50 protein-coding genes, 6 tRNA genes and 1 other RNA gene (1 of these 57 running past the window's edge) are annotated in these 57,671 nt (G+C 56.3%); 29 read left to right on the top strand and 28 right to left on the bottom strand.

The window, feature by feature from the left end; all coding sequences use genetic code 11:
- The 5 genes from C3406_RS19550 to C3406_RS19570 form a co-directional block, all read right to left on the bottom strand.
- The coding region (locus C3406_RS19550) for a retention module-containing protein (RefSeq protein ID WP_146052665.1) at positions 1-1,729 on the bottom strand (1,729 nt) is incomplete at its 3' end.
- 275 nt (positions 1,730-2,004) lie between these two features.
- On the bottom strand, positions 2,005-2,304 hold the full coding sequence (locus C3406_RS19555; RefSeq protein ID WP_236560462.1) for a tryptophan synthase subunit beta: 300 nt from the start codon (positions 2,302-2,304) through the stop codon (positions 2,005-2,007).
- A 68-nt stretch (positions 2,305-2,372) separates the two neighbouring features.
- Complete coding sequence (gene lapD, locus C3406_RS19560) at positions 2,373-4,319, bottom strand: cyclic di-GMP receptor LapD (RefSeq protein ID WP_103824703.1); 1,947 nt, start codon at positions 4,317-4,319, stop codon at positions 2,373-2,375.
- A 9-nt stretch (positions 4,320-4,328) separates the two neighbouring features.
- Positions 4,329-5,021: a cysteine protease LapG gene (lapG, locus tag C3406_RS19565; RefSeq protein WP_103824702.1), complete on the bottom strand. Its 693-nt coding sequence runs from the start codon at positions 5,019-5,021 to the stop codon at positions 4,329-4,331.
- Between the two features lie 9 nt (positions 5,022-5,030).
- Positions 5,031-6,692 carry a Mur ligase gene (locus C3406_RS19570; RefSeq protein ID WP_103824701.1) on the bottom strand — a complete coding sequence of 554 codons (1,662 nt, stop codon included), beginning with the start codon at positions 6,690-6,692 and terminating at the stop codon, positions 5,031-5,033.
- Positions 6,693-6,808: 116 nt separating this feature from the next.
- Here C3406_RS19570 and C3406_RS19575 point away from each other — a divergent pair, with 116 nt between their 5' ends.
- From C3406_RS19575 to ypdK, 6 genes are all read left to right on the top strand, one after another.
- Positions 6,809-7,687 carry an alpha/beta hydrolase family protein gene (locus C3406_RS19575; RefSeq protein ID WP_233210578.1) on the top strand — a complete coding sequence of 293 codons (879 nt, stop codon included), beginning with the start codon at positions 6,809-6,811 and terminating at the stop codon, positions 7,685-7,687.
- A 24-nt stretch (positions 7,688-7,711) separates the two neighbouring features.
- The gene (locus C3406_RS19580; protein ID WP_103824700.1) at positions 7,712-11,044 is read left to right on the top strand and encodes a CapA family protein; all 3,333 of its coding nucleotides are present in this window, start codon (positions 7,712-7,714) and stop codon (positions 11,042-11,044) included.
- 94 nt (positions 11,045-11,138) lie between these two features.
- Positions 11,139-11,483, top strand: a complete 345-nt coding sequence (locus tag C3406_RS19585) for a hypothetical protein (RefSeq protein ID WP_103824699.1) — start codon at positions 11,139-11,141, stop codon at positions 11,481-11,483.
- Positions 11,480-12,925: a hypothetical protein gene (locus tag C3406_RS19590; RefSeq protein WP_103824698.1), complete on the top strand. Its 1,446-nt coding sequence runs from the start codon at positions 11,480-11,482 to the stop codon at positions 12,923-12,925. The genes C3406_RS19585 and C3406_RS19590 overlap by 4 nt, the downstream gene beginning before the upstream one ends.
- A gap of 248 nt (positions 12,926-13,173) precedes the next feature.
- Positions 13,174-14,094: a kdo(2)-lipid IV(A) palmitoleoyltransferase gene (gene lpxP, locus C3406_RS19595; RefSeq protein ID WP_103824697.1), complete on the top strand. Its 921-nt coding sequence runs from the start codon at positions 13,174-13,176 to the stop codon at positions 14,092-14,094.
- A gap of 350 nt (positions 14,095-14,444) precedes the next feature.
- On the top strand, positions 14,445-14,525 hold the full coding sequence (gene ypdK / locus C3406_RS26915; RefSeq protein WP_197080173.1) for a membrane protein YpdK: 81 nt from the start codon (positions 14,445-14,447) through the stop codon (positions 14,523-14,525).
- Positions 14,526-14,580: 55 nt separating this feature from the next.
- Here ypdK and alaC read toward each other — a convergent pair whose 3' ends face one another.
- Entirely contained in the window at positions 14,581-15,822 is a 1,242-nt protein-coding gene (alaC, locus tag C3406_RS19605) for an alanine transaminase (RefSeq protein WP_103824696.1), read from the bottom strand.
- Between the two features lie 386 nt (positions 15,823-16,208).
- On the opposite strand from alaC, the gene C3406_RS19610 reads away from it, so the two are divergent.
- Together C3406_RS19610 and C3406_RS19615 are read left to right on the top strand one after the other, a co-directional pair.
- On the top strand, positions 16,209-17,906 hold the full coding sequence (locus C3406_RS19610; RefSeq protein ID WP_103824695.1) for a sensor histidine kinase: 1,698 nt from the start codon (positions 16,209-16,211) through the stop codon (positions 17,904-17,906).
- 12 nt (positions 17,907-17,918) lie between these two features.
- The gene (locus C3406_RS19615; RefSeq protein ID WP_103180611.1) at positions 17,919-18,656 is read left to right on the top strand and encodes a LytR/AlgR family response regulator transcription factor; all 738 of its coding nucleotides are present in this window, start codon (positions 17,919-17,921) and stop codon (positions 18,654-18,656) included.
- A gap of 41 nt (positions 18,657-18,697) precedes the next feature.
- Here the strand turns inward: C3406_RS19615 and glk are convergent, their stop codons facing one another.
- A complete protein-coding gene (glk, locus tag C3406_RS19620) occupies positions 18,698-19,663 on the bottom strand; it encodes a glucokinase (RefSeq protein WP_103180613.1) in 966 nt (321 codons plus the stop codon).
- Positions 19,664-19,867: 204 nt separating this feature from the next.
- Between glk and C3406_RS19625 the strand changes: the two genes are divergently transcribed.
- On the top strand, positions 19,868-21,103 hold the full coding sequence (locus tag C3406_RS19625) for an ion channel protein (RefSeq protein WP_103824694.1): 1,236 nt from the start codon (positions 19,868-19,870) through the stop codon (positions 21,101-21,103).
- Here the strand turns inward: C3406_RS19625 and ipdC are convergent, their stop codons facing one another.
- Positions 21,104-22,759, bottom strand: coding sequence for an indolepyruvate decarboxylase (gene ipdC / locus C3406_RS19630; RefSeq protein ID WP_103824693.1), 1,656 nt, complete (start codon positions 22,757-22,759; stop codon positions 21,104-21,106).
- A 184-nt stretch (positions 22,760-22,943) separates the two neighbouring features.
- Here ipdC and mgrA point away from each other — a divergent pair, with 184 nt between their 5' ends.
- Positions 22,944-23,942 carry an L-glyceraldehyde 3-phosphate reductase gene (gene mgrA / locus C3406_RS19635; protein WP_103824692.1) on the top strand — a complete coding sequence of 333 codons (999 nt, stop codon included), beginning with the start codon at positions 22,944-22,946 and terminating at the stop codon, positions 23,940-23,942.
- Between the two features lie 126 nt (positions 23,943-24,068).
- On the top strand, positions 24,069-24,419 hold the full coding sequence (gene ypeC / locus C3406_RS19640; RefSeq protein WP_103824691.1) for a DUF2502 domain-containing protein YpeC: 351 nt from the start codon (positions 24,069-24,071) through the stop codon (positions 24,417-24,419).
- Positions 24,420-24,448: 29 nt separating this feature from the next.
- On the opposite strand, the gene C3406_RS19645 is transcribed toward ypeC, so the two are convergent.
- Positions 24,449-25,690: an Nramp family divalent metal transporter gene (locus C3406_RS19645; RefSeq protein ID WP_103824690.1), complete on the bottom strand. Its 1,242-nt coding sequence runs from the start codon at positions 25,688-25,690 to the stop codon at positions 24,449-24,451.
- Between the two features lie 342 nt (positions 25,691-26,032).
- On the opposite strand from C3406_RS19645, the gene C3406_RS19650 reads away from it, so the two are divergent.
- The gene (locus C3406_RS19650; protein WP_103824689.1) at positions 26,033-27,220 is read left to right on the top strand and encodes a NupC/NupG family nucleoside CNT transporter; all 1,188 of its coding nucleotides are present in this window, start codon (positions 26,033-26,035) and stop codon (positions 27,218-27,220) included.
- A 46-nt stretch (positions 27,221-27,266) separates the two neighbouring features.
- On the opposite strand, the gene C3406_RS19655 is transcribed toward C3406_RS19650, so the two are convergent.
- The 3 genes from C3406_RS19655 to C3406_RS19665 all read right to left on the bottom strand — a co-directional run bounded on the left by C3406_RS19655 (position 27,267) and on the right by C3406_RS19665 (position 29,853).
- Positions 27,267-29,453: an EAL domain-containing protein gene (locus tag C3406_RS19655; RefSeq protein ID WP_103824688.1), complete on the bottom strand. Its 2,187-nt coding sequence runs from the start codon at positions 29,451-29,453 to the stop codon at positions 27,267-27,269.
- Between the two features lie 207 nt (positions 29,454-29,660).
- Positions 29,661-29,736, bottom strand: a tRNA-Ala gene (locus C3406_RS19660).
- Between the two features lie 41 nt (positions 29,737-29,777).
- Positions 29,778-29,853 (bottom strand) — tRNA-Ala (locus C3406_RS19665).
- 220 nt (positions 29,854-30,073) lie between these two features.
- Between C3406_RS19665 and C3406_RS19670 the strand changes: the two genes are divergently transcribed.
- Both C3406_RS19670 and C3406_RS19675 read left to right on the top strand, forming a co-directional pair.
- Positions 30,074-30,433, top strand: a complete 360-nt coding sequence (locus C3406_RS19670; protein ID WP_103824687.1) for a YfeC-like transcriptional regulator — start codon at positions 30,074-30,076, stop codon at positions 30,431-30,433.
- 1 nt (position 30,434) lies between these two features.
- Positions 30,435-30,830 carry a YfeC-like transcriptional regulator gene (locus C3406_RS19675; RefSeq protein WP_103824686.1) on the top strand — a complete coding sequence of 132 codons (396 nt, stop codon included), beginning with the start codon at positions 30,435-30,437 and terminating at the stop codon, positions 30,828-30,830.
- Between the two features lie 37 nt (positions 30,831-30,867).
- Here C3406_RS19675 and gltX read toward each other — a convergent pair whose 3' ends face one another.
- A complete protein-coding gene (gene gltX / locus C3406_RS19680; RefSeq protein WP_103824685.1) occupies positions 30,868-32,283 on the bottom strand; it encodes a glutamate--tRNA ligase in 1,416 nt (471 codons plus the stop codon).
- A gap of 257 nt (positions 32,284-32,540) precedes the next feature.
- Here gltX and C3406_RS19685 point away from each other — a divergent pair.
- From C3406_RS19685 to C3406_RS19710, 6 genes are all read left to right on the top strand, one after another.
- Positions 32,541-32,616, top strand: a tRNA-Val gene (locus C3406_RS19685).
- A 44-nt stretch (positions 32,617-32,660) separates the two neighbouring features.
- A tRNA-Val gene (locus C3406_RS19690) sits at positions 32,661-32,736 on the top strand.
- Positions 32,737-32,784: 48 nt separating this feature from the next.
- Positions 32,785-32,860 (top strand) — tRNA-Val (locus C3406_RS19695).
- A 4-nt stretch (positions 32,861-32,864) separates the two neighbouring features.
- Positions 32,865-32,940: transfer RNA gene (locus C3406_RS19700), tRNA-Lys, on the top strand.
- A gap of 29 nt (positions 32,941-32,969) precedes the next feature.
- Positions 32,970-33,094, top strand: a non-coding RNA gene (locus C3406_RS19705) — RtT sRNA.
- Positions 33,095-33,215: 121 nt separating this feature from the next.
- The gene (locus tag C3406_RS19710; protein WP_103824684.1) at positions 33,216-33,557 is read left to right on the top strand and encodes a FlxA-like family protein; all 342 of its coding nucleotides are present in this window, start codon (positions 33,216-33,218) and stop codon (positions 33,555-33,557) included.
- Here the strand turns inward: C3406_RS19710 and C3406_RS19715 are convergent.
- A complete protein-coding gene (locus C3406_RS19715; RefSeq protein WP_103824683.1) occupies positions 33,554-34,489 on the bottom strand; it encodes a LysR family transcriptional regulator in 936 nt (311 codons plus the stop codon). The genes C3406_RS19710 and C3406_RS19715 overlap by 4 nt on opposite strands.
- A gap of 89 nt (positions 34,490-34,578) precedes the next feature.
- Here C3406_RS19715 and C3406_RS19720 point away from each other — a divergent pair, with 89 nt between their 5' ends.
- Entirely contained in the window at positions 34,579-35,577 is a 999-nt protein-coding gene (locus C3406_RS19720; protein ID WP_103826490.1) for a bile acid:sodium symporter family protein, read from the top strand.
- Here the strand turns inward: C3406_RS19720 and C3406_RS19725 are convergent.
- The 3 genes from C3406_RS19725 to zipA all read right to left on the bottom strand — a co-directional run bounded on the left by C3406_RS19725 (position 35,574) and on the right by zipA (position 38,894).
- Positions 35,574-35,789 carry a DUF3820 family protein gene (locus tag C3406_RS19725; RefSeq protein ID WP_103180635.1) on the bottom strand — a complete coding sequence of 72 codons (216 nt, stop codon included), beginning with the start codon at positions 35,787-35,789 and terminating at the stop codon, positions 35,574-35,576. The two genes, C3406_RS19720 and C3406_RS19725, sit on opposite strands and share 4 nt — an antisense overlap.
- Before the next feature lies 1 nt (position 35,790).
- Positions 35,791-37,806 (bottom strand): NAD-dependent DNA ligase LigA, encoded by a 2,016-nt coding sequence (gene ligA / locus C3406_RS19730; protein ID WP_103824681.1) that lies wholly within the window; start codon positions 37,804-37,806, stop codon positions 35,791-35,793.
- Positions 37,807-37,874: 68 nt separating this feature from the next.
- Complete coding sequence (gene zipA / locus C3406_RS19735; RefSeq protein WP_103824680.1) at positions 37,875-38,894, bottom strand: cell division protein ZipA; 1,020 nt, start codon at positions 38,892-38,894, stop codon at positions 37,875-37,877.
- Between the two features lie 230 nt (positions 38,895-39,124).
- Here zipA and cysZ point away from each other — a divergent pair, with 230 nt between their 5' ends.
- The 5 genes from cysZ to crr all read left to right on the top strand — a co-directional run bounded on the left by cysZ (position 39,125) and on the right by crr (position 43,968).
- The gene (gene cysZ, locus C3406_RS19740; RefSeq protein WP_103824679.1) at positions 39,125-39,886 is read left to right on the top strand and encodes a sulfate transporter CysZ; all 762 of its coding nucleotides are present in this window, start codon (positions 39,125-39,127) and stop codon (positions 39,884-39,886) included.
- Between the two features lie 154 nt (positions 39,887-40,040).
- Positions 40,041-41,012 (top strand): cysteine synthase A, encoded by a 972-nt coding sequence (gene cysK, locus C3406_RS19745; RefSeq protein WP_039029656.1) that lies wholly within the window; start codon positions 40,041-40,043, stop codon positions 41,010-41,012.
- 379 nt (positions 41,013-41,391) lie between these two features.
- Positions 41,392-41,649: a phosphocarrier protein Hpr gene (gene ptsH, locus C3406_RS19755; RefSeq protein ID WP_000487600.1), complete on the top strand. Its 258-nt coding sequence runs from the start codon at positions 41,392-41,394 to the stop codon at positions 41,647-41,649.
- Positions 41,650-41,693: 44 nt separating this feature from the next.
- Positions 41,694-43,421, top strand: a complete 1,728-nt coding sequence (gene ptsI, locus C3406_RS19760) for a phosphoenolpyruvate-protein phosphotransferase PtsI (RefSeq protein ID WP_103824678.1) — start codon at positions 41,694-41,696, stop codon at positions 43,419-43,421.
- A 43-nt stretch (positions 43,422-43,464) separates the two neighbouring features.
- Positions 43,465-43,968 carry a PTS glucose transporter subunit IIA gene (gene crr, locus C3406_RS19765; protein ID WP_039029658.1) on the top strand — a complete coding sequence of 168 codons (504 nt, stop codon included), beginning with the start codon at positions 43,465-43,467 and terminating at the stop codon, positions 43,966-43,968.
- Positions 43,969-44,016: 48 nt separating this feature from the next.
- Here crr and pdxK read toward each other — a convergent pair whose 3' ends face one another.
- The 10 genes from pdxK to C3406_RS19815 form a co-directional block, all read right to left on the bottom strand.
- Positions 44,017-44,853 (bottom strand): pyridoxine/pyridoxal/pyridoxamine kinase, encoded by an 837-nt coding sequence (gene pdxK, locus C3406_RS19770; RefSeq protein ID WP_103824677.1) that lies wholly within the window; start codon positions 44,851-44,853, stop codon positions 44,017-44,019.
- A gap of 5 nt (positions 44,854-44,858) precedes the next feature.
- A complete protein-coding gene (gene cysM / locus C3406_RS19775) occupies positions 44,859-45,770 on the bottom strand; it encodes a cysteine synthase CysM (protein ID WP_103824676.1) in 912 nt (303 codons plus the stop codon).
- 114 nt (positions 45,771-45,884) lie between these two features.
- Positions 45,885-46,979, bottom strand: coding sequence for a sulfate/thiosulfate ABC transporter ATP-binding protein CysA (gene cysA, locus C3406_RS19780; RefSeq protein ID WP_103824675.1), 1,095 nt, complete (start codon positions 46,977-46,979; stop codon positions 45,885-45,887).
- Entirely contained in the window at positions 46,969-47,844 is an 876-nt protein-coding gene (gene cysW, locus C3406_RS19785; protein ID WP_103824674.1) for a sulfate/thiosulfate ABC transporter permease CysW, read from the bottom strand. The genes cysA and cysW overlap by 11 nt, the downstream gene beginning before the upstream one ends.
- A complete protein-coding gene (cysT, locus tag C3406_RS19790; protein WP_103180651.1) occupies positions 47,844-48,677 on the bottom strand; it encodes a sulfate/thiosulfate ABC transporter permease CysT in 834 nt (277 codons plus the stop codon). The genes cysW and cysT overlap by 1 nt, the downstream gene beginning before the upstream one ends.
- Entirely contained in the window at positions 48,677-49,693 is a 1,017-nt protein-coding gene (locus tag C3406_RS19795; protein WP_103824673.1) for a sulfate ABC transporter substrate-binding protein, read from the bottom strand. Before C3406_RS19795 ends, cysT begins: the two co-directional genes overlap by 1 nt.
- Before the next feature lie 174 nt (positions 49,694-49,867).
- Positions 49,868-50,767, bottom strand: a complete 900-nt coding sequence (locus tag C3406_RS19800) for a Dyp-type peroxidase (RefSeq protein WP_103824672.1) — start codon at positions 50,765-50,767, stop codon at positions 49,868-49,870.
- A gap of 93 nt (positions 50,768-50,860) precedes the next feature.
- Positions 50,861-51,436 carry an RpoE-regulated lipoprotein gene (locus tag C3406_RS19805; protein ID WP_103824671.1) on the bottom strand — a complete coding sequence of 192 codons (576 nt, stop codon included), beginning with the start codon at positions 51,434-51,436 and terminating at the stop codon, positions 50,861-50,863.
- Between the two features lie 62 nt (positions 51,437-51,498).
- Entirely contained in the window at positions 51,499-51,948 is a 450-nt protein-coding gene (locus C3406_RS19810) for a DUF2919 domain-containing protein (RefSeq protein WP_103824670.1), read from the bottom strand.
- Complete coding sequence (locus C3406_RS19815; protein ID WP_032613000.1) at positions 51,935-52,360, bottom strand: GNAT family acetyltransferase; 426 nt, start codon at positions 52,358-52,360, stop codon at positions 51,935-51,937. The genes C3406_RS19810 and C3406_RS19815 overlap by 14 nt, the downstream gene beginning before the upstream one ends.
- A 212-nt stretch (positions 52,361-52,572) precedes the next feature.
- Between C3406_RS19815 and amiA the strand changes: the two genes are divergently transcribed.
- Both amiA and hemF read left to right on the top strand, forming a co-directional pair.
- Positions 52,573-53,448, top strand: coding sequence for an N-acetylmuramoyl-L-alanine amidase AmiA (amiA, locus tag C3406_RS19820; protein ID WP_103824669.1), 876 nt, complete (start codon positions 52,573-52,575; stop codon positions 53,446-53,448).
- Positions 53,448-54,347 carry an oxygen-dependent coproporphyrinogen oxidase gene (gene hemF / locus C3406_RS19825; protein ID WP_103824668.1) on the top strand — a complete coding sequence of 300 codons (900 nt, stop codon included), beginning with the start codon at positions 53,448-53,450 and terminating at the stop codon, positions 54,345-54,347. The genes amiA and hemF overlap by 1 nt, the downstream gene beginning before the upstream one ends.
- 78 nt (positions 54,348-54,425) lie before the next feature.
- Here hemF and maeB read toward each other — a convergent pair whose 3' ends face one another.
- Positions 54,426-56,705 carry an NADP-dependent oxaloacetate-decarboxylating malate dehydrogenase gene (gene maeB / locus C3406_RS19830; RefSeq protein ID WP_103824667.1) on the bottom strand — a complete coding sequence of 760 codons (2,280 nt, stop codon included), beginning with the start codon at positions 56,703-56,705 and terminating at the stop codon, positions 54,426-54,428.
- Between the two features lie 290 nt (positions 56,706-56,995).
- Between maeB and tal the strand changes: the two genes are divergently transcribed.
- Positions 56,996-57,671, top strand: partial view of a transaldolase gene (tal, locus tag C3406_RS19840; RefSeq protein ID WP_103180666.1) — the 5' portion only. It continues 275 nt past the right edge of the window; only the first 676 of its 951 coding nucleotides appear in the window; its start codon is at positions 56,996-56,998; the stop codon falls past the right edge of the window.

Here is a 57,671-nt window from a genome sequence, read left to right on the forward strand (position 1 = left end):
CGGAGTATGGTTCCGGTTCTGTATCGGTAGCAGTATCGTCTTCCGCATACGAATCGGCATCTGCTTCTGCGTCCGCATCGGCATCGGCATCTGCATCAGCTTCGTCATCGGCATCAGAATCCGCATCGGCGTCTGCATCCGCATCAGAATCGGAATCGGCATCCGCATCAGCATCAGCGTCGGCGTCCGCGTCCGCATCAGCATCAGCATCGGCGTCGGCGTCGGCGTCGGCATCAGAATCCGCATCGGCGTCTGCGTCGGCATCAGAATCCGCATCGGCGTCTGCGTCTGCGTCTGCGTCTGCATCAGAATCAGAATCAGCATCTGCATCGGCATCGGCATCGGCGTCCGCATCGGAATCAGAATCAGCGTCCGCATCTGCGTCAGCGTCAGCGTCAGAATCGGCATCAGCGTCTGCATCCGCATCCGCATCCGCATCCGCATCCGCATCCGCATCCGAATCCGAATCCGAATCAGCGTCAGCATCGGCGTCGGCATCAGCATCGGAATCCGCATCCGCATCCGCATCCGCGTCGGCATCGGCATCGGCATCGGCATCGGCATCGGCATCGGCGTCGGCATCAGAATCCGCATCGGCGTCTGCGTCTGCGTCTGCGTCTGCGTCTGCATCAGAATCAGAATCGGCATCAGCATCGGCATCGGCATCGGCGTCCGCATCCGCGTCGGCATCGGCATCGGCGTCGGCATCGGCATCGGCATCGGCATCCGCATCGGCATCGGCATCGGCATCGGCATCCGCGTCGGCATCGGCATCGGCGTCGGCATCGGCATCGGCATCCGCATCCGCATCAGCATCAGAATCCGCATCGGCATCAGCGTCTGCATCGGCATCCGCATCCGCGTCGGCATCGGAATCAGAATCAGCGTCCGCATCGGCGTCGGCATCAGAATCGGAATCCGCATCTGCGTCCGCATCTGCATCAGAATCGGCATCTGCGTCAGAATCCGCATCTGCGTCGGCGTCAGAGTCCGCATCAGCGTCCGCATCGGCATCGGCGTCCGCGTCGGAGTCAGAATCCGCATCAGCGTCCGCATCTGCGTCAGCATCAGCATCAGCATCGGCATCCGCGTCGGCATCGGCATCGGCATCCGCGTCGGCATCGGCATCGGCATCCGCATCCGCGTCGGCATCAGAATCCGCATCTGCATCTGCGTCAGCGTCGGCATCAGCATCCGCATCTGCATCGGCGTCCGCATCAGCATCCGCATCTGAATCATCAATATCGAGCAGCGTTAATTCTTCCGGGGGCTCATCATCGGGGAAATCCAGGCCGATCGTTGGGTAACCCGCAGTGGGATCAACAATTTCGCCGGTAAGATCGAGCACGACGTGGGTATGTGACCCGCCGCCGCTGCCGCCTGGCTCGCCGCCAGAATTACCGGATTGCGGACCAGCTGCTGTCGCTTCCAGGGTTTGCGTCGGGTCCTGCCCGTCGGCAATAGCCTGCTGGATGGCTGCCACGTCCTGCTGCTGGGTCGCCGTGGCCTCTGCCACTAAGTGCCCTGAGCTGTCCCACTGGCTGTCACGCCCCAGATCCAGTTGTTTGCCATCCGGCAAAGATAAGGTAATTGCGCCAGCCGCTCCCGTCTGGACGTGTTCTCCTTCGAGAACGCGGTCGCCTTCGGTCAGCAAACGCTTACTGCCGTCAGGGCTGACGGCAAATACCTGCCCGATTACTGCTTTGACAATCCCGGATACGCCACTCATATATTGTCTCCCTCAATCTTTTTCTTGCCCAATTCATCCATTTCTCAGGCTTAGAATGCTAAAAGAGTATTTAATCTGTATTAGTAATATGCTGTGCAACTATGACTACAATACGCCTTTATGCACCAGATTTATTGATGCAGATACGGATCAGTGCGCTATATTAATAGATGCCATGAATAAACAGGAAACTAAAAAGATCTGTACTATCAAAATAGGGAGCCAGGGAAATATCCCCCTATTAACTGTTGATTAATCCCGGTACGCAAAAGAGGCTAAATAAGCCCCTCGTCCTCATCCGCGATTAACCCTTCCAGACCACTCAGCGAGCGACGCGCCTGTGCACGGCTGGTGAGTTTGGCCTGTGCGGCAGGCGGTAGGTCAGTAATGGTGATAACCCCTTTACTCATCAGAACCTCGATCAGATCCTCAAGCACACGCACCATCTCAAGGTCGCTTTGCCGCAGCTGATACAGCGTGGCTTCGCGGATATCACGCTGGCGCAACCACTCGTCAATCTCGGGCGTACAGAGATCGTGCTGTTCTGTCATTGCGGAAAAAGGTGTCAATTCCACCCGAATTATTCGTCTTTCCGTATCGCGTTCTACATAATACATATTCAGCCTCTGTATAACCTGTGAGGTTAATTTCCACCCAGCGTACTGGCATCAGCAAAATAGCGCCCCATTGCGCCATACAGCCCCATTTTTTCGAGGATCGCCAGTTCACCTGCCGTTTCCACTCGCTCAGCAATTAAAGGAAGATTTATCTGACGGGCGGCCCAGTAAATAGCCTCAATAAACAGTTTTTTATCGTCCTCACTGTCTATATCGCGAATATAACTGCCATCAACCTTAATCCAGGCCAGCCCCCATTGCGGCAAATTGCCGATAAGGTGGAAGCGTCCGCCAAAGTGCTGGATCCCCAGACGACACCCCAACGCCTTCAGGCGGCTGACCAGAACGTTCACTCTCTCGACATCGGGCAGCTCATTCTCATCCAGCTCAAACGTCAGCCAGGTTGCCAGCTGCGGCGCGCTTTTCAGCGGCTGCAGCAGAGCATTCAGGCTCTGGTCATCCGCGACGCTGGCCCCGCTGATGCTCAGCGCCAGCGGACGCGGTGATTTTGCCAGCTCACTTAGGGTCTGCTGAAGCATCACAATGTCCATGCGGCGGCTGAGATTGAGCCGGTGGATCCACGGCATAAAGCGCCCCGCAGGCACCAGCTCGCCCTCCGGGGTTTTAATCCGCGCGAGGATCTTATGATGCAGCACCTCACGCGCGTTGTTGCAGGCGTAGACCGGCTGCGAGAAGAGTGCGAAGGCGCCGCTCGTCAGCACCGCGTCCAGACGGGTGTACCAGCTGTGATGATCGTCTTCGCTCTCGGTGGCCGATGCGGTATCGGGCGTTGCAAAGATGCGCATTTCGGTTTCGGCTCTCGCCAGCGCCTGGTCCGCCTGGGCCAGTACTGCCTGGGGCGTATCGCCTGGGTTAAAGGGCACCATGGCAAAATGCGCCACCGGCGTCACGTCGCTCATGCCCATCTCAGACAGCGCCTTCAGCTGGGTGCTGAGGGTGTTGCGCAGATTATCAAGGTCCTGGCCCAGGATCTGCGGGGCGATAATGGCAAACTCCCCGCCGCGTACACGGGCTAAAAAACCCTCGTTGTGGAAATAGTTGCGCTGCAGACCGCTCAGGATATCCGCCACGGCTACCAGCAATTGATCGGATTTCGCCCCACCCAGACGCTGGTTGAGCCCCATCAGATCCTGCACCCGCAGCAGCATCATATGGCCAGCGGCGTTCTCTTCATCACTCAGGCGTGACTGGAGTTGCATATCAAACGCCCGGCGGTTGCTCAGACCGGTCAGGCTGTCGTGATAGGCCTCCTGACGCAGCGCTTCGGTACGCCGGGCCTGCTCGCTGAATAACACCTTGAGCTGCGTCACCATCATGTTGGTGGCGTCCACCACCCGGCGCAGTTCAGGCGTTTTCGGCAGCGCCTGTATGTTGAGAAACTCGCGGCGGCAGATGGCCATCGCCTGCCCGGCAATATAGTTAAGCGGACGCAGAATGCGGTTCAACATCAGGGTAGCCGCCAGCACAAACAGCAGGCTACAGCCGATCAGCCACAAAAAGCTGGCGACGATACTGTTCCACAGGCGGGCCAGGGCGAACATCGGATGGCTGACCACTTCGACCCGGGCGACCTGCGTCCAGCCCCGCATCACAATGGCATCCCCTTCGCCGGGGCTGAGGTTCACCAGCCGCACAAACCACTGCGGTACGCGGGTGCTCTGCGGTACGTCGCTGCGCTCGATAATCGGTTTATTGGTTTTAATATCGATCACGCGAATGCGATAGAAATAGCCGCTGTCGAAGATGGAGTTCACCATCAACTCGGTCATGGTCGGATCGTCGATATGGGTGGTCAGCGACACCCCCAGTGCCGTCGCCGCGTCCTGCGCGTGGGCGCTAAGCTGATTGCGGTACTGCTCCCGTGAGCTTTCCAGGGTAACGAAAAAGTTGCCGCAGAAAATGACGAGCGTAAATAAACAGATGCCAATCAGTAGCTGTTTATAAAGAGACATGGCCCTATCCTATTCATTAATTACAAATCCTTCTGCACGCATACGGGTGAGAAGATCCTGCCAGCGGGAGAGCCGTTTGCTGTCGCCCACGCGTTTGTTGCCGCCGGACTGCGGCAGCCATAGCCCTTCGCCGTTAAACGCGTAGACCGGAAGCAGGTCGGTACGCTGTGTAGCAGGCAAGATGGCGGTTTTCAGGTTATCCAGAACCAGTGGGATCGCCGTGGGGGTGGAATACCATGTCACCACCATGTGCGCCTGATTCAGTTCGAGTGCTTTAACATAGGTAATACGTAACTGGTTCGCCGGCACGCCCATTTCGCGCAGGGTGAAATATTTCGCCAGCGCAAAGTCCTCGCAGTCCCCTGCCCCCTGACGTAAAAACTCAATTGGCGTTGCCCAGTAATCCTGCTGCTTCCAGACGACGATATCATCGCGAAACGCCATCCGGGCGTTAAAAAACTGGTTAACCCGGTTTAACGTGTCATGGATCGTGCCCTGCGACGGCTGTTTAAGCAACGCGGCCCACTCATCAATCCGCTGCCGGGCGGCGGGGGTAGCCGGGCCATACAGCCGTTCGGTACGGGTGCTGATAGCGCTGAAATCCCACCCGGCGCCGAGCCCGGGAGAGATAACCAGCAGCAGCACCAGCCAGAGCGACAGCCAGCGTCGATAGCTCGCCAGAAGAGAAGGAGGAAGCCGCATGGCGTTAACTTACTTCTCGCCTGACCGGACCAGCCAGCGCTTACGGTACGCGACATAGCCGGAAAGGTAGTGCTCAACGTCGTCGATTCGCACACGATAGCTGTGGTGACGAATAAAAAAGCTGCCGACGATGCGTGGCGGGTTTTTAAAGAACATTGCCAGTTCCGGCCAGAAAAAGCCGTTTGCCAGATAGCGGGCGCGGCTCTCCAGCGCCTGGTTGAACACCGTCATGTCGAAGCCCGCCAGCAGATGTTTATGGGGCGATGCCTCAAGCCGCGCGATCATCCGTGAGGCCGCCATCATTAACTCAAGCAGCGTAGGATAAGTGGTGACGCGGTTCTGAACGAAGTCGAGATGATCGCGCACGTTATCCAGCCCAAACTGGTAATAGCGCTCCAGCGGCCGATAGATCGTCAGCTCGTTGACGCAGTAGCTGAGCCAGTGATCGTGCGCCTGCCAGTGCTTCTGTTGGATAAAGTGCTCCATCGCCCGTTCGACCATTGCCAGCCAGCGCGGCGCTTTGGTCAGCCCGTAAAGACGCATCAGCGCAAAGGCGGCTTCCCCGTCGTAATAGATAATGCGGTGCGCCGCCTTCAGGGACAGATCCCCTGCGTGCAACACATGGACAAAGCCGCCCGTCTGCGGATCCTGCATAAAGCCGATCCCGTTCGCCAGCCGCGCCATCGGTTCCAGATATCGCTCATCGCCGGTCAGCTCGCTGTATTTCGCCATCGCCAGAATACACACCGCATTGCCGCCAAGCTTGATCTCATCCCCGGTATCGACCAGGAAATCGGCGTCGCTGCCGTCCGGCAGCCTGTAAGTACGGATAAAGCTGGCGCAGAGGTCGTTGAGCGCCCGCTCGATTGCCGCGAACTGTTCAGGCTGCTGCGTCACTTCCCAGCCTTCGAGCAGTGCATAGGTGGAGCTGGCGTGGCGCAAGGCGTTATAGGTGGGAATAGCGCGGTCGAAACAGGGGAACCAGCCGTACTGATAGCGCCCGGAAGGGGTAATCTGGCGGGCAAGATAGTCGGTGGCGGAGGCGATCATCGGCTCAAGCGCCGTCGCCTGCCAGTCGGGTAGCTGGCGGTAGCCGCTGTTACGTCCGGTCGATTCGATGGGCAGCACCTGCTCGCCGCCGCAAAAGAGCGCCCGGGTGGTGAAGCGCCAGAGCGTCTGGTCAGGCTGCTCCGGCCAGCTCAGTACGGCGCCGAAGCGGCGGCGGGAAAAATGGGCCAGATTAGTGGCATTGGGCGTGGCAACGCCGTGATCGCCGTGATAGAGCAGCGCGTTGGCCGCGATCTCCTGCTCCAGCATCGCGTAGCGAAACGCCGGATCCAGGCTGATGCCAAAGCGAAAATAGTTGCGTTTGGTTTTGGCTAAGCGGGCTTGCAGGTTATCCCAGCGCAGAGCCTGCACCTGATCCACAAGGTCAACGCGCAGCCAGCAAACTTCCGTCCCACTCTTTTGCTGCCACTGCAGCAGCGCCTTTACACCCTGCTGCCAGGCGTGATCGAAGGTGTCGCCACAGCCCTGCACAACATGCGCACGGCTTTGACCATCGGAAGCACTAAAAAAGATCGCCCAGGCGGGGCAGATCGGTGGTTTGGGCGCGACGTCCAGCAATTCCATCGCCGGGCGGATTTGCGCCAGTAATTGGCTGAGCGGCATTTTTACTCCTGATAACGCCTGAGGAAACCCTGTCAGAATAATCCTAACCAGATAATACCATTATGTGTGACAAGTTGTGTATTCTGTATGTCTATTGTTTCTTCCGGGGCGGTGGTGTGAGTCGATGTTTCGCGGTATGGAGCCTGCTGCTAATCAGCGTTTTCGCTTACGCTGAGACGCCGCTGCTGTGGAACCAGCCGGCCTCCCGACAGCACTGCCCGACCGGCGACGATGCCGTGTGGGTACACTACCCTGAAGGCAACGCCTGTATGCGCTATTTCAGCGCAGGCAATCTGCAGGCCGCCCCGCTGGCGGTGGTGATGCTGAAAGGCGACCGCGTCTCGCAGATAAAGCGCCCACCCGCCACCATCCCGGGGAATACCGCCGCCGACCAACGCCGTCAGGCCCGGGCCATCCTACGCCAGACCGGGTTGCCGACCATCATTCTCGCCCGCCCCGGCACCTACGGTTCCAGCGGTAACCATTACCACCGTCGTCAGGCGGAAGAGTTCCAGGCTATCGATGCCGCCCTCAATGCTATCAAGGCCCGCTACGGTATTCAGCGCTTTATTCTCAGCGGACACAGCGGAGGTGCCACCGCCGCCTCGGCGCTGTTGACTACCGGTCGACGGGACATCGACTGCGCGGTGCTGAGCTCCGGTGCCTGGGGGCTGCTGGAGCGGGCGCAGCGCATGCGCCTGCAGCGTGGCGAAGCCCCGGCGCCTGCACTGGACGGCACCGGCCTTCCTCACCCGTGGGATCCCCTCGATCACGTCAGTGGGATCGCCGCCGATCCCTTCCGGTTGATCCTGGTGATCGGCAACCCGCAGGATCGCAATACGCCGTTCGATCTGCAGGCGCGATTCGCGGATGCGCTGCGGGAACATGGCCACCGGGTAGAACTGCTCGAACGCCCCGCCAGACCGCCGGAATATCATGATTTGACGGGAAATGCGGCAATCAACGCCATTCGCCTTTGTCCGCTACGCGGATAAGCCCAAAAAAGCAGAAATAAAAATATGAGCCAGAAACCGCCCCGCCAGCCACGCGCTGAGACGCAAGCACCGGGATGGACCGCTGCCGAACTCGAAAAACTACCCGGTAGCATCTGGTACAATCGCCCGGATGCAGGCTGGTGCGCCACTGACATTGTCCTTTTTCATGATAAGGCGCAGCCTGGCCATCCCTGCCTCTTTGTCGCCATCGATCCCGACACCTGGCGTAAGGGCTCCGGCAACACCGGTATTTACGCTGGCTGGGATGACACTCATCTTTCGCTTTCCCGCCACGCCTCTCGTTACTGCGGGGCCATCGTCCAGCGCAAGGTTGACGGTCTGCCTCCGGACTTTCCTCAGCTGGTGGTGGGCAACAGCTATCAGGCCCTGCTTTGGCTTGCAGAAGAAGCCCGGCGGCGGCTGGACGGCAAGCTGGTGGCGATCACCGGTACGGTAGGCAAAACCTCGACCAAAGAGATGCTGAACAGCATTCTGGCAAACCACATGTCGGTAGTGGCGAGCCGCGGGAACCACAACACCCGCACAGGTGCCTCCATCACGCTGGCGCGTGCAGTCTGCAATCCGCAGGCGGTGGTAATGGAAGTGGCGATCTCTGCTCTGTGGATGCGCAACGGTGGGATCGGCCCGCGCATTAAGCCGCATATCGTCATTATCACCGAAATCGGCATTACCCAGGTGGGCAGGAGCGTGACCTCTCTCGATGATGTGGCCCGCTTTAAAGCGCGCATCAGTCACGGACTTATTCCGGGTGGCTATGCCATTTTAAACCGTGATATGGCCGGATATAACACTGTGGCTGCCAGCGTTACCCGCGACGGTGCCCGCATCATCAGCTACGGGTTTGATGCCGACGCCGACGTGCGGATCACGGCATTTACCCAGGATGCCAACGGCAGCCTGATCACACTCAACGTCCACCAGCAGAGCCTGAGTTACCGGCTGACCGTGCCGGGCAAAGGCGCCGCGCTTAACTCGGTGGCCTCGCTTATCGCCGCCGACCTGCTTGGAGTGAGCCTGGCGGAGATCGTTACCAGCCTTGAAGCCTGGCGCAGCGATGGTCAGCACATGGGCATTACCGCGCTGCCGCTGCAGGGCGGCGGGGCTGTCACTCTGATTGATGACAGCTATAACGCCGAATACCTGTCGATGCTCAACGCGTTTGAGGTGGCCGCCCAGCGTGCGCAGGAAGACGGTGGCCGGGTGATCGCCCTGCTGGGGCGGATCATCAACCTCGGGGATCACTCCGCCGCCATCCACCGCTCGCTGGCGCAGCCCCTGCTGGCGGCCAGCTGCCAGCAGGCATTTCTGCACGGTGACGAGATGCGTACCCTGCACGACGCCCTGCCGGAAGAGGTTCGCGGCGGCCATTTCAGCACCGCAGAGGCGCTGGTGGAGGCCGCTGCGCCGACGTTGCGCGACGGTGATATCGTGCTGGTCAAAGGGAGCGTGCGTAATTCCGACTTCAGGCGGGTTGTCGGCCTGTTGAAGCGCCGACTTACCGCGTCGCCAGCCCTGGCAAAAGGGCAAACCGCCCGTCTGCTGATGAATCTTACCACCGGCGAAACCCGGCTGTCTGAGCAGGGCGACAGCGCGTTTGCCCCCACGTACTTGAGCCAGCTGCTGCTGGCCGTCTGCCTGGCAGAACGTCTGCTGGCGAAAAAAATAACCCTTGAGACGCCTGTTGAGATGCACGGCATCGCCGCCCATGTTCTGCAGGGCAATCCGGCTCTTGGCCTGCAACGGGGGAGCACGGCAACCGTGAAATCGCTGGTGCAGGGGATGCTCATCCACAACGCCTGCGACGCCGCCATTCATCTGGCGGAAACGCTGGCAGGCAGTAGCGCGGAGGCGTTGAAGGCGCTGCGCAGCCTTGTTGACCAGCTGGAGATGCGCCACACCCATATCAATAACGTCTCCGGTCGTCCCCGCCCCGGCCAGCGCACCACGCTTACGGATATCGCCAGGCTGATGCACCATTTTCAGCTGCGCTACCCGCATTGGCTTACGTGGCTGGGTGAGCACGAGGCGGCTATAGGCGAGCGGGTGTACCGTAAAAGCGGCAACCTGCACAGCAACGGCAGCGCATGGGGACAATTCTGCGCCGGACGCTGGGGCGTTGCGCTGCAGTGGATCGCAGGCGAACTCTGGCTGGCCTGCACTGCCGGGGCAGATGATGCCTTTCATCTCGACTATCTGCTGGATGGGCTCCTGGCCGGAGTGGATGGCGCAGAGCCCGCACCGGTGCCCGTCGAACGGCACATCGACAAACCTGTGGCGACCCTCACCTTGTTGGGCGATACCTATTTTGGCGAGTGGTATACCCGCAAGCGACAGGCGCGGGGTTTGGATGATGCCCTGCAACGTTACGGCTACGATCACAGCTTTCTGGGCATCGCCCCCCTGCTGCGCGGTAGCGACTTCACTCTTGCCAACTTTGAGGCGGCCCTCGCCACCGATCTGCGCGCCAGTCTGGAAGGCCGAAAGCCGTTCTGCCTGACCGGGGAACCGGTCGCCTCGGTTACCGCCCTGCGTAAACAGGGTATCGACGCGGTGGCCCTTGGCAATAATCACGCCATGGATGCCGGACTGCCGGGGCTGGACAGCACCCTGGCGGCGTTTGGCGACGGCGGCATTGCCTGCATCGGCGCCGGACGCAATGCGCAGCAGGCCCACGCTCCGCTGGTGCTGACGGTGGGCGGCAGACAGTACAAGATTTTCAGCGCCTACTGGTACCGGCGCTATATGGAGCAGGATTGCGCCTTTTATGCCCGCCCACGTCGGGCAGGGGTCGCCTGCCTGAGCGGCGGCCTGGCTGAACAGCTGCGTCTGGAGAAAGCACGCCCCCGGCCAGCCACCACTATCGTGCTCGCTCACTGGGGGCTAGATTACCAGGGGACAACGGCGGGACAGCGGGCGCTGGCGCAGCGTCTCTGCGAGGCCGGAGCCGACCTGATTATCGGCTCCGGGCCGCACATGGCAGGCGAGGCGGTAAAACTGGGCAAAAGTCTGGTGATCTACAGCATCGGCAACGGGGTGTTTAACAGTAACGGTGAATACCAGTCGCGAGGCGTGCCGCCGTATGGCTTTGTCGTCCGCCTGCTGCTCGGCGCCCCGCAACCGCAGATCGTGCTTCTGCCGATCCTGACCGACAATAAACAGACCTTCTGGCAGCCCCGCCCGGTGACCGGGGCGGAATTTGCGGATCTGATCGCGCAGCTGACCGCGCAGGGCATGCCCATTACCCGGGAAGAGGCGTCCGATGCGGGCTGGCGCGCCGTCAGTGAGAAGGGTGAATGCAGGCTGATCATGCCGCTGGCTCAGCTGGCCGGGAGGTAAGCAGAATTTTTAAGCGATACAACTACCTGAATTAAAATTCCCGATTACATTTAAAAGACGTCACTCCGCTGTGCGACAGAGTCAGGACAAACTGATGAGCGTGCCACTGCAAAAAATGCCCCGCTGCGGGGTGGTATTGTTAACGCTGCTTCTGAGCGTAAGCGGTTGTGCTAGCCATGATAAGAATCCCAGCCGGGCGCGCGTAGCGCCGAAATATGTTCGCCCTGCGCCTGTGCAGCCCGCATATAGCGCACCTGAATCGTTCCTGAACACGCCAGAAGCGCCCCCTGCGCCGCCCGTAAAAGTAAAAAAACGGCCTCAGGTTAAAGCCGCAGAACCGCCCGCGCCCCGGGTCGTGCCGGTGCTGGATAACTCGTTGCCGGAGCAGATCTGGCAACCTGCGATCACCCGTCAGACCAGCCTGGAGCTGAAATCATGACGGAACGCGCTCTCGGTGAACTGGAAAACCGGGCCGATATTAAGCGCCCTACGCTGCCGCTGTGGCAAAACGCGGTGGTTATTCTCCTCACCCTCACCTACCTTATCTGCGAGCTGGCCTTTAACTCGCGCCTGCTCGATCTGGTGGGAAGTCTCTCTACCCCCGACGATATCCACAATATGGAGCGCTATGGTCGGGCCCTAACCGCCATCGCCGCCGCGCTGCTGGTATTCCAGCTGGTGCTGGCGTGCAACGCCTGGCTGAAAAAACGCGACATTGTGTTTCCCGCTCCCTGGGTGGCAGGCATGGTGTTCTCGCTCTGTCTGCTCACCGGCGTGGTGACATGGCAAACGGTGGAGTGGGTTATTGAGCGCCAGGTTGCCCAAAGCACCGGCGAGTTTCGCCAGAAGTCGATGCTGGCGCAGCTCTATCAGCACTCCTTAATTGACGGGCACCAGACGCTGGCGGGGATCCCGCTTGATGACGATGGCAGTCAGCGCGAAACCTGGACCAGTCCATCCGGAAAAGCGTTTCTGGCGATGCTGCCGCTGCTTATGAGCTCGGTCAGCCGCTATCACGAACTGCTTGAGCGGGAGGCGGCACAAAACCTGCGCGACAGCATCAGCGTTCAGGAGGGCGGGCTCCTCGGCTATTACAAACTCTGGCTGGCCGCGCGCGCGGACATTTATAACGACTATCTCGGCTATAACAGCGATACCCGGAAAAATGGGCTTTATCATGGGGTGACAATCCCGGCCCGCCTCGACTGGGAGACGTTTTTCATGCTGGAACCGGTACAGAAAAGGCTGCGGGAAAAGCTGGCCCTGCCGCTGCAAACCCGGGTGCAGCCTGAATATCCGAAAGAGGACGCCCTGAAACAGTTCGCCCTGGCGCTGCAGGCTCCCCATCTTGACTACGCCGTGCAACACCAACTCCCCCGCCTGCAGGCTGCGCTGACCAGCTACGGTGCAGGCGGAGCAAATGAAAAACGGGGCGAGGATGCGGCGCGGGCGGTGATTGTGCCTCCCATTGCACTGATGTTCTCCCTGCTCGGCGCCCTCACTCACCTGGCAAAACTGCTCTATCTGCTGCTTCTCCCGTTAAGTGCCGCCCTGCTCTCTGTCACCTCCTGGCGGCCCGTTCGCCTGCTCAACCGCCATCCGCTGATCTTCCCGGTGCTGTTAATCTGCCTGCTGCTCGGCCTGTGCAGCGTGACGAACAATAGCATTACGGCTTCTCCGGCCTATCAGTCGCTGCGGCACGCATTGCAGGGAGCGGAAGTGGCGATCACCAATACCCCCTCATCCCTTAGCGGCGGCACGCTGTTGCGGGCGATCCATACGGTCAGCATCGGGCAGAGTTACAGCTATCCATTAAATCACGCCTTACGCCAGAACGTGCTGCTCGGCTTTGATTTTGGATATGAAAGACCTCATGAATAGCCTCTTAATGCGGATAAAAATAGCCTCCTGTTTTAGCGATTTTACCGGTTATTTTTTGCTCGAAAGTAGTGTTAGCAGTTAAGATATATCAGTGCTACATTACGCCGCCCAACGCCAACTGCCGTTTTTTCAGACTCCGGGCATGTACGGTTTCAGCCATGAACCAATACGATTACCGCGGGTCTTATTAACATTCCGGCGTAGCGCCAGTCTGGGGCTACCAACATACTCTTCACAAAGGTCGTTTTATCTTGTCTCAATGCAAATTCACGCGCACGCTTCTGCATCCGCGTTACTGGTTTACGTGGTTTGGTCTGGGCCTCCTGTGGCTGCTCGTGCAATTACCTTATCCGGCGCTGCGCTGTCTGGGTGCCGGTCTCGGAAGCCTCTCGCGTCGTTTTCTGAAGCGCCGTGAATCTATCGCGCGCAGAAACCTCGAACTCTGTTTTCCGGCGCTCTCCCCTGCAGAGCGCGATCATCTCATTAGTGAAAATTTTAAATCTATCGGCATGGCGTTACTGGAAACGGGGATGGCCTGGTTCTGGCCGGACTCGCGGGTACGTAAGTGGTTTGACGTTGAAGGCCTGGAAAATTTGCAGCGCGCGCAGGCAAAAAACTGCGGGGTGATGGTGATCGGCGTTCACTTTACGTCGCTGGAGCTGGGTGGCCGGGTGATGGGGTTGTGCCAGCCGATGATGGCTACTTATCGTCCGCACAATAGCGCCCTGATGGAGTGGGTGCAGACGTGCGGGCGCATGCGTTCAAATAAGGCGATGATCAGCCGCAATAATTTACGTGGGCTGGTTAGCGCCCTGAAAAAAGGCGAAGCGGTCTGGTTTGCTCCGGACCAGGACTATGGCCGCAATGGCAGCAGCTTCGCCCCCTTCTTCGCGGTAAAGGAGGTGGCAACCACTAACGGCACATTTGTGATTCACCGTCTTTCAAAGTCGGTGATGCTGACGGTTACCATGGTCAGAAAAGACGATAAAAGCGGTTATCGCCTGTTTATCATGCCGGAGATGGAGAACTATCCCCAGGAAGAGGCGGCCGCCGCGGCTTACATCAACAGGGTGATCGAGAGCGAGATCATGCGTGCGCCGGAACAGTATTTATGGGTGCATCGCCGTTTTAAAACGCGTCCTGTGGGGCACGCTTCCCTCTATCTTTAACCCCGTCGAAGGTTAGTTTCTTTTAGAAACTAACCTTTTCAATCACCTGTAATCACTTAGGTTTATCGTTAGCAGGCTATCTTGCTGAAGGACAATTTATTACCTGCCGAAATTAAACTGTCGCCGTTCCACGACACTCGTAAGTCGTGGAAATTATTTAGAAAAATGCCTCTTGTCACTCCCGAAATTTAAGCGTACATTAGCGCCGTCTGGCTACCTGAAAGCACAGAATTCTGAGCTGGAGTCGTCGCTGAAACGGGATAATTCTCATTTCCGCCCTGGACTGACTTCACCTCTCTATACTCAGTTGGACTCTGTTTTTTATTGCGTATCACGAAATACGCGGAGCGATGAACGTGAAATATTTCTTTATGGGTTTTTCAGTGATTTTGTTCGCATGGGTCGGTACGTTTGCCCTGATGATGAACTGAGCAAAGAAAATGTAGTCAAAAAAACAGGCGCCCAAGGCGCCTGTTTTTTTTGGGGTTACTGACCCGCCTGCTCTGGCGTGGTCTTTGTTACCTGGGGCAACAGTCCGTCGGCGCGGAACATGCTTTTAATGCCCCTCACCGCCTGACGGATACGATCGCTGTTCTCAATCAACGCGAAACGCACGTGCGTATCGCCGTAGTCGCCAAAGCCAATCCCCGGGGAGACGCACACTTTCGCATCCTGCAGGAGTTTTTTGGCAAACTCCAGCGACCCCATCGCGGCGTAGGCCTCCGGGATCTTCGCCCAGACGTACATCGAAGCTTTCGGCATCTCCACCATCCAGCCCGCCTCATGCAGCCCTTTGACCAGCACATCGCGACGGCGTTTGTACTGGGCGGCAATCTCCTTCACGCACTGCTGATCGCCTTCCAGCGCAGCAATGGCCGCTACCTGCAACGGGGTAAAGGTGCCGTAGTCGTGGTAGCTTTTGATACGTGCCAGCGCGTTTACCAGCGTCTTGTTGCCGACCATAAAGCCGATACGCCAGCCCGCCATGTTGTAGCTTTTCGACAGGGTGAAAAACTCCACCGCGACGTCCCGCGCGCCGGGTACCTGCATGATCGACGGCGCTTTCCAGCCGTCATACACAATGTCGGCGTAGGCCAGGTCATGCACCACCAGCACGTCGTAGCGCTTAGCCAGGGCCACCACTTTCTCAAAGAAGTCGAGTTCCACGCACTGGGCGGTCGGGTTGGAAGGAAAACCGAGGATCATCATCTTCGGCTTCGGATAGCTTTCCCGGATGGCGCGTTCCAGCTCGTTAAAAAAGTCGACGCCTTCTACCAGCGGCACAGAGCGCACCTGCGCACCGGCAATGACCGCACCGTAAATATGGATCGGGTAGCTGGGGTTCGGCACCAGCACCGTGTCGCCATGGTCCAGCGTCGCCAGCATCAGATGCGCCAGCCCCTCTTTTGAACCGATGGTGACAATGGCTTCGCTCTCAGGGTCGATCTCCACCTGATAGCGTTCCTGATACCAGCGCGAAATGGCGCGGCGTAAACGCGGAATCCCTTTAGAGGTTGAGTAACCATGCGTGTCCGGGCGCTGGGCGACGGTGCAGAGTTTTTCCACGATATGGGGCGGCGTAGCGCCGTCCGGATTACCCATACTGAAATCGATAATGTCTTCGCCGCGCCGACGCGCAGCCATTTTCAATTCAGCAGTAATGTTAAACACATACGGGGGAAGACGATCGATACGCGAAAAACGGCGTTCAGGACTGGAGTCAGCCATAAATTCCTCAGATTACGTTAGCGCCCGGACCGTCCGAGCGACGTCGCCACGGATGTGGCGTGCTTAGAAAATAACCTGAAAAAATTCGCCTTGTCGAGGGGGAAGAAATAAAAAAAAGCGTAGCGCTAAAACAGGAACACTGCTTAAGCAAAAACCGGAAGCAAAAATGAAAAGAGGCATCAGGAATGTTATTTTGTTAACATTTTAATATCATTACAGTTACGACTTCCGGGTGGCTTTTTAGTTTTTCTGCTCGCTTATGCGACCTGAGATACAATCCCCTTTGATTAACGTGGTTTATCCCCATTTTATAAAAGAGCGGGATGGCTGGTCATTGAGCGTCAGGTTTTTTATCATGGTTCTTTCCTCTTTTCCCAGGTTTACCCGTGCACGAAATATTCAATATGCTGCTGGCGGTGTTCGATCGCGCGGCGTTAATGCTGATTTGCCTGTTTTTCCTCATTCGCATCCGCCTGTTCCGCGAGCTGCTGCATAAGTCTGCCCACTCGCCGCGCGAGCTGCTGGCGGTCACCGTCATCTTCTCGATGTTTGCTCTGTTCAGCACCTGGTCCGGGGTGCCGGTGGAAGGTTCGCTGGTCAACGTGCGTATTATTGCCGTGATGTCAGGGGGGATCCTGTTTGGCCCGTGGGTGGGCATTATCACCGGTGTTATCGCCGGGCTTCACCGCTACCTGATCGATATCGGCGGCGTAACGGCGGTTCCCTGTCTGATCACCTGCGTTATCGCGGGCGTGATGTCGGGCTGGATCAACCGCACATTCCCCAAAAAGCAGCACTGGCGGGCGGGTATTATCGGTGGGATGATCTGTGAAACGATGACCATGATTCTGGTGGTGGCCTGGGCACCGACCACCGAACTGGGGCTGGATATTGTGTCTAAAATCGGTATCCCGATGATCCTCGGCACCGTGTGCATCGGCTTTATCGTGTTGCTGGTGCAGAGCGTGGAAAGCGAAAAAGAGGCCAGCGCTGCCCGGCAGGCCAAGCTGGCGCTGGATATTGCCAATAAGACGCTGCCGCTGTTTCGCGATATTAACGCTGAATCGCTGCGCCAGGTGTGCGACATCATCCGCCGCGACATCGACGCTGATGCGGTGGCCATTACCAATATTGACCGGGTGCTCGCCTACGTGGGCGTGGGCGAAACAAACTACCGGGATAATGATGATACCATCAGCCCTACCACCCGCCAGGCAATCAGCGGCGGCAAGATCATCATTAAGAATAACGATGAGGCCCACCGCACCCCGGAGATCCACTCCATGCTTGTCATCCCGCTGTGGGAAAAAGGGGTGGTCACCGGCACGCTAAAAATTTACTACTGCCATGCGCACCAGATCACATCGACCTTACAGGAGATGGCGGTCGGGCTGTCGCAGATTATCTCCACTCAGCTGGAGGTCTCCCGTGCCGAGCAGCTGCGGGAGATGGCAAACAAGGCAGAGCTGCGCGCCCTGCAGAGTAAAATCAATCCCCATTTCCTGTTCAATGCGCTGAACGCCATCTCCTCGTCGATCCGCCTGAATCCGGACACCGCCCGCCAGCTGATCTTCAATCTGTCGCGCTATCTGCGCTACAACATTGAGTTGAAAGATGACGAGCAGATCGACATCAAAAAAGAGCTTTATCAGATCAAGGATTACATCGCCATCGAGCAGGCGCGGTTTGGCGATAAGCTCACCGTCATCTATGACATCGATGAAGAGGTGAACTGCGTGATCCCAAGCCTGCTGATCCAGCCGCTGGTGGAGAATGCCATTGTCCACGGTATTCAGCCGCGCAAGGGTAAAGGCGTGGTTACCATCAGCGTGGCCGAATGCGGTAACCGCGTGCGGGTGGCGGTGCGCGACACCGGCCACGGGATCGACCCGAAAGTGATTGAACGGGTAGAGGCAAATGAGATGCCCGGCAATAAAATTGGTCTGCTCAATGTCCATCACCGCGTTAAGCTGCTTTATGGTGAAGGACTACACATTCGCCGCCTTGAGCCGGGTACCGAGATCGCGTTTTATGTTCCTAACCAACGCGCCGCCGTTCATGCCCAGACGTTGTTGTTGCCTTAGAGGGAGTGACGCATGAAAGTCATCATTGTGGAAGATGAAATACTCGCTCAACAGGAGCTGAGCTGGCTGATTAAAGAACACAGCCAGATGGAGATCGTCGGCACCTTTGAAGATGGTCTGGACGTGCTGAAATTTCTGCAGCACAACCGGGTTGACGCCATATTTCTGGATATCAATATTCCCTCTCTGGACGGCGTATTGCTGGCGCAAAACATCAGCCAGTTTGCCAGTAAGCCGTTTATTGTCTTTGTCACCGCGTGGAAAGAGCATGCGGTGGAGGCTTTCGAGCTGGAAGCGTTCGACTATATTCTGAAGCCGTACCAGGAGTCGCGGATTGTCAGCATGCTGCAGAAGCTGGAACACGCCTGGCACCAGCAGTCCGGCGCGGAGCAGGTCGCGGCCTCACCGGTCATGCGTGAAAATGACACCATCAATTTGATCAAGGATGAACGCATCATCGTGACGCCGATGAATGATATCTATTATGCCGAAGCGCATGAGAAGATGACCTTCGTCTACACGCGCCGCGAGTCGTTCGTCATGCCGATGAACATCACCGAATTTTGCAGCAAGCTGCCGGCGAGCCATTTCTTCCGTTGCCATCGCTCGTTTTGCGTCAATCTGAACAAGATCCGCGAGATCGAACCCTGGTTCAACAACACCTACATTTTACGGCTGAAGGATCTTGATTTTCAGGTGCCGGTGAGTCGCAGCAAGGTGAAAGAGTTTCGCCAACTGATGCACCTGTGAAAGGAATGCCCCGGTGAACAGACGTCACCGGGGAGAAGCCATTACAGTACCTGGCCCAGAGTCTGACGCAGATGCGCGCCAGAGCCCAGCAGACCCGGATTGTCATGCACAATCAGGTACACCGGGATATCCCGGACATAATCGCGGAAGCGGCCCTTGTCTTCAAACCCGCCGCGGAAACCGGACGATTTAAAGAAGTCGAGGAAGCGCGGTACGATCCCGCCCGCGATATAGACCCCACCAAAGGTGCTCAGATTCAGCGCCAGGTTGCCGCCAAAACGCCCCATAATGACGCAGAAGAGCGAGAGCGCGCGACGGCAGTCGGTGCAGCTATCTTCCAGCGCGCGTTCGGTCACATCTTTCGGCTGCAGATTTTCCGGCAGACGGCCATCGGATTTCACAATCGCCCGGTAAAGGTTCACCAGGCCCGGACCCGAGAGCACCCGCTCCGCCGAGACGTGGCCGATCTCCGCACGCAGCTCTTCGAGGATGATGCCCTCTTCTTCGCTGTTTGGCGCGAAATCGACATGTCCGCCTTCACCCGGCAGGCTGATCCAGCGCTTGTCGACGTGTACCAGATGGGAAACCCCCAGGCCGGTGCCAGCGCCGTAGACGGCAATGGGCTTACCTTCAACCGGCTCGGTGCCGCCGAACTGGATCAGATGCTCCGGCTTTAACATCGGGATCGCCATCGACACCGCGGTAAAGTCGTTAATAATTTCCAGATGGGCAAAGCCGAGGTTGGCCTTCATTTCGGCGACAGAGAATGCCCAGGTGTGGTTGGTCATCGCCACCCAGTCACCGGTAATCGGGCAGGCAATGGCGATACAGCCATCCTCAACGCTGACATCATGCTCCGTCAGATAGACACGAACCACCGCTTCCAGGCTGGGATAATCCAGCCCGGAATAGGTTTTGGCGCGGGAGATTTCGCCAGTGTTGACGTCACATAACGCCAGACGCGCGTTAGTCCCCCCTACATCACCTACCAAAGCATACTTTGTCATTCTTCTACTGCTCCGCTAAAGTCAAAATAACTGTTTGGCACACTCTAAATTCAAGGCCCGTGAACAACAACGACCTGAATAAAAGCACCCCAGGATTATCGATCTTCATCACAGAATAACTTTACCGTTTCAGCACCATTTGCACTATTGCCATAAGGCTGAACGTGCAAAGTACAGACAGCTCTTTTTAACAAGGAAATCATCATGCTCCATCCGCGAGCCAGAACGATGCTGCTGCTGGCCCCTCCTGCGCTGATTATTGGCGTTGCATCCAGCCTGATCCTGATTGTGATCATGAAGGTCGCCTCCGTGCTGCAATCGATTTTGTGGACCTCATTACCGGCTTCCCTCGGCCTTAACGCAAGCTCGCCGGTATGGATTATTTTAATCCTGACGCTTACCGGTATCGCCGTAGGACTGGTGATACGCTACAGCCCGGGACATGCCGGGCCAGATCCGGCCGTAGAGCCGTTGATTGGCGCGCCGGTAGATGCCGCTGCCCTGCCCGGGTTGATTATCGCCCTGATTATTGGTCTGGCGGGCGGCGTCAGCCTTGGGCCTGAGCATCCGGTGATGGCGGTAAACATCGCCCTAGCCGTCGCCATAGGAGCGCGGGCGTTCCCCCGGGTGAACGCCCTCGACTGGACCATTCTCGCCTCTGCGGGCACCATCGGGGCGCTGTTCGGCACGCCTGTTGCGGCGGCGCTGATTTTTTCCCAGACCCTGAGCGGCAATCCGGAGATCCCGCTCTGGGATCGTCTGTTCGCCCCGCTCTTATCCGCCGCCGCCGGAGCCCTGACCACCAGCCTCTTTTTTCATCCTCACTTCTCGCTGCCCGTTGCTCACTACAGCCAGATGCAGATGGTCGATATTTTTAGCGGCGCGATTGTCGCCGCCATCGCTATCGCGCTGGGGATGGTGGCGGTCTGGTGTTTGCCACGCCTGCACCGTCTGATGCATCGTCTGAAGCACCCGGTCCTTATTCTTGGCGCTGGCGGATTTATTCTGGGGATCCTTGGGGCAATCGGGGGCAACATCACCCTGTTTAAGGGGCTGGATGAGATGCAGCAGATGGCCTTCAGCCAGATCTTCAGCGTGTCAGATTATCTGCTCTTTGCGCTGATAAAACTGGCGGCACTGGTGGTGGCTGCGGCGTGCGGTTTTCGCGGCGGGCGCATTTTCCCGGCGGTGTTCGTCGGCGCGGCGCTGGGGTTGATGCTGCATGAACATGTAGAGGCCGTTCCCCTGGCGATTACCCTCTCCTGTTCGATTATGGGGCTGGTGCTGGTTGTCACCCGGGATGCGTGGCTAAGCCTGTTTATGGCGGCAGTGGTGGTGCCGGACACCACCCTGCTGCCGCTGCTCTGTATCGTGATGCTGCCCGCCTGGCTGTTGCTGGCGGGCAGACCGATGATGGCTGCCTGGAACGATGAGAAGTAATCAGGCGCTTTTGCGTGCTTCCAGCGCCTGGATAATGCCGCTCAGCAGCGGCGGAACGTCGGCTTTCGGCAACATCACCTCAATTAACGACAGCCGTTGTGGGTGCGCGACTCTCTCCAGCACCTCTTCCAGCTGCACCGTCTCGCTCACCCGCCAGCACTCGGCCTGACAATCCAGGCTGAGCGCCTGCGGGATCTGCGTCCAGTTCCACAGCGCTATGTCGTTATAGCGCTGGTTCGGGCCATGAATGGCGCGCTCCACCGTATACCCTTCGTTATTCAGGACCATGATCACCGGGCGCTGCTTGTCCCGCAGCATGGAGCCCAGCTCCTGGATAGTGAGCTGCGCCGCACCGTCGCCGGTAATGGCAATCACGCGGCGATCCGGGCAGGCGGTCTGCGCACCGTAAGCGGCGGCCAGGGTGTAGCCAATCGATCCCCAGATCGGCTGCACGATAAAATTGACCTCATCCGGCAGACGCAGCGCGCCAGCCCCAAAGGCCGAGGTTCCCTGGTCGGCGAGAATAATGTCTCCCGGACGAATATAGGTTTGCAGCGTTTTCCAGAAGCTGTCCTGGGTTAACGAACCGGGATGAACCGCATGCAACTGCCGCGCCGGGCGCGGCGTATTCCCGGTTTGGGCATACTGATGGCAGAGGCTGGAGAGCACCTCAATGGCCTGGGTCATGGGGATCCCGGTGTACCAGACATCGCCAATGCGCGAGGCGTGGGGCTGAACGTCAATGGTCTGCTGATGGGTAAGTTTGTGGGTGAAGCCCGCGGTAAGCGTATCGGTAAAACGCGTACCCACGCAGATGACGGTATCGGCGCCTTCAATGGCCTCGTTAACCTCGGCTGCGCTGGCGGAGCCGCTGTAGGTGCCGGCAAAACCGGGTTTGCGCTCGTCAAAAATCCCTTTCCCCATCAGCATGGTGGCGTGGGCGATGGGCGTTTGGTCCACCCAACGTTGCAGCTGATTTTTCAGGCCATAACGCAGGACCAGAAAGTCGGCCAGTAGCGCGGTGCGATCGCTTGCGGCCAGCCTTTTTTCTGCCGCCTGGCGGAAGGCGTCAAGACGGAAACTGTCGCTCTCATAAAGACGGTCCATGAGCGCGCTAACAGGCGGCGTGGCTGGTTTTTTTGCCACATCGGCAGGCAGCATAATATAGCCCGGACGGCGCTCCCGGAGCATCTGGGTCAGGACCCGGTCGATTTCATAGCAGGCGTTTTGTTCAGTCAGGAGCGCCTGGGCGACGGTAACGGGCTCACTCATCTTATAGAAGTGACGAAACTCGCCGTCACCAAGGGTATGGTGCAGCAACTCCCCTCTTTTTTGCGAGGCGCTGCCCGGCGCACCCACGATATGCAGAACCGGCACATGCTCGGCGAAACTGCCCGCGATACCGTTCATGGCGCTGAGCTCGCCCACCCCGAACGTTGTCAGCAGCGCAGCAAACCCTTTGCAGCGCGCATATCCATCGGCGGCATAGGCCGCATTTAATTCGTTGGCACAACCTACCCAGCCAATATCCGGGCTGGCGATAACGTGATCGAGAAACTGCAGATTGTAGTCGCCCGGCACGCCAAACAGATGATCGGCACCACAATCTGTAAGACGGTCCAGCAGGTAATCGGCGACGGTGTAGGGGGTTTGCATGACAGTTATCCTTATAATGTTGACTTCAATTTGAGTATTGAAGAAGCGTGATAGCTGTCCAGGAATGGCGATAAACTGCCCATGGAAATAATGCTTTACGTATTTTCGCAAGGTAATCTGCCTGCCAGACGTTTAGTGTAAACGTATACACTGAATGACATTCTGACGCAGAGGGGCAAGTCTCATGGTTTATCAGGCGAATCAAAACCGTTACCAGTCAATGAATTATCAACGATGCGGGCAAAGTGGTCTCAAGCTCCCTGCCATCTCCCTGGGGCTGTGGCATAACTTTGGCGACGCCACGTTGATCGAAAACAGCCGTCAACTTTTACATCGTGCCTTCGATGTGGGGATTACGCACTTCGACCTTGCCAATAACTACGGTCCACCGCCGGGTTCCGCAGAGCGTAACTTTGGACGGATTTTGCAGGAAGATTTCAGCGCCTGGCGCGATGAACTCATCATTTCAACCAAGGCGGGCTATACCATGTGGGAGGGCCCTTACGGCGACTGGGGCTCGCGTAAGTATCTGATTGCCAGCCTCGATCAGAGCCTGAAGCGCATGGGCCTGGAGTATGTCGATATTTTCTATCATCACCGTCCAGACCCGGAAACGCCGTTGAAAGAGACGATGAAAGCGTTAGACCATGTCGTGCGCCAGGGCAAGGCACTGTACGTTGGGCTATCCAATTATCCGGCAGAGCTGGCTCGCCAGGCCATTGAGATCCTCGATGATTTAGGCACGCCCTGCCTTATCCATCAGCCGAAATACTCAATGTTTGAACGCTCCCCGGAAGCGGGCTTACTGGACGTACTTAAGGAAAAAGGGGTGGGCTGCATTGCCTTCTCGCCGCTCGCCGGGGGACAGTTGACCGACCGCTATCTGAACGGTATTCCGGCAGATTCCCGCGCCGCCAGCGGAAGCCGGTTCCTCAATCCGGATCAGCTCACCGAAGAGAAACTGGCGAAAGTGCGTCAGCTCAACGCCCTGGCGGAACGCCGCAACCAGAAGCTGTCGCAGATGGCGCTGGCTTGGGTGTTACACCAGGAGGCCGTCACCTCGGTGCTGATTGGCGCCAGCAAAACGGCGCAAATTGATGATGCCGTGGGAATGCTGGCGAACCGTCACTTCACGCCTGAGGAGCTGAACAAAATCGACGCGATTCTGAACAGTGTAAATTAAAAGCACTTTTAGCAAAAAGTGCTACGCCTTCTGAATTAGGAGTTAAAGCGATTATCCGGGACTTTACCGCCCCTTAATATTGCTTTAACAAGCCGATTACGGCTCCGATCGTGAAGGAGAATAACCATGTTCAGGTCTCTGATTCTGGCAGCAGTATTACTGGCTTCAGCCCCGCTGGTCGCTAATGCTGGCGAAATCACCCTGTTGCCATCCATAAAATTACAAATTGGCGATCGTGATAATTACGGTAACTACTGGGACGGCGGCGGCTGGCGTGACCGCGACTACTGGCGCCGTCATTATGAATGGCGCGGCAACCGCTGGCACAGACATGATAACGGCTACCACCGTGGCTGGGATAAACGTAAAGCCTATGAGCGTGGCTACCGCGCAGGCTGGAGCGATCGTGACGATCATCGAGGCCCACGAGGCCGTGGTCACGGGCATGGTCACGGCGGACACGGTCACCGTCACTGATACGAAAAAGGCGCCTCCCGGCGCCTTTTTTACAGTCCCAATGCGGTCCCGATTAGTAACCACAGATTCAGCGCCACCACCAGCACGACGATCGCCCACCCCGTCCGTTTCACCGTCTTACTGTTAACCAGCTCGCCCATCAGCTTCTTGTCGCTGGTAAAGACCAGCAGCGGCACCAGCGCCAGCGCAATACCAAAACTGAGCAGCACCTGGCTCATCACCAGAATGCGGGTCGGATCCAGTCCCATCAGGATCACCACAAACGACGGCAGCATCGTGATCGAACGGCGCACCCATAAAGGAATGTGGAAGCGCACGAATCCCTGCATGACCACCTGCCCTGCCAGCGTGCCTACAACGGTGGAAGAGAGACCCGCCGCCACCAGGCTCAGGCCAAAGATAGTTGCCGCCGCGTGACTCAGCAGCGGTTCCAGCGTCAGGTACGCCTGATCCAGATCGGCAACGCCGGTATGGCCGTTGAAATGGAATGCCGCTGCGGCGGTCGCCATCATCGCCAGGTTAACAAACCCGGCAATGGTCATGGCGATGGCAACGTCCCATTTCGTCGCGGAGTAGCGCTCCTGCCGTGAACCGCCATGCAGATTCTGGGTCAGCGAGGAGTGCAGATAGATCACGTGCGGCATAATGGTCGCGCCCAGTACCCCGGCTGCAAGGAACACCGCTTCGGTGGTCGGCAGGCTCGGGATCGCCATCCCTTTACCCAACTGCACCAGATCGGGCTGAGAGAAGATGAGCTCAACTATGTAGGCTGCCGCCACAAACAGCAGCAGACCACCGATCACTTTCTCCAGCGGTTTCTGCCCGCGTCGTTGCAGCATCAGAATAAGGAAGGTGGCGATACCGGTTAATACCGCGCCCTGCAACAGCGACACGCCGAGGATCAGCTTAAAGCCAATCGCCGCGCCGATAAATTCTGCCAGGTCGGTCGCCATGGCAATAATCTCCGCCTGCACCCAGTAGAACCAGACCAGCGGACGCGGATAGTGGTCGCGGATCTGCTCCGCGAGGTTTTTGCCGGTGGCAATGCCCAGTTTTGCCGACAGCACCTGGATCATCATCGCCATCAGGTTGGCCCAGACTACCACCCACAAAAGTTTATAGCCGAAGCTGGCTCCGGCCTGGATATTGGTCGCAAAATTACCGGGATCGATATAGCCAATGGCGGCAATAAACGCAGGTCCCATTAATGCAAACCGCATTTTGCGTGCAGCCCTACCACTGCTACTCTCATCAACGCGACTGTTGCTCATTTTTGCCTCAGTAATATAGCCTTTGCTATGTTAAATGCTATCAAAATGCGAATGATTATCAAGTTCATTTAGAAGGATTATCGTGATTGCAGTGATAGCGAAGAACAATCAGCAGGCTGGAATGGTCTATCGATAGCGGGCAGAAGCACGCGCCTTTGTGAAGCGTAGCACACAAACTTAACTTTTAACTCATTTACATAACATAACGAAAATGTATCGTATGTCACTATTTTTGAGACTCGTCACAGGACTCAACGATAGTGTGGCTTTGATCTCGTTTTCTTTACGCTTGTTTCATAGAATGTGCAGCGAAATTAAACCTGCCTCATATTTGGAGCAAATATGGACCGCGTCCTACATTTTGTCCTGGCACTTGTTGTCGTTGCCGTGCTTGCGTTGCTGGTCAGCAGCGATCGCAAAAAGATCCGCATTCGCTATGTCATTCAGTTACTTGTTATTGAAATATTGCTCGCCTGGTTCTTCCTGAACTCAGACGTGGGGCTGGGCTTTGTAAAAGGCTTCTCCGAGATGTTTGAAAAACTGCTCGGATTCGCCAATGAAGGGACCAACTTCGTGTTCGGTAAAATGAACGACGAAGGTCTGGCGTTCTTCTTCCTGAAAGTGTTGTGCCCAATCGTCTTTATCTCTGCCCTGATCGGTATCCTGCAGCACATCCGCATTCTGCCGATTGTCATCCGCGCTATTGGTACCGTGCTGTCTAAAGTGAACGGCATGGGCAAACTGGAATCTTTCAACGCCGTAAGCTCCCTGATCCTCGGTCAGTCTGAGAACTTTATTGCCTATAAAGATATCCTCGGCAAAATGTCCCGCAACCGCATGTACACCATGGCGGCAACGGCAATGTCTACCGTTTCCATGTCTATCGTGGGCGCGTATATGACTATGCTAGAGCCTAAATACGTGGTGGCTGCGCTGGTTCTGAACATGTTCAGCACCTTTATCGTTCTGTCACTGATCAACCCGTACCGCGTGGATGAAAGTGAAGAGAATCTGCAGATGGCGAATCTGCACGAAGGTCAGAGCTTCTTCGAAATGCTGGGTGAATACATCCTGGCAGGCTTCAAAGTGGCAGTGATTGTTGCTGCGATGCTGATCGGCTTTATCGCCCTGATCTCCGCGCTGAACGCCCTGTTTGCTGCCGTACTGGGTATCTCCTTCCAGGGTATTCTGGGTTACATTTTCTACCCGGTAGCCTGGGTGATGGGTGTGCCAGCCAGCGAAGCGCTGCAGGTGGGCAGTATTATGGCGACCAAACTGGTTTCTAACGAATTCGTTGCGATGATGGATCTGCAGAAAATCGCCGGTAGCCTCTCCCCACGCGCCGAAGGCATTCTCTCCGTCTTCCTGGTTTCTTTCGCTAACTTCTCTTCCATCGGTATCATCGCCGGTGCGATTAAAGGTCTGAACGAAGAGCAGGGTAACGTAGTTTCCCGCTTCGGTCTGAAACTGGTCTACGGTTCTACGCTGGTCAGCGTCCTGTCTGCGTCCATCGCTGCACTGGTACTGTAATCAGCATAAAAAAACCGGGGATAACGCCCCGGTTTTTTTTCGCCTGTCATTCAGTGAGCGGTTGCGGTTTGCCGACCAGATATCCCTGCAGATAATCCACTCCCGAGGCGAGCAACTTTTCCCGCTGCTCTTCCGTTTCGACAAACTCCGCCACCACACACAGCGATCGGGTCTTCGCCAGATTGCAGATGGATTTCACAATCATCGCATCCATGCTGTCGCTGCAAACATCCTTCACAAAGCAGCCGTCGATCTTGATGACATCCGCCTGCAGCCGCTTGAGCCGCTCGTAATTGGCGTACCCGGTACCGAAGTCGTCGATAGCAATTTTAAACCCGTACTGACGCAGCTGCTGAATGTTAGCGATACTCACTTCTGAATTGGAGAACGCCTGCTCTTCGGTCACCTCAATAATGACCGTTTGCGGCTTCACGCTGTAGCGCTCAAACAGTGCAATGATCTCTGACGCAACTTCTTTTTGCATCAGCGTCAGCGGCATCAGATTCACCGAGAAACGCGCGCAACACTCCTGTGAAGGGTGATTCTGCAACCATACCAGCAGCGCTTCAACCACGCTAATATCGAAGCGTCGACTCAGGTTAAATTGCGCTACCAGCGGCAGAAACCTGTCGGGCGTAAGGATTTCACCCTCACTCTCCAGGCGCGAGAGAATTTCGTGATACCCCATGCCATCGGCTCTCTGGATGGGTTGTGCATACAGACGCAGTCCCCCCTCATCCAGCGCCCGTTTAATGCGGCTCAGCATCAGCACACGCTCTGTCGTCTGTCCCGAAACTGTCTCAAGGCTGCTGTTCAACGACAGAACCTGATTCGCCGAGCAGGCCTTTTCCGCCAGCCAGCTCAGCTGGCCCAGCGTGTGGTACAGGCTCTCGCCACCGCTAGACTCCACGCAGCCCCAGGCGCCGCCAAACTCAATATCCAGGCCGATATTGTTCCAGTAAATTTTGCGGCTGTTCAGGTGATCAATGATGTGTTGCAGGCGCGCTCCGGTTTCCGGGCCGCTGAGCACCACTACCAGCTCATTACCCGGGATCTGGAAAACCTGCTCATTGGCCATCAGCAATGGCTGTAGCTGGCGAATAATGGTCCGTTTGCACTGCACACGCATCATCAGGCCGTAATGACGGCTCAGAAACTCCATGTTGTCCATGCGCAAACAGCACAGGGTGACATCCCTGTTGTCCTTCAGAAAGCATTCCAGCGCGCGCAGGTTACGTAGCCCGGTTAACGGATCGACCAGTGCCCTCTCCCGCCAGTCACGTTTGAGCCACTCACTGCGCTGATAAATGCGGGACATATAAGCCAGACAAATAGCGAAGGAGATGAGCACCGACAGCACAAACGCCAGAGAGTAGCCGTTCTGCACGCCCTGCAAAAAATTGCTGTTATAGGTCAGCAGCAGCAAGGCGCTCAGCGCCCAGCCCAGCGCGATAAAGTGATAGCGAAAGCGACTGACGCCTAAGGTGAATAAAATGAAGACAACCGGGACCAGATAACCCGCAATAATATCGGAGGGAAAAGGGACACAGAGCAGTAAAAGGAAAGCAACAAGACCGAGAAGTAATGAGGATGTGAATATTTGGTTGCGAAATGAAAACGAATCAGGAATATTCCGTCGCCAAAATGCACGGGCATAATTCGGATTAATAACCATTCTTAAAGGATAATAGAACAGCATGGTAAAAATCAGAACAGCACAAATCAGGCTCTGAATATCCACTATATGATAGATTACCGAACCCCGGTCAGTGAAGTTCGCAAGGGTAACCGGAAAATCACATAAATAACCGGCCAGATACATCGAGATTTTTATTGATAGCGGAAGGATAAATCCCAGACAGAAAATACGTGCGCCGATAAAGCGGCTGGGCACCTGGTAACGCCAGCGCGATCCGAGCTGCCATCGCAATATTCCGCAGACCACCAGTGTACTAAATACCTGACAAAATAATAAGATAGCATCCTGTCCTGGCGTTAAATCTAAATTCCATGCGTTAATGATGGCAAAGCTGAGAACGATCGGAAGAATAGCCTGACGACCAAATAAGAATATCATCGCCAGCATGACGCTCAGCGGCATCCATGCCAGATAAACCTCAAAACCATCGATGACCGATTTCGGGGAAATAAGGCGAGAAAAAGGAATGACAATCAGGCATAACACCAGCGCGAGCAAGAAGCTCTTTATGTTAATATTAAATTTAATATTCATTAATTTTATTAAACAATTTACCTGGCGTTATTAAATTCACAATAATAATAATTTCTTTATGCAGGTGATTCAAGTTAGGGCTCAGGAAATAGCATTTCCTGATCAGGAATAATCTCAAATAAGATTTATTTACAGAACAACAAAGGAGATAAAACGCTGTATTGCGGACATAAAAAAACCCCCGCCGTCTGGCGAGGGTTTAAATTTTGGTGGAGCTAAGCGGGATCGAACCGCTGACCTCTTGCATGCCATGCAAGCGCTCTCCCAGCTGAGCTATAGCCCCACAGTATTCTTTACGCACCAGACTCTGTTGGGTTCAGAGTTTGGTGGAGCTAAGCGGGATCGAACCGCTGACCTCTTGCATGCCATGCAAGCGCTCTCCCAGCTGAGCTATAGCCCCATCGCGTAAAGCGTGTCGTGTTGACGGGCGGCATCATATGAATTCCATTGCTGAGTGTCAACGGCAAATTCTCACACTGTGGTTCAATCGCTGAAAATTCATGCAAATGAATCACATTGCGAGAGCGCTCGCAGCCATGAGTTAATCTTGTCACGTTTTCCAGTAAAACGATGTTATAAAATGACCCACTAATTAACCACACTCTTACTCAGGAAATTGCATGATCAAGGAACGAATGACGCCAGAAGAGTTAGCCCGACTCACTGGCTATAGCCGACAGACCATCAATAAGTGGGTACGGAAAGAGGGTTGGTCCACATCGCCAAAACCCGGCGTTCAGGGCGGCAAAGCGCGTCTGGTCCATGTGAATGAGAAAGTTCGGGAGTTTATTCGCAACGCACGTAGAGTCCCGGATATGGCCGCATCGCCGGACATGCACCCCGATAACTCGCTACAGGCCTTGTTAATTACGCTGGCCAACGAAATGACACCATCAGAGCAGAAACAACTCACCTCTTTATTACTCCGGGAAGGGATTACCGGTTTGTTGCAACGTTTAGGGATCCGCGATCAGAACTGATATGAAAAGATTACGTAGTAAAATGACCACCGAGGAGCTTGCCGAGACGCTGGGGGTCGCCAGGCAAACCATCAACCGCTGGGTGTGCAATAATGGCTGGAAAACGGAAGGCATTAATGGGGTAAAAGGCGGGCGGGCACGCCTGATCTATATTGATGCGCAGGTGCACGAGCACATCATGAACATCCCTGCCATTCGTAAACGACAGGCGCTCTACCAGTTAGCAGAGAACGGGGCAAGCTACGGTGAGGCTAAACCCGTTGCCGTGCTACCTGGGATCATCAATGCGCTGGAGAATATGACTTCAGCGGAACAAAAGCGGCTAGAAACGTTGCTTACCCGGGAAGGGATACAGGGTTTTCTCGTGCGGCTGAACATTCATCAGCCAGAGGAATAAAAAACGGCAGGGAGACCTGCCGTTTTTTTCGTTCTGATTACTGCTGATTTTCGCGCTCAGCAATAAAGTCCAGCGCTCTGTTGATCCGCGCCACGCTACGGGTTTTGCCAATCGCGTGCACCGTAACGTCCAGAGCAGGAGACTGACCGGCACCGGTAACGGCTACGCGCAGCGGCATACCCACTTTACCCATACCGACTTCCAGCTCATCCGCTGTCGCCTGAATGGCATGATGCACATTTTCAGCGCTCCAGTCGGTAATGGCGGCCAGCTTGTCGCGAACCACTTCCAGCGGCTGACGTGCAACCGGACGCAGGTGCTTCTTCGCCGCGTCGGCATCGAACTCGTCATACTCCTCATAGAAGTAACGGCAGTTTTCCGCGATCTCTTTCAGGGTCTTACAACGTTCACCCAGCAGTTTGATCAGGTCGGCAAGCTGTGGACCGTTGCGGGTATCAATATTTGCCTGCTCAATGTGCCACTGCAGCTGGGTCGCAACATACTCTGGCGGCAGGGTATTGATGTAGTGATGGTTCAGCCACAGTAATTTATCGGTATTGAACGCACTGGCAGACTTACCTACCGCGCTCAGGGTGAAGAGCTGGATCATCTCTTCGCGGCTAAAGATCTCCTGATCGCCATGGGACCAGCCCAGACGCACCAGGTAGTTGAGCAGCGCTTCCGGCAGGTAGCCGTCGTCACGATACTGCATGACGCTGACTGCACCGTGGCGTTTAGACAGTTTTTTACCGTCGTCACCGTTGATCATAGAGACGTGGGCGTAAACCGGTACCGGCGCATTCAGCGCTTTAAGGATGTTGATCTGACGTGGGGTGTTATTGATATGGTCTTCGCCACGCACCACGTGGGTGATCGCCATATCCCAGTCATCCACCACGACGCAGAAGTTATAAGTTGGTGAACCGTCGGTACGGCGGATAATCAGATCGTCCAGCTCCTGGTTGCTGAATTCGATCGGGCCGCGGATCTGATCGTCAAAAATGACTGAACCTTCCTGCGGGTTAGCGAAACGCACTACGCACGGTTCATCCGCCGCGTGATGTGAATGATCGTGGCGGCAGCGACCGTCGTAACGAGGCTTTTCGTTATTCGCCATCTGCTCTTCACGCAGCGCTTCCAGGCGCTCTTTCGAGCAGTAGCACTTATATGCAGTGCCCGCTTCAAGCATGTCATCAATGACGGCGTTGTAGCGATCAAAACGTTTAGTCTGGAAATAAGGGCCTTCGTCCCACTCCAGATTGAGCCAGTTCATACCATCCATAATGGCTTCGATTGCTTCCGGCGTGGAGCGTTCGAGATCGGTGTCTTCGATACGCAGCACAAACTCACCGCCCTGGTTGCGAGCAAACAGCCAGGAATAGAGAGCAGTACGCGCACCGCCGACGTGCAGGTAGCCTGTCGGGCTTGGCGCGAAGCGAGTTTTGATTTTCATGAAGTGGCCTTACAGTGATAAAGATGCCGACAACCGGCATATCCTGGAAACTAAAGTGGGCAATATTCTATCACTCCAGCCTGATTCCTCAATCTTGTTACTGTCAGATCGTTCTCTGTAGCCGTTTTTGTTTAGAAATCATGCGTCACAGGTGGTTTTGCGATCGTTTTGTTTAATTTTACGACGAACGAACAAAATCTTTAGAAAATGCGTTGACTCATTTTCAACTCTCCCTATAATGCGACTCCACACAGCGGGGGTGATTAGCTCAGCTGGGAGAGCACCTCCCTTACAAGGAGGGGGTCGGCGGTTCGAACCCGTCATCACCCACCAACTACTTTATGTAGTCTCCGCCGTGTAGCAAGAAATTGAGAAGTGGGTGATTAGCTCAGCTGGGAGAGCACCTCCCTTACAAGGAGGGGGTCGGCGGTTCGATCCCGTCATCACCCACCACTTTCTCGCCAGCTGGATTTCTTGCAGTAGTAAATGAAGTACCGAAGTGGGTGATTAGCTCAGCTGGGAGAGCACCTCCCTTACAAGGAGGGGGTCGGCGGTTCGATCCCGTCATCACCCACCACTTCGGGTCGTTAGCTCAGTTGGTAGAGCAGTTGACTTTTAATCAATTGGTCGCAGGTTCGAATCCTGCACGACCCACCAATGTAAAAAGGCGCCCTAAAGGCGCCTTTTTGCTATCTGCGATATTAACGATTCGAACCTGCGCAGGTTCGGGACGAACGCAGTGAGTCAACGGAGCCGCCTGCGGCGACGGCCCGAAGGGCGAGCGAAGCGAGTCATCCTGCACGACCCACCAATGTAAAAAGGCGCCCTAAAGGCGCCTTTTTGCTATCTGCGATTCCTACTACTTCAGGTAGCGCTTCTCAAGCCCTTCAATTTTCTGCCGATATCTCTTTTTTAGGCAAGAGACTATCGTCATGACAACGATTCAAACATCCACCCCGTCTGTCCAGACTCAAAGCAGCGGCAGCAGCAGTGCCGGTGGCAGCGACATTGCGTCACAGATCAGCCGCCTGACCTCGCAAATCACCAAACTGACCAAACAGCTGAAAGATGTTGCCAACGGCAGTGGCTCGACGGAAGAGAAAAAAAAGCAGCAGGAGCTGCTGCAGAACCAAATCGAAATGTTGCAGGCCCAACTCCAACAGTTGCAGCGTCGCCAGGCGGAAGAAGCTCAGCAGAAGCAGGACAAACAGCAGGCTAAAGTGGAAGGCGTTAACTCCCCTTCCGCTGAACACCAGATTGATATCTACGTTTAACGGTTTTCTGGGCTAAAAAGCGGATCACGTATGCGGGCCTGCGTCAGCCGCTTCGCCTGCATGCGTACCACTTCCCACAGCGCCTGGGCAGCACCCGAAAGCGAGCGATTCTTTCGACGGACCAGCATCAGCTTTCGCTCGATGATTGGCGTGAAACGTTTTACCGTCAGCCGACTCCCCTGCGGCAACGGGAGCGCCAGCGCTGGCAGCACGCTAATCCCAATCCCGGCTTCGACCATTGGAAAGAGCGTGGCGGGATGACCAATCTCCTGCACAATCGTCGCCCTTACCTGCTGCTCTGTCAGAGCCGCATCAATCAGTGGCCGACTGCCAGAGGCGTAATCCTGTAACACCAGTTTGGCCCCCTGAAGCGACTGCCACGTCACCTCCTCCAGAGCAGCAAGGGGATCGTCGTCACGGCACAGCAATAAGAAAGGCTCAGAGAGCACCTCTTCACACTCCAGATCGCTAACCGGCCCCGGATCGATAACGATACCGAAATCGACTTCCCCCAGGCGGATGCTCTCCAGAACCCACTGCTGCGGCCGGTCATGGAGCACAAAATTGATATCCGGGTACTGATGATTACTTTGTGCGATACAGTGTGGAATCAAATGCGCCGAAATGGTCTGGCTGGCGGCGACCCTTACTGTTCCGGAGAGCTGTTGCCCTACTCTGCCTGCATCACGTAGCGTACTGGTAAGTTCATCCAGCAATCTTTCCAGACGCGCGGCCAGCTGTTGACCCGCCTCTGTCAACACCACCTCACGGGTGGTGCGGTCGATAAGCCGCACGCCGGTCTGTAACTCCAGCTCTTTCACGCTATGGCTCACCGCAGACTGGCTCAGGCCGATCATCGTTCCCGCGCGGCTGAAACTTTTCGCCTGCGCGACGGTGACAAATATGCGAAGTTGCCGCAGAGAGTAATTCATCTGTTTTACTCATAAATTGATGCAATAAATCAATTTTATTTCTCAAACGGAGTTAAGCACAATAGCGTTATCTGTTTTCAGGAGTGTTTATGAAACTTTTGCGCATTCTCGATCCGTTCACCCTTATTCTTATCGTCGTGGTTCTGCTCGCTTCCTTCTTCCCGGCTCGCGGCGGCTTTGTCCCCTTCTTTGAAGGTTTAACCACTGCCGCCATCGCGCTGCTGTTCTTTATGCATGGGGCAAAACTCTCCCGTGAGGCGATTATCGCCGGCGGCAGTCACTGGCGACTGCACCTGTGGGTAATGTGCAGCACCTTTGTCGTTTTCCCTGTGCTGGGCGTGCTGTTTGCCTGGTGGGCGCCAGTCGACGTCGACCCGGCGCTCTATACCGGTTTCCTCTATCTCTGCATTTTGCCAGCTACGGTACAGTCGGCCATCGCCTTTACCTCCATGGCGGGCGGTAACGTGGCGGCTGCGGTCTGTTCAGCCTCCGCCTCCAGCCTGTTGGGGATTTTCCTTTCGCCACTTCTGGTGGGGCTGGTGATGGACATGCACGGCGCAGAGGGCAGTCTGGAGCAGGTGGGCAAAATCATGCTGCAGCTACTGCTGCCGTTTGTGCTGGGGCATCTTTCCCGCCCGTGGACCGGGGCATTTGTGGCGAAACATAAGAAGTGGATCGCCAAAACCGATCAGTCATCGATTTTGCTGGTGGTCTACTCCGCGTTCAGCGAAGCCGTGGTGCATGGCATCTGGCATAAGGTTGGGGTCGGATCGCTGCTGTTTATCGTGGTGGTCAGCCTGGTGCTACTGGCGATTATCATTGCCATCAACGTCTTTGCCGCGCGCCGCTTCGGGTTTAACAAAGCTGACGAAATCACCATTGTCTTCTGTGGCTCGAAAAAGAGCCTGGCTAACGGCATCCCGATGGCCAACATTCTGTTTCCAGCCTCGGTGGTTGGGATAATGGTGCTGCCGCTGATGATCTTCCACCAGCTGCAGCTGATGATTTGCGCGGTGCTGGCGCGTCGCTACCGTCGCCAGACCGATGAGTTGCAGGCGCGGGAGCAGGCCCGCGCGGCAAAAGTTTAAGGACGTCTCAGGGGCTGAACCAGCTGGGTCAGCCCTTCGGTTTTAATCAGCAACGTTAAGGCCATCAGCTCACCCAGATGCCCGGCAGGAAATTCATCCTTACGGGCAAACCACAGCAAATACTCTTCCGGCAAGTCAATCAGCCGACGACCTTTGTACTTGCCGAACGGCATTTCGGTATTGGCAATCTCAATAAGCTGCGCTTTATCCACGTTACTCTCCCAACAGACGCAGCATTTCGTCTTCGTCGATAACCGTGATGCCCAGCTCCTGCGCTTTGGCAAGTTTAGAGCCCGCCGCTTCACCGGCAATCACCAGGTCGGTTTTCTTCGACACGCTGCCGGCCACTTTCGCCCCCAGCGCCGTCAGACGCGCTTTAGCATCATCGCGTGAAAGCTGGCTCAGGCTACCGGTCAGCACCACGGTTTTGCCGGCAAACGGGCTATCGATCTCGTCGGCGTTGATCGCCACCGGCGCAGGCCAGCGGATCCCTTCGTTAAGCAGCTGGCCGATAACGTCGCGGTTGCTCTCTTCCGAGAAGAAGTTAAAGACGTGGGTAGCGACGACGATGCCAACGTCCGGCACCTTTTGCAGCTCGTCAATCGTCGCTTTCTCAAGCGCCTCCAGCGTACCGAAATAGCCCGCCAGCCCTGCCGCCGTCGCCTCCCCTACTTCGCGGATACCCAGCGCGTAGAGGAAACGGGCAAAGGTGGTCTCTTTGGATTTTTCCAGCGCGTCGGCCACGTTCTGCGCGGATTTAGGCCCCATGCGATCCAGCCCGGTCAGCTTACCGGGCGTCAGGCGGAACAGATCGGCTGGCGTATGGACATACTCTTTCTCTACCAGCTGGTCGATGATTTTGTCGCCCATACCGTCAACGTCCATTGCCCGACGGGAGACGAAATGTTTCAGGGACTCTTTGCGCTGGGCGCCGCAGACCAAACCGCCGGTACAGCGGGCTACGGCCTCCCCTTCGACGCGCTCAACGTCGGACCCGCACACCGGACAGTGGATCGGGAACTCAACGGGGCGCGTATCGTCAGGACGCTCTGATTCCACCACATTCACCACCTGCGGGATCACGTCCCCGGCACGGCGGATCACCACCTTATCGCCAATACGCAGCCCAAGCCGATCGATCTCATCGGCGTTGTGCAGGGTTGCATTGCTGACCAGTACCCCGGCCACCTGAACCGGCTCCAGACGCGCGACAGGCGTTATCGCCCCGGTTCGCCCCACCTGGAACTCTACGTCACGCACAAAGGTCATCTGTTCCTGCGCCGGGAACTTAAAGGCTACCGCCCAGCGCGGCGCACGGGCGACAAAGCCAAGCTGCTCCTGCAGCGCGAGGGAATTGACTTTGATCACCACTCCGTCGATATCGAAGCCCAGCGTCGGACGATCGGCTTCAACCTGACGATAAAACGCCAGCACGGCCTCCGGCGAGTCGCACAGCTGCACCCGGTTACTGACCGGCAGCCCCCAGGCTTTAAACTGCAGCAAACGGCCCAGATGGGTATCAGGCAGCTCGCCCCCTTCCAGGATGCCGACGCCATAGCAGAAGAACGTTAGCGGGCGCTTCGCGGTAATACGCGGGTCAAGCTGGCGCAGCGATCCAGCGGCGGCATTGCGGGGGTTAGCGAAGATTTTGCCGCCGGTACGACGCGCCTCTTCGTTGATTTTTTCAAATCCCGCCTGCGGCAGGAAGACTTCGCCGCGCACTTCGAGACGTGCCGGAATGTTCTCGCCATGTAATTTGAGCGGAATGGCGCGGATGGTACGCACATTGGCGGTAATGTCCTCGCCAGTGGTGCCATCGCCGCGGGTGGCCGCGCGGATCATCACGCCATTTTCGTACAGAATGCTGACGGCCAGCCCATCCAGCTTCAGCTCGCAGCACCAGCTCAGGGCATCGGTATGCTTCAGGCGATCCTGGACGCGTTTGTTGAAGGCGAGGAAGCTCTCTTCATCAAAGACGTTATCCAGCGACAGCATCGGCACTTCATGACGGACCTGGCTGAAAAAGGCCAGCGGTGCCGCCCCGACGCGCTGGGTTGGCGAGTCCGGCGTGATTAACTCTGGGTGCTGCGCTTCAAGCTCGCGCAGCTCACGCATCAGACGGTCATACTCCGCGTCCGGCACTTCCGGCGCATCCATCACATGATAGAGATATTCATGGTGGCGAAGCGTGGTTCGCAGTTCGGTGAGTTGTTGTTCGATTGAGTCCATGTCGCACCATTAATGAGAAAAACCCCCGACAGGCGGGGGTTGAGGAGGTGTGAAACAAACGCGAAAGTTTACGCGTTAGCTTCTTTCACTTCGCGGATGCGGTCCTGATATTCGCGCAGTTTCTGCGGCGTCATCATTCGACGCTGATCGTCGAGCACCATACCGCCGACTTCATCGGCAATATGCTGAGCGGACTGCAGCATCAGCTTAAAGTTTTGCAGTTCATCGCCATACGAAGGCACCTGCATAAAGATCGTAATGCCCGGCGTCGTGAAATCACCGGTCATCTCCGGATCAAAGGTTCCCGGATTAACCATATTCGCCAGGCTGAACAGCGAAGGGCCGCTGCCGTCAGGGCTGAGGTGGCGATGGAAGATATTCATATCGCCAAATTTAAAGCCCGCCTGATGAATGCTGTTAAGCAGCACGTCGCCATTCAGGGTGGTGCCCTGATGAGCCGCAACGCTCATGACAATCACCGTCTCTTTACGCTGTGGTTTTGCAGCCACTGGCGCGGCCTCGACAACCGGCTCCGGCTCTGAAACCGGTGCTGGCGCAGGGGCGGGTTGCGGCGCTGGTGCAACAGGCTGTGGCGCCTGCTGTACGACAGGTTGTGGCTGCGGCTGTGGTTCAGGCTGAGCGGCATATTGCGGCTGCGGCACCGGCTGCTGACGCACAGGTTCATGCTGCTGCGGCACGGGCTGCTGTCGCACAGGTTCATGCTGCTGCGGCTGCGGCTGGCGTACCGGTTCGGCCACGGGCTGCGGCGCAGCGGGACGTGGCTGTGCAGAGGCGTAAGGCGGCTGGTACTGATGCTGCGGAGGCTGACGAGGCGCTTCATGCTCCCCATGGCCTGCGCCGGGCGCACTATTGGCCCGATGAACGCGTACTTCACCCACACCCTCATCTTCCATGTCGTCGATATCCTCATCGCTATCGTCGTCACGGGTAGACTTCATGCGCTTCAGTGGGCGATCGCGAAACATAGAAGAGCGCTCTTTACGGCTGGTCCAGAACCCATGGACCAGTAAAGCGATTATGGCGATCGCGCCAACAATGATTAATATCAGACGCAAATCCTGCATCATTATATTCTCTGTTGTTCTAACACCTTGCCACCACGGCAAACATTTACTCACTAAGAGTATTTGCCGATTACGTCAAGTGCAAGTGCGTGCAGAGCATTCGCAGCATAAAGATGAGTTAAATCGTGCTTTTTGCTGTTTTTTCGAACATTTCCGAACTGGTCAACGTGCCGCAACTGGCTAATATAGGCAGGCAGTTTCACTGGTTGTGATAAAAGGAGCTCAACCTGGTTATGGTTTCATCGACATCTTCCCCTTCACGCAGCGGCGTCTGGTACTTTTCGCAGGGCTGGAAACTGGTTTCCCTGCCCGGCATCAGACGCTTTGTGATCCTGCCTCTGCTGATCAACGTTCTGCTGATGGGGGGCGCCTTCTGGTGGCTGTTTACCCGTCTGGACACCTGGATCCCGGCGCTCATGAGCCATGTTCCCGACTGGCTGCAATGGCTGAGCTATCTGCTGTGGCCGATTGCGATCGTTTCGGTTCTGCTGGTGTTTGGCTACTTTTTCTCGACGCTCGCCAACTGGATCGCTGCCCCCTTTAACGGTCTGCTCGCCGAACAACTGGAAGCGCGGCTGACGGGCGCCACGCCGCCGGACACCGGCGTGCTGGGGATCATGAAAGATCTGCCGCGCATTATGAAACGCGAATGGCAAAAGCTAGCATGGTATCTGCCCCGCGCCATCGTGCTGCTACTCCTCTATTTTATTCCCGGCATCGGCCAGACCGTAGCGCCGGTGCTCTGGTTCCTGTTCAGCGCGTGGATGCTGGCCATCCAGTATTGCGACTATCCCTTTGATAACCATAAAGTGCCTTTCAAAGAGATGCGCACCGCTCTGCGCAGCCGCAAAGTTGCCAATATGCAGTTTGGTGCGCTGACCAGCCTGTTCACTATGATCCCGTTCCTTAACCTTTTCATCATGCCGGTGGCGGTGTGCGGGGCCACGGCGATGTGGGTGGATTGTTATCGCGACAAACACGCTTTGTGGAAATAAGTTAAAAAGAGGGGTGGCTTATGCCGCCCCTTATTCCATACTGATCCCCATTATTTCTATGCAGCATATAGATATGCGATTTCCTTACTTCCCCCTACCTATGCAACAGGTATGCTGGGACGGTATCCCAATTTCAAACAGTTAAGGACAGGCCATGAGTAAGATTTTTGAAGATAACTCGTTGACTATCGGTCACACGCCCCTGGTTCGACTGAACCGTATCGGTAATGGACGCATCCTGGCGAAGGTAGAATCTCGTAACCCAAGCTTCAGCGTAAAATGCCGTATCGGTGCCAACATGATTTGGGATGCGGAAAAGCGTGGCGTGCTGAAACCGGGCGTTGAGCTGGTTGAACCAACCAGCGGTAACACCGGTATCGCGCTGGCCTACGTTGCCGCCGCTCGCGGTTATAAGCTGACGCTGACCATGCCAGAAACCATGAGTATCGAACGTCGTAAACTGCTGAAGGCTCTGGGCGCAAATCTGGTCTTAACCGAAGGCGCAAAAGGCATGAAAGGCGCTATTCAGAAAGCAGAAGAAATTGTGGCCAGCGATCCGGCTAAATATCTGCTGCTGCAGCAGTTCAGCAACCCGGCTAACCCGGAAATCCACGAGAAGACCACCGGTCCGGAAATCTGGGAAGATACCGACGGTCAGGTTGATGTCTTTATCTCTGGTGTCGGTACCGGCGGTACGCTGACAGGCGTGAGCCGTTATATTAAAGGCACAAAAGGTAAAAAAGATCTTATTACCGTTGCCGTTGAGCCAACCGACTCTCCAGTCATTGCCCAGGCGCTGGCCGGAGAAGAGCTGAAGCCGGGCCCGCATAAAATTCAGGGTATCGGCGCGGGCTTTATTCCAGGCAACCTGGATCTGAAACTGATTGATAAAGTTGTGGCTATCACTAACGATGAAGCCATTTCTACCGCGCGCCGCCTGATGGAAGAAGAGGGTATTCTGGCGGGGATCTCCTCCGGTGCTGCTGTAGCCGCCGCGCTGAAATTACTTGAGGATGAAACCTTTACCAATAAGAATATCGTGGTTATTCTTCCATCGTCGGGTGAGCGTTATTTAAGTACTGCCCTGTTTGCCGATCTCTTCACCGAGAAAGAACTGCAACAGTAGTGCCAGAATGTAAATATCGCGTAAAAAAGCACCCATTCGGGTGCTTTTTTGTGGCCTGCTTCAAACTTTTATCTCTTCCGGCATTGCTCAACCCCGTTGGCTCTGGTATTTAAGCTGACAATTATTTTGAAGCACGAAATTAATCGATCCAGGAATTCGCGCTGCTGAATCGATTTTATGATTTGGTTCAAGTCTTGCTTTCGCGGCATAATGTTTAATGTCGAGCGAGACGTCAGCAGCCTGACATGCCAGTGCCGGAATACGTTTGACACATTTGTGCCTCGTGCCGTTAAGCCGGTGCTAACAATACAGGCTAAAGTCCTGCCGCCAGGCTAGACTTTAGTTCCACAACACTAAACCAATAAGTTGGGGAAATACAATGTTCCAGCAAGAAGTTACCATTACCGCTCCGAACGGTCTGCACACCCGCCCTGCTGCTCAGTTTGTTAAAGAAGCAAAAGGCTTCACTTCTGAGATCACTGTGACTTCCAACGGCAAAAGCGCAAGCGCAAAAAGCCTGTTCAAACTGCAGACTCTGGGTCTGACTCAGGGCACCGTTGTGACCATCTCCGCGGAAGGCGAAGACGAGCAGAAAGCAGTTGAGCATCTGGTAAAACTGATGGCTGAGCTCGAGTAAGTATCCGGGTTCTTTTAAATATCAGTCACAAGTAAGGTAGGGTTATGATTTCAGGCATTTTAGCATCCCCGGGTATCGCTTTCGGCAAAGCACTTCTGTTGAAAGAAGACGAGATCGTCATCGACCGGAAAAAAATTTCTGCTGATAAGGTAAATCAGGAAGTTGAACGTTTTCTGAGTGGCCGTGCAAAAGCATCTGCGCAACTGGAAGCGATCAAAACTAAAGCTGGCGAAACTTTCGGTGAAGAAAAAGAAGCCATCTTCGAAGGGCACATCATGTTGCTCGAAGATGAAGAGCTTGAGCAGGAAATCATAGCCCTGATTAAAGATAAAGGCATGACAGCGGATGCCGCTGCGCATGAAGTTATCGAAGGTCAGGCATCTGCCCTGGAAGAGCTGGATGATGAATATCTGAAAGAACGCGCGGCTGACGTGCGTGATATCGGTAAGCGCCTGCTGCGCAACATCCTTGGCCTTGCCATTATCGATCTGAGCGCGATTCAGGATGAAGTCATCCTGGTTGCTGCCGACCTGACCCCGTCAGAAACTGCACAGCTGAACCTGAACAAGGTGCTGGGTTTCATCACCGACGCGGGTGGCCGTACCTCCCACACCTCTATCATGGCGCGTTCTCTGGAGCTGCCAGCCATCGTGGGTACCGGTAGCGTGACCGCACAGGTGAAAAACGACGATTATCTGATTCTGGATGCCGTAAACAACGTGGTTTACGTCAACCCAACTAACGAAGAGATCGAAAAACTGCGTACCGTTCAGGAGCAGGTTGCGACTGAAAAAGCGGAACTCGCTAAGCTGAAAGATCTGCCTGCTATTACGCTGGATGGTCATCAGGTAGAAGTGTGCGCAAACATCGGTACCGTACGTGACGTCGATGGCGCTGAGCGCAACGGCGCGGAAGGTGTCGGTCTCTATCGTACTGAATTCCTGTTCATGGACCGTGACGCCCTGCCAACCGAAGAAGAGCAGTTTGCTGCCTATAAAGCGGTTGCAGAAGCCTGTGGCTCTCAGGCCGTTATCGTCCGTACCATGGACATCGGCGGCGACAAAGAGCTGCCGTACATGAACTTCCCGAAAGAAGAGAACCCATTCCTGGGCTGGCGTGCCGTGCGTATCGCCATGGATCGCAAAGAGATCCTGCGCGACCAGGTCCGCGCTATCCTGCGCGCCTCCGCTTTCGGTAAACTGCGCATCATGTTCCCGATGATCATCTCTGTTGAAGAGGTGCGTTCACTGAAGAAAGAGATCGAAATCTTCAAACAGGAACTGCGCGACGAAGGTAAAGCATTCGACGAAGCTATCGAAGTTGGCGTGATGGTAGAAACCCCAGCTGCCGCGACGATTGCCCGTCATTTAGCCAAAGAAGTGGACTTCTTTAGTATTGGTACCAACGATTTAACCCAGTACACCCTGGCAGTTGACCGTGGTAATGATATGATTTCACATCTTTACCAACCAATGTCACCGTCCGTACTGAACTTGATCAAGCAAGTTATTGATGCTTCTCATGCAGAAGGTAAGTGGACAGGCATGTGTGGTGAGCTTGCAGGCGATGAACGTGCTACACTTCTGTTGCTGGGTATGGGTCTGGACGAATTCTCTATGAGCGCCATTTCCATCCCGCGCATCAAGAAGATTATCCGTAACACGAACTTCGAAGATGCGAAGGTGTTAGCAGAGCAGGCTCTTGCTCAACCGACAACGGACGAGTTAATGACGCTGGTTAACAAGTTCATTGAAGAAAAAACAATCTGCTAATCCACGAGATGCGGCCCAAATTACTGCTTAGGAGAGAAGTCTAATGGGTTTATTTAGTAAACTATTCGGTGACAAAGGCAATAACGACACCGGAACTATTGAGATTGTTGCTCCGCTGTCTGGTGAGATCGTCAACATCGAAGACGTGCCAGATGTCGTATTTGCTGAGAAAATCGTTGGTGATGGCATTGCTATCAAACCAACCGGTAACAAAATGGTTGCACCGGTTGACGGCACGATTGGTAAGATTTTTGAAACCAACCATGCATTCTCTATCGAATCCGATAGCGGTATTGAGCTGTTCGTTCACTTCGGTATCGACACTGTTGAACTGAAAGGCGAAGGCTTCAAGCGTATCGCTGAAGAAGGCCAGCGCGTTAAAGTTGGCGATCCGGTGATTGAATTCGATCTGCCACTGCTGGAAGAGAAAGCCAAGTCTACCCTGACGCCGGTTGTTATCTCCAACATGGACGAAATCAAAGAGCTGATTAAACTGTCCGGCAGCGTCACCGTGGGTGAAACCCCGGTTATCCGCATCAAAAAGTAATTTTTGACCGCACAGAAAAATGGCGCCTTCGGGCGCCATTTTTGTTTGTCAGAGGGGTAAAACCAACTCGTCGTACCCTTTTTCCTGAGTGTACTGCATGACCTGCGTCACCCTCTCCCCTGCCCGATTTATCGCCGCCGCCACACTCTCATTCTGCACCAGCGCGCTGACAAGCTCTGAACAAAACAGATCGCCAGTACCTTTAAGATCGACGTTGACGCGGGGATGGGTGCTGATTGTCACCTCGTCATGGGATACCAACACCACATGAATAGCGTCAGCGTCACCGGCCACCGGGGCGCTGGTAATCGCCACCCACTGCAGCGTATCGGAAAGGAGCCCTTTTGCCGCCGCAATGGCGCTGGCGTTATCCCGACACGTTTTGCCACTGAGCACTTCCAGCTCGTAAACATTGGGCGTAATCCCCTGCGCCAGCGGCAGCAGATGCTGACGGTAAGCCTCCGGAATGTCGGGTTTAACGTAGGTTCCGCTGTCGGTGTCGCCAATGACCGGGTCCACCAGGATAAAGATATCCGGATGCTGCGCCTTAATCGTGCGCAGCCAGTTCGCCAGTAGGATAATCTGGCTGGCGCTGCCCATGTAGCCGGTGGTAACCGCTTTCAGCTCCCGCAAAATGTCCCGCTCGTCCAACGCTTGCAGGTAGCCGCTGAACCACTCGTCGGGGATCACCCCACCGTAAAAGGTGTCGTAGTGAGGGGTATTACTGAACAGCACGGTCGGTATCGCCGTCACGTTGAGGCGATGCTGTCGAATATTGGGCACCGCAATGCTGTTACCCACGCTGCCATACACCACCTGCGACTGCACAGCCACAATATCGCTCTGCTGCGCCCGGGTTTTATCCCGGAATAAAATCATCTCCATCGCTTTTAGATCCCTGCCCCCTGCGTATAGCTCTCCTCACCAAACACGCCGGTAGAGAGATAGCGATCGCCGCGATCGCAGATGATCGCCACCACTACCGCGCCCGGCACCGCCTGTGCAATGCGCAGGGCACCCGCTACCGCGCCGCCTGAACTGACGCCGCAAAAAACACCTTCGCGCACGGCCAGTTCACGCATGGTATTTTCCGCCTCGCGCTGGTGAATATCCAGCACCTGGTCCACAAGCTGAGCATTAAAAATGCCCGGCATGTACTCCGCAGGCCAGCGGCGAATACCCGGGATGCTGCTCCCCTCTTCCGGTTGCAGGCCAACAATGGTGACCGCTTTTTCCTGCTCGCGCAGAAAACGGGAGACCCCGGTGATGGTGCCCGTGGTTCCCATGCTGGAGACAAAATGGGTGATGCGGCCTTCGGTCTGCTGCCAGATCTCCGGGCCGGTGGTGGTGTAATGGGCATAGGGGTTATCGGGGTTGTTGAATTGATCCAGCAGCTTACCTTCACCGCGCTCAGCCATCTCAAGGGCCAGATCGCGCGCCCCTTCCATCCCCTGCTCTTTGGTCATAAGAATCAGCTCGGCACCGTAAGCCCGCATCGCGGCACGGCGCTCCTGGCTCATGTTGTCCGGCATCAGCAGCTTCATGCGATAGCCTTTGAGGGCGGCGATCATCGCCAGCGCAATGCCGGTGTTCCCGCTGGTCGCCTCGATCAGCACATCGCCGGGTTTGATTTCACCGCGCTTTTCCGCCTGGACAATCATCGACAGCGCGGCACGATCCTTCACCGAACCCGCCGGGTTGTTGCCTTCCAGTTTGATCCAGATTTCGCTGCCGTTATCCGGCCCCATCCGTTGCAGCTTGATCAGAGGGGTATTGCCGATGGTTTGTTCTAATGTGTTCATGACCGCTGTCCAATAAAAAGCCCGGTGGCGTTGACGCTTACCGGGCCTACACAGAGCATATCGTAGGCCGGGTAAGCGCAGCGCCACCCGGCAAAACTACGTGGCGTTAACCTATCAGGCAGATTCCGCCAGAGCAAGATCTCCCCGCGTCTCGATACGATCCTTGTCGTGGTAAATACGCGCATGTTGCAGGCCGACAAAAAGGCGTTCACCGCGGTGCGGCGGCTCCTCGTCGCGCATCACCACCGTCAGCGGTTCGTTGTACCAGCCCAGCGGCTGTACCACCAGTTGGGTGTAGTGACCTTTTGGGCTGGCTTCCAGCACCTGGACCGGCAGCGGCGAGTCGAGACTGGTGCGACGGCTGACATCCACTTCCCACGGACGCAGGAAGAGATCGACCGGCCCCTGATAGCCTGGGGTATAACCCAGCGGCCAGCGGTGGGCACCAACGTGGAACTGGCCGCCGCGGATGTTGCCGTGCAGTCGGTTCACTTCACCCATAAACTCCAGCACGAAGCGGGTCGCCGGTTCACGCCAGAGCTGCTCAGGCTCATCAACCTGTTCGATATTCCCCTGGCTCATTACCACCACCCGGTCGGCCACTTCCATCGCCTCTTCCTGATCGTGGGTCACGAAGACGCTGGTGAATTTCAGCTCTTCATGCAGCTGACGCAGCCAGCGACGAAGCTCTTTACGCACCTGCGCATCCAGCGCGCCAAAGGGTTCGTCCAGCAGCAGGATCTGCGGCTCAACGGCCAGGGCGCGCGCCAGTGCCACACGCTGTTTCTGGCCGCCGGAAAGCTGGGCCGGATAACGGTCAGCCAGGTGCGCCAGCTGCACCATCTCCAGCAGTTTGGTCACTTTCGCCTTGATGGTGGCGGCGTTTGGACGTTCACGACGCGGCAGCACCGTCAGGCCGAAGGCGATGTTGTCGAACACCGTCATGTGGCGGAACAGAGCGTAATGCTGGAACACGAAGCCCACCTTACGGTCGCGGGCATGCAGGCGGCTCACGTCAGTGCCGTGGAAGCGAATATGGCCGCTGGTCTGATGCTCCAGACCGGCGATGATACGCAGCAGCGTGGTTTTCCCGGAGCCAGACGGCCCCAGCAGCGCCACCATTTGTCCGGAAGGGATATCCAGCGAGATATCGTTCAGCACCTGGGTGCGACCAAAGGACTTCTTAATATTGGCAATCTCAATGCTCATGATTTCCCTCCTGATGCTGGCGTTTGGCCTGATTCTCTAAACGCCACTGCACCATACTCTTTAAAAACAGGGTCAAAATAGCCATCAGCGTCAGCAGGGCTGCGGCGGTAAAGGAACCGACGGTGTTATAGTCCTGCTCCAGCAATTCAATTTGTAACGGCAGCGACAGCGTTTCGCCGCGGATAGATCCGGAGACCACCGACACCGCACCGAATTCGCCAATCGCACGGGCGTTGGTCAACACTACACCATAGAGCAGCGCCCAGCGGATATTCGGCAGGGTGACGCGGCGGAACATCTGCCAGCCGGATGCGCCCAGCAGCACCGCCGCTTCGTCTTCGTTGCTGCCCTGGCTTAACATCACCGGCACCAGCTCACGTACCACAAACGGACAGGTAACAAATATCGTGACCAGCACCATGCCCGGCCAGGCGAACATGATCTGCAGGTTATGCTCATCCAGCCAGCCGCCCAGCGGGCCGTTGGAGCCGTAGAAGAGCAGATAGACCAGACCGGCCACCACCGGTGAGACCGCAAACGGAATGTCCAGCAGGGTCAGCAGCAGCTGGCGGCCCGGGAAGTTAAAACGGGTGACCAGCCAGGCTAGCAGAATGCCAAACACCAGGTTTACCGGCACGGTGATAAGCGCAATCATCACCGTCAGCCAGATGGCATGCAGCATGTCCGGGTCAGCCAGATTTTGCAGCGCGGGCATAATCCCTTTGCTGAACGCCTGGACAAAGATATAGACCATCGGCACGACCAGAATGAAGGCCGATACCAGCACGCCGGTGCCAATCAGCACCCATTTTCCCCAGTTAATACGGGGAGCATCGTAGCGTTTCAATTGAGTGATTTCCGCCATCAGTGACCTACCACGCGTCGACCAAAGCGACTTTGCAGAGTGTTAATCGAGAACAGCAGCAGCAGCGATGCCGCCAGGATCACCGAGGCAATGGCGCTCGCCGCCGGGTAATCAAACTCCTGCAGGCGAACAAAAATCATCAGCGAGGTCACTTCGGTTTTCCACGCGATGTTACCGGCGATAAAAATCACCGCGCCAAACTCACCGAGGCTGCGGGTGAACGACAGCGCCACGCCTGCCAGCAGGGCCGGAGAGAGCTCAGGCAGTACCACCTTGCGAAAGCTCTGCCAGCGCGTTGCGCCCAGTGTTTCTGCCGCCTCTTCATATTCTGGGCCTAACTCTTCCAGCACCGGCTGCACGGTTCGCACTACAAACGGGATGCTGGTAAAGGCCATCGCCACCGCAATACCGAGCCAGGTATAGGTCACTTTGATATCAAACTTCGCCAGCCACTCGCCGTAAAAACCGTTAACGGAAAACAGCGAGGCCAGAGTCAGGCCCGCCACCGCGGTGGGCAGCGCGAAGGGTAAATCCATCAGCGCATCCAGCAGCGTGCGGCCCGGGAAACGGTAGCGGGTTAAGATCCACGCCATCAGCAGGCCGAACACGCCGTTAAACAGGGAGGCGACAAACGCCGACAGCAGCGTCACCTTATAGGCCGCCACCACCTGCGGATTGCTGATCACCTCCCAGTACTGGGACCAGCTCATCTCAGAGAGCTGGACCACCAGCGCGCTGAGCGGTAACAACAAAATCAGACAGACGAACAGCAGGCTGGTCCCGAGGCTTAAGGTAAAGCCCGGCAGCACACGTCTGGAGGAAACTGCAAACATTACTTACGCCCCGCCGCCAACAGTTTGTCTAACTCACCGCCGCTGGCGAAATGGGTTTTCATCACCTCAGGCCAGGAGCCAAAGTGATCTTCCACGCGAAACAGCTCGGTCTGCGGGAATTTGTCTTTCAGCTTGTTCATTACGTCCGGGTTATTCACGCGATAGTAGAAATCGGTGATAACCGTCTGCGCCTGCGGGCTGTAGAGATAGTTGAGATAGGCTTTCGCCGCCTTCTCCGTGCCGTTGGCTTCGATATTTTTATCCACCCACGCTACCGGGAACTCCGCCAGCACGTTGGTTTTCGGGATAACCACTTCAAAGCCCTGGGCTTCGTACTGCTTACGGATGTTGTTCACTTCCGATTCAAAGCTGATCAGCACATCGCCCAGACCACGTTCCGCGAAGGTGGTGGTAGCACCGCGACCGCCGGTATCGAACACTTCAACGTTTTTCAGGAACTGAGTCATGAACTGTTCGGTTTTGGCTTTATCGTTGCCGTCCGCTTTGTCCGCGGCACCCCAGGCGGCCAGGTAGGTATAACGCGCGTTGCCGGAAGTTTTCGGGTTCGGGAAGATCAGCTTCACGTCAGAACGCACAAGGTCGTTCCAGTCGTGGATGTTCTTTGGGTTGCCCTTACGCACCAGGAAGCCCATGGTGGAGTAGAACGGCGAGCTGTTGTTTGGCAGACGGCTCTGCCAGTTGGCCGGGATCAGCTTGCCTTTGTCGTGCAGAATCTGCACATCGGTGACCTGGTTATAGGTGACCACATCGGCCTTCAGCCCCTGCAGAATGGCCAGCGCCTGTTTCGACGAGCCGGCATGAGACTGCTTAATGGTCAGCTTATCGCCGTTATTCTCTTTCGCCCACTGCTGTTCAAATGGCGGATTCAGGGCGGCAAACAGCTCGCGCGAGACATCATAGGAGCTGTTCAGCAGCTCGGTTGCCTGCGCCTGCGCGACCAGCAACACTGAAGCTGCCAGCACCAGAGATCCTTTTTTCAGTACAGTAATGGCCATTGCGCACCCTTAAAATGTGATGTTTTTCTCAGGGCCATAATATTTATAACGCGTACTAAAGGAGTAACGGTTTTATATACCGTTTAGTGATTTGGAAGCAGAAAAGGGAATAAGGGTGCGGGTAAAGTGCCGGGTGGCGCTTACGCTTACCCGGCCTGTGAAAGGAGTGCCGTTTTATAACGCCAGCAGACGCTCGATAGATGGCGCAAAGTAGTAGCCGCCGGTCACCGGTTTGGTGAAGCGCAGCATCGCGTCGCGCTTGCCGTCGGTGTCGCCAAACATGCTCAGCAGCTGCTGTTCAATGTTATACAGACGCGCGCAATAGGCGCAGAAGTAGAGGCCGTGTGTGCCGCTGGCGGTACCATAAGGCAGGCTCTGGCGAACAATCTTCAGCCCTTTGCCATCCTCTTTCAGATCCACACGACTCAGGTGTGAGGTCACCGGGCGCTCGTCGCCGTCAATCTCTTCGTTGGCCTCTTTGGTGCGGCCAATCATCATCTCCTGGTCGTGCACGCTCATGCGGTTAAGCTGTTTGAGGTTGTGCTCCCAGCGCTGGACGAAGACATAGCTGCCGCCCGCGTCCACGCCCTCTTTGATCACCGCGACTTCACGACGGGTCTCATCCCCAGCCGGGTTTTCGGTGCCGTCAACAAAGCCGCTCAGATCGCGATCTTCCACCCAGCGGAAACCGTGGATCTCTTCTTTTACTTCAACGCAGTCGCCAAAGGCAGCCATCGCAGCCTGGGCAATGGAGAAGTTCACGTCATGACGCAGAGAAAGAATATGGATCAGCACGTCGTACTGGATGGCCGGAGCCAGACCTTTACCATAAGGCACAAAGTCTTTCAGCTCTTCGGCCCCTTCTCCGCCGCTCAGCTGACGCCAGACGTTGTGGCCAAACGCCACCACTGCGCCGCAGTGGGCATCCGGGAATTTGGCCTGGAAGGTGGCCACGTTATCAATAAAGACTTTGCTGGCCGCACGCAGGGCATCAACATCCCCTTTGACATTGGCTTCGATCCAAATCGCCGCGCGGCAATGTTCTGGCAAAATGCCACTCTGAACCTGAGACATCGCTCCTCCTGAAAAAAAGATGCCACGAAGTCGTGGCATGGTTGGCGGCGATTATACCCGCTTTTTCAGCGAGGCGGCTTGTCCAGGCGCAATTTACTGCTGCCAGATAATTTTGCTGACTTTCCAGTTTTTCAGGGTGTCGTCAGAGGGCATTAATCCTTGCGGGCCATTCCAGGTTCCGCTGAACTGGTAGCTGATATGCTGGCTGCCTTCCGCCTTGCACTCAACCGCCACACCCTCTTCTGCAGGGGCGCTCGCGCAGTTGCCGTAGGCCTTCTGATAGAGGTCGCTAAATGGGGTACCGATCTTCACCCCACTGTCGGTTTCGATGTCGCTATCCAGCACCTCAATGCGCGTCACCGTCTCTTTGTTACCGTTAATCACCAGGGCCAGTTGGTCATCTTTCAGCGCTTCGTAATAGTGCACAATGTTGCCGTTCTGCGTTCTCATGCCGCTGCGCAGCCGGTAATCACCGCCTAATGCCGATTCGATGGCGCTCTGTTCCAGCGGCGTGGCGGCGGTGAGGTTGCCTACACCCTGCTCAGTCACGTCGGTGGATGAGCCGAACCAGTTCCAGGGATAAGCCGCAGACCAGTTAACGGCGGAAAGCGTTGAACAGCCCGTCAGGACAACGGGGAGCGCACATAACAGTAAACGCAGCGATTTCATCGGGAGTTCCTTTCTGGTTATTTGAACGCTTGTTAGAGTACAGCATCGCTAAAAAGTGCCGTTTAATCTTTCTCGGGGGTGAAACAGGCGCGCAGACGGGGATGGGTCAGCAGCCACAGCAGCGCCACAATATCGGCCACCACCAGCGCAATGCCCACGCCACTCAGGGCTTCACCGTTCAGCCAGAGCAGCGGCTGCCAGCACAGCAGTACGCCCTGGGCGAGGATAAGCAGCCCGCGCAGCGTACGCCACAGGCGCGGCCAGAGGTGGCGCCGCCCGCTCAGTAAAAAGGCCAGCACCGCGGGGATGCCCGGCAGCAGCCCGAGCCAGAAGTTATTGCGATCGGGATAAAACAAGCTCAGCAGCGTGTTGCCCTGATCGCGGGAGGCGCCAGCCAGCACGAACAGCACCCAGGTGCGTGCCTGGAGGAGGAGCACGCACCAGAACAGAAACGGCAGACGCACCCGGCCATAGCTGTCGTAGTCGCCCGGGTGAAAATCAATACTCTTCATCTTCTATCAGGCGTTTGCCTAGCGTCAGCACGTCGGCATGTTCATAGTTAAGACGCTCGTACATGCCCAGTACCATGTCGTTATCTTCCCGCACCATGATCTGAATTTTTGGACAGCCACGGGCGATCAGTTTCTTTTCCAGACGATTGAGCAGCGCGTTGGCGATGCCGCGCCCGCGAAACTCCGGGTGCACGCCCAGATAGTACGCCGAGCCGCGATGCCCGTCATAGCCGCCCATCACGGTGCCCACCACTTCGCCGTTCACCTCCGCCACCAGAAACAGGCTGACGTCATGATTGAGCTTGCGCTCGATGTCCATCTCCGGATCGTTCCACGGTCGCAGTAACTCGCAGCGCTCCCAAAGGGTGATCACCTCTTCGAAGTCTGCCTGGCGAAAAACACGTATCTCCATGGTATTAACCGCCTTTTTGGGTTCAAAAACAGTGATTATGACGCGAACGCCCGCTTTCGCCAATATCCCGCGAAAAACGCCTGAAAATTTGGCATAATGGCACTTTGTCACGTATTGAAATGAAAAGTAAAACAATTCGCCACATGGACTGTCGTAACGAAAAAGACGATACGATATAACACCAGGACCCCAATTTTTACAATTCAGGCCGCATGAGCACATTCAAACCATTAAAAGCACTCACATCGCGTCGTCAGGTTCTCAAAGCGGGGCTGGCGGCCTTAACGTTAACGGGCATCGCAAAGCAGGCTCAGGCAAAAGACGAGAGCACGCTCAAAACCAGTAACGGACACAGTAAACCCAAAACCAAAAAACCCGGCGCGAAGCGTCTGGTCATGCTCGATCCCGGTCACGGCGGCATTGATACCGGCGCCATTGGCAGAAACGGTTCCAAAGAAAAACACGTTGTGCTGGCGATTGCAAAAAATGTCCGGTCGATTTTACGCAGCAACGGCATTGACGCCCGCCTGACGCGCACCGGCGATACCTTCATTCCGCTGTACGACCGCGTGGAGATCGCCCACAAGCACGGCGCGGATCTGTTTATGTCGATACACGCCGACGGCTTTACTAACCCGTCGGCGGCGGGGGCATCGGTATTTGCCCTCTCCAACCGCGGCGCCAGTAGCGCCATGGCAAAATACCTCTCCGACCGGGAAAACCGCGCGGATGAAGTGGCCGGAAAGAAAACCACCGATAAAGATCATCTCCTGCAGCAGGTGCTGTTTGACCTTGTTCAGACGGATACCATCAAAAACAGCCTGACGCTCGGCTCGCATATTCTGAAGAAGATTAAGCCGGTACACCGTCTGCACAGTAAAGGCACCGAGCAGGCGGCGTTTGTGGTGCTGAAATCGCCGTCGATTCCGTCGGTGCTGGTGGAAACCTCTTTTATTACCAACCCGGAAGAGGAGCGTCTGCTCGGCACGGCGGCGTTTCGCCAGAAGATTGCCAACGCAATTGCCTCCGGCATTATCAGTTACTTTAACTGGTTCGATAACCAGAAAGCGCACTCCAGGAAACGTTGATGAAACCCAATGCACAGCTGGTTAAAACTTTTCTGCTGCAACTGCAGGATGACATTTGCCAGAAACTGAGCGCCGTCGATGGCGGAGAATTCCAGCAGGACGAGTGGCAGCGCGAGGCCGGTGGCGGCGGACGCAGCCGCGTACTGCGCAACGGCGGCGTGTTCGAGCAGGCCGGGGTTAACTTCTCCCACGTCCGCGGCGACGCGATGCCCGCTTCGGCCACCGCGCACCGCCCGGAGCTGGCAGGCCGCAGCTTTGAGGCAATGGGCGTCTCGCTGGTGGTGCACCCGCATAACCCGTTCGTGCCAACCAGCCACGCTAACGTGCGCTTTTTTATCGCCGAAAAACCGGGTGCTGAGCCGGTGTGGTGGTTCGGTGGCGGCTTCGACTTAACGCCCTATTACGGCTTTGAAGAGGACGCGGTGCACTGGCACCAGACCGCCCGCGAACTGTGTCAGCCTTTTGGCGACGAGGTCTATCCGAAATACAAGAAGTGGTGCGACGACTATTTTTACCTGAAGCACCGCGACGAGCAGCGCGGCATTGGCGGGCTGTTCTTTGACGATCTCAACACCCCCGATTTTGATACCGCGTTCCGCTTTATGCAGGCGGTGGGCAACGGCTATACCGATGCGTACCTGCCGATTGTCGAGCGACGGAAAAACCACAATTACGGCGTGCGCGAGCGCGAGTTCCAGCTCTATCGCCGCGGGCGCTACGTGGAGTTTAACCTGGTGTGGGACCGCGGGACGCTGTTCGGCCTGCAAACCGGTGGGCGCACGGAGTCGATTCTGATGTCGATGCCGCCGCTGGTGCGCTGGGAGTACAGTTATGAGCCAAAAGAAGGCAGCCCGGAGGCTGCCCTGAAGGATTTTATTAAGGTTCGCGACTGGATTTAACGCCGGGCGGCGCTGCGTTTGCCCGGCCTGCCAGACCCGCAGGTCGGGTAAGCGAAAGCGCCACCCGACAACTGTTGCTTACAGCGGCTGCGTTTGCGCCTCTACCACCGCCAGCGCCACCATGTTCACGATACGGCGCACCGAGGCAATCGGGGTTAATACATGCACCGGTTTCGCCACCCCCATCAGTACCGGCCCGACGGTCACCCCTTCTGAACTGGAGACGCGCAGCAGGTTGTAGCTGATACGCGCCGCTTCCACGTTCGGCATGATCAGCACGTTGGCAGAGCCTTTCAGCGGACTGTCCGGCATCCGCTCGTTACGGATGCTCTCCACCAGCGCGGCATCGCCATGCATCTCCCCGTCGATCATCAGCTCCGGCGCGCGCTCGCGCACCAGCGCCAGCGTCTGGCGCATTTTGCAGGCGGCAGCCGATTTGGATGAGCCAAAGTTGGAGTGCGACAGCAGCGCCACCTTCGGTTCGATACCGAAGCGACGCACCGTCTCCGCCGCCATCACCGTAATCTCCGCCAGCTGTTCCGGAGTCGGATCGTCGTTGACGTAGGTATCGGCAATAAAGGTGTTACCGCTTGGCAGCAGCAGCGCGTTCATCGCCCCGGCAGTATGCACGTTGTCGCGATAGCCGAAGATCTCCTGCACCACGCTGAAGTGCTCATGGTACTCACCGATGGTGCCGCAGATCAGCGCGTCAGCTTCGCCACGGTGGACCATGATCGCCCCGATCACCGTGGTGTTGCCGATCACCGCCCGCTGCGCCTGCTCCTGGGTGATCCCACGGCGCTTCATGATCGCGTAATATTCGCTCCAGTACTCCTTGAAGCGTGGATCGGATTCATTGTTGACGATCTCAAAATCGACGCCCGGCTTGATCTGCAGGCCCAGCTTCTGGATACGCATCTCGATCACGCTCGGACGACCAATCAGGATCGGCTTCGCCAGCCCCAGGCTTACCAGCTCCTGGGTGGCGTGCAGAACGCGCGCCTCTTCCCCTTCCGCCAGCACCACGCGTTTTGCGTCCGCGCGCGCCTGGGAGAAGATCGGCTTCATGAACAGGTTAGTTTTATAGACGAATTCGGTCAGCTTATCGATGTAAGCATCAAAGTCGGCGATCGGGCGCGTTGCCACGCCGGAGTCCATTGCCGCTTTTGCCACCGCCGGGGCGATTTTGACAATCAGGCGCGGATCGAACGGCTTCGGAATAATGTAATCCGGGCCAAAGCTCAGATCCTGATCCCCATAGGCCGAGGCCACCACTTCGCTCTGCTCCGCGTGGGCCAGCTCGGCAATGGCGTGAACCGCTGCCAGCTTCATCTCTTCGTTGATGGCGGTGGCACCAACGTCCAGCGCCCCGCGGAAGATGAACGGGAAGCAGAGAACGTTGTTCACCTGGTTCGGGTAGTCTGAGCGACCGGTACAGATAATGGCATCCGGGCGTACCGCTTTCGCCAGCGGGGGCAGGATCTCCGGCTCCGGGTTGGCCAGGGCAAGGATTAACGGCGCGCGCGCCATCTTCATCATCATCTCTTCGCTGAGCACTTTCGGGCCCGAGCAGCCAAGGAAGATATCCGCGCCCTCCACCACCTCTGCCAGAGTGCGCCTGCCGTCATCCTCCACGGCGTAGGCAGCTTTGGTCTCCGCCATATTGGCTTCGCGGCCTTTGTAAATAACGCCTTTGGAGTCGCAGACCACGATGTTGTGCTTCTGCATCCCCAGCGCCACCAGCAGGTTCATACAGGCGATAGCTGCCGCGCCTGCTCCGGAGACCACCATGCGTACATCAGAGAGGTTTTTCTCCACCACCCGCAGGCCATTGAGGATAGCGGCGGTGCTGATGATAGCGGTTCCGTGCTGGTCGTCGTGGAACACCGGAATGTTCATCCGTTCACGCAGTTTCTGCTCGATATAGAAACATTCCGGCGCTTTGATGTCCTCAAGGTTGATACCGCCAAAGGTCGGCTCCAGCGCGGCCACCACGTTGATAAATTTGTCCGGGTCGAGCTCATCCACTTCAATATCGAACACGTCGATACCGGCAAATTTCTTAAACAGTACGCCCTTGCCTTCCATCACCGGTTTACCGGCCAACGCCCCGATATTCCCCAGCCCCAGCACCGCGGTGCCGTTGGAGATCACCGCCACCAGGTTGCCGCGGGCGGTGTATTTGTAGGCTGCCAGCGGATCTTTTTCGATTTCAAGACAGGGCGCGGCCACGCCCGGCGAGTAGGCTAACGCCAGGTCGCGCTGGGTGGCGAGAGGCTTGGTGGGGGAGACCTGAATTTTACCGGGTACAGGGAATTCATGAAAATCGAGGGCACTCTGTTTCAACTGATCGTCCATTGTAAGGTTCCTTTCACGTGTCGTTCAAAATGGGTGATGTTGTTATGGTCTGAGTTCACCCAGGGTGGCGGATAGTATCGCTGCTGACCGCGGTTCAAACTTTGAAGGGTGCCAAAGTCTCACTATCCAAAAACAAAAATTGTTATCAATTTATAACAATCATGTTACCTGCCCATCAAAGCAAGACCATGTCCGTCTGCTATGCTTTTTTGTTAAGTCCATCGCGAATTTCGCAGAAGTGTGATCTAACACACTCCACCAACTCTTTTATTTTCAAGGAGTCATCATTTATGAACCAACTAGACGGCATCAAACAATTCACCACAGTCGTGGCTGACAGCGGTGATATCGAGTCTATTCGCCATTATCAACCCCAGGATGCGACCACCAACCCGTCGCTGCTGCTGAAAGCCGCCGGGCTTGAGCACTTCTCGCACCTGATTGACGACGCTATTACGTTTGGTAAAGCCCGCGGGAAGACCAAAGAGCAACAGGTCGCCGAGGCCAGCGACAAACTGGCGGTCAATATCGGTAGCGAAATTCTGAAAAGTATTCCGGGGCGCGTCTCCACCGAAGTGGACGCCCGGCTGTCGTTTGACCAGGAGAAGAGCATCGCCAAAGCGCGGCAGATTGTGCAGCTCTATGAGGAGCAGGATGTGGAGAAATCGCGCATTCTGATCAAGCTGGCCTCCACCTGGGAGGGGATCCGCGCCGCCGAAGTGCTTGAGAAAGAGGGGATCAACTGTAACCTGACCCTGCTCTTCTCCTTCGCTCAGGCGCGTGCCTGCGCCGAGGCCGGGGTGCATCTGGTTTCACCGTTCGTCGGGCGAATCTACGACTGGTATCAGGCCCGCCAGCCGATGGACCCTTATGTGGTGGACGAAGATCCCGGCGTGAAATCCGTTCGCAATATCTACGATTACTATAAGCAACACCGTTACGAAACCATCGTGATGGGTGCCAGCT

It is taken from the genome of Leclercia sp. LSNIH8, assembly GCF_002920195.1.
Classification (GTDB): domain Bacteria; phylum Pseudomonadota; class Gammaproteobacteria; order Enterobacterales; family Enterobacteriaceae; genus Enterobacter.

Coding starts and splice junctions, on each gene's coding strand:
- lapD (WP_103824703.1), bottom strand. CDS start 4,319: ATGTCTCTTTATAAACAGCTACTGATTGGCATCTGTTTATTTACGCTC.
- lapG (WP_103824702.1), bottom strand. CDS start 5,021: ATGCGGCTTCCTCCTTCTCTTCTGGCGAGCTATCGACGCTGGCTGTCG.
- C3406_RS19570 (WP_103824701.1), bottom strand. CDS start 6,692: ATGCCGCTCAGCCAATTACTGGCGCAAATCCGCCCGGCGATGGAATTG.
- C3406_RS19580 (WP_103824700.1), top strand. CDS start 7,712: ATGAGCCAGAAACCGCCCCGCCAGCCACGCGCTGAGACGCAAGCACCG.
- C3406_RS19585 (WP_103824699.1), top strand. CDS start 11,139: ATGAGCGTGCCACTGCAAAAAATGCCCCGCTGCGGGGTGGTATTGTTA.
- C3406_RS19590 (WP_103824698.1), top strand. CDS start 11,480: ATGACGGAACGCGCTCTCGGTGAACTGGAAAACCGGGCCGATATTAAG.
- ypdK (WP_197080173.1), top strand. CDS start 14,445: ATGAACGTGAAATATTTCTTTATGGGTTTTTCAGTGATTTTGTTCGCA.
- alaC (WP_103824696.1), bottom strand. CDS start 15,822: ATGGCTGACTCCAGTCCTGAACGCCGTTTTTCGCGTATCGATCGTCTT.
- C3406_RS19615 (WP_103180611.1), top strand. CDS start 17,919: ATGAAAGTCATCATTGTGGAAGATGAAATACTCGCTCAACAGGAGCTG.
- glk (WP_103180613.1), bottom strand. CDS start 19,663: ATGACAAAGTATGCTTTGGTAGGTGATGTAGGGGGGACTAACGCGCGT.
- C3406_RS19625 (WP_103824694.1), top strand. CDS start 19,868: ATGCTCCATCCGCGAGCCAGAACGATGCTGCTGCTGGCCCCTCCTGCG.
- ipdC (WP_103824693.1), bottom strand. CDS start 22,759: ATGCAAACCCCCTACACCGTCGCCGATTACCTGCTGGACCGTCTTACA.
- mgrA (WP_103824692.1), top strand. CDS start 22,944: ATGGTTTATCAGGCGAATCAAAACCGTTACCAGTCAATGAATTATCAA.
- ypeC (WP_103824691.1), top strand. CDS start 24,069: ATGTTCAGGTCTCTGATTCTGGCAGCAGTATTACTGGCTTCAGCCCCG.
- C3406_RS19645 (WP_103824690.1), bottom strand. CDS start 25,690: ATGAGCAACAGTCGCGTTGATGAGAGTAGCAGTGGTAGGGCTGCACGC.
- C3406_RS19650 (WP_103824689.1), top strand. CDS start 26,033: ATGGACCGCGTCCTACATTTTGTCCTGGCACTTGTTGTCGTTGCCGTG.
- C3406_RS19655 (WP_103824688.1), bottom strand. CDS start 29,453: ATGAATATTAAATTTAATATTAACATAAAGAGCTTCTTGCTCGCGCTG.
- C3406_RS19670 (WP_103824687.1), top strand. CDS start 30,074: ATGATCAAGGAACGAATGACGCCAGAAGAGTTAGCCCGACTCACTGGC.
- C3406_RS19675 (WP_103824686.1), top strand. CDS start 30,435: ATGAAAAGATTACGTAGTAAAATGACCACCGAGGAGCTTGCCGAGACG.
- gltX (WP_103824685.1), bottom strand. CDS start 32,283: ATGAAAATCAAAACTCGCTTCGCGCCAAGCCCGACAGGCTACCTGCAC.
- C3406_RS19710 (WP_103824684.1), top strand. CDS start 33,216: ATGACAACGATTCAAACATCCACCCCGTCTGTCCAGACTCAAAGCAGC.
- C3406_RS19715 (WP_103824683.1), bottom strand. CDS start 34,489: ATGAATTACTCTCTGCGGCAACTTCGCATATTTGTCACCGTCGCGCAG.
- C3406_RS19720 (WP_103826490.1), top strand. CDS start 34,579: ATGAAACTTTTGCGCATTCTCGATCCGTTCACCCTTATTCTTATCGTC.
- ligA (WP_103824681.1), bottom strand. CDS start 37,806: ATGGACTCAATCGAACAACAACTCACCGAACTGCGAACCACGCTTCGC.
- zipA (WP_103824680.1), bottom strand. CDS start 38,894: ATGATGCAGGATTTGCGTCTGATATTAATCATTGTTGGCGCGATCGCC.
- cysZ (WP_103824679.1), top strand. CDS start 39,125: ATGGTTTCATCGACATCTTCCCCTTCACGCAGCGGCGTCTGGTACTTT.
- cysK (WP_039029656.1), top strand. CDS start 40,041: ATGAGTAAGATTTTTGAAGATAACTCGTTGACTATCGGTCACACGCCC.
- ptsH (WP_000487600.1), top strand. CDS start 41,392: ATGTTCCAGCAAGAAGTTACCATTACCGCTCCGAACGGTCTGCACACC.
- ptsI (WP_103824678.1), top strand. CDS start 41,694: ATGATTTCAGGCATTTTAGCATCCCCGGGTATCGCTTTCGGCAAAGCA.
- crr (WP_039029658.1), top strand. CDS start 43,465: ATGGGTTTATTTAGTAAACTATTCGGTGACAAAGGCAATAACGACACC.
- pdxK (WP_103824677.1), bottom strand. CDS start 44,853: ATGGAGATGATTTTATTCCGGGATAAAACCCGGGCGCAGCAGAGCGAT.
- cysM (WP_103824676.1), bottom strand. CDS start 45,770: ATGAACACATTAGAACAAACCATCGGCAATACCCCTCTGATCAAGCTG.
- cysA (WP_103824675.1), bottom strand. CDS start 46,979: ATGAGCATTGAGATTGCCAATATTAAGAAGTCCTTTGGTCGCACCCAG.
- cysW (WP_103824674.1), bottom strand. CDS start 47,844: ATGGCGGAAATCACTCAATTGAAACGCTACGATGCTCCCCGTATTAAC.
- cysT (WP_103180651.1), bottom strand. CDS start 48,677: ATGTTTGCAGTTTCCTCCAGACGTGTGCTGCCGGGCTTTACCTTAAGC.
- C3406_RS19795 (WP_103824673.1), bottom strand. CDS start 49,693: ATGGCCATTACTGTACTGAAAAAAGGATCTCTGGTGCTGGCAGCTTCA.
- C3406_RS19800 (WP_103824672.1), bottom strand. CDS start 50,767: ATGTCTCAGGTTCAGAGTGGCATTTTGCCAGAACATTGCCGCGCGGCG.
- C3406_RS19805 (WP_103824671.1), bottom strand. CDS start 51,436: ATGAAATCGCTGCGTTTACTGTTATGTGCGCTCCCCGTTGTCCTGACG.
- C3406_RS19810 (WP_103824670.1), bottom strand. CDS start 51,948: ATGAAGAGTATTGATTTTCACCCGGGCGACTACGACAGCTATGGCCGG.
- C3406_RS19815 (WP_032613000.1), bottom strand. CDS start 52,360: ATGGAGATACGTGTTTTTCGCCAGGCAGACTTCGAAGAGGTGATCACC.
- amiA (WP_103824669.1), top strand. CDS start 52,573: ATGAGCACATTCAAACCATTAAAAGCACTCACATCGCGTCGTCAGGTT.
- hemF (WP_103824668.1), top strand. CDS start 53,448: ATGAAACCCAATGCACAGCTGGTTAAAACTTTTCTGCTGCAACTGCAG.
- maeB (WP_103824667.1), bottom strand. CDS start 56,705: ATGGACGATCAGTTGAAACAGAGTGCCCTCGATTTTCATGAATTCCCT.